This window comes from Gelidibacter maritimus (genome assembly GCF_014062315.1).
Classification (GTDB): Bacteria; Bacteroidota; Bacteroidia; order Flavobacteriales; family Flavobacteriaceae; genus Gelidibacter; species Gelidibacter maritimus.
This window is the reverse complement of record NZ_JACGLT010000010.1, coordinates 129123-173626: the sequence shown is the minus strand read 5'-3', so window position 1 is coordinate 173626 and position 44504 is coordinate 129123. Positions and strand designations below refer to the sequence as shown.

General features: G+C 38.3%; 36 protein-coding genes (1 of these 36 only partly in view). 25 read left to right on the top strand and 11 right to left on the bottom strand.

The window, feature by feature from the left end; all coding sequences use genetic code 11:
• Positions 1-272 precede the first annotated feature (272 nt).
• The 6 genes from H3Z82_RS13255 to H3Z82_RS13230 all read left to right on the top strand — a co-directional run bounded on the left by H3Z82_RS13255 (position 273) and on the right by H3Z82_RS13230 (position 8308).
• Positions 273-413 (top strand): hypothetical protein, encoded by a 141-nt coding sequence (locus H3Z82_RS13255; RefSeq protein ID WP_182202246.1) that lies wholly within the window; start codon positions 273-275, stop codon positions 411-413.
• Between the two features lie 140 nt (positions 414-553).
• Complete coding sequence (ltrA, locus tag H3Z82_RS13250; RefSeq protein WP_182202247.1) at positions 554-1816, top strand: group II intron reverse transcriptase/maturase; 1263 nt, start codon at positions 554-556, stop codon at positions 1814-1816.
• A 304-nt stretch (positions 1817-2120) separates the two neighbouring features.
• The gene (locus tag H3Z82_RS13245; RefSeq protein WP_182205990.1) at positions 2121-2624 is read left to right on the top strand and encodes a hypothetical protein; all 504 of its coding nucleotides are present in this window, start codon (positions 2121-2123) and stop codon (positions 2622-2624) included.
• A 375-nt stretch (positions 2625-2999) separates the two neighbouring features.
• The gene (locus tag H3Z82_RS13240) at positions 3000-3503 is read left to right on the top strand and encodes a hypothetical protein (protein WP_182205989.1); all 504 of its coding nucleotides are present in this window, start codon (positions 3000-3002) and stop codon (positions 3501-3503) included.
• A 321-nt stretch (positions 3504-3824) separates the two neighbouring features.
• On the top strand, positions 3825-4700 hold the full coding sequence (locus H3Z82_RS13235) for an ABC transporter ATP-binding protein (RefSeq protein WP_182205988.1): 876 nt from the start codon (positions 3825-3827) through the stop codon (positions 4698-4700).
• A 2-nt stretch (positions 4701-4702) separates the two neighbouring features.
• On the top strand, positions 4703-8308 hold the full coding sequence (locus H3Z82_RS13230; RefSeq protein ID WP_182205987.1) for an ABC transporter permease/M1 family aminopeptidase: 3606 nt from the start codon (positions 4703-4705) through the stop codon (positions 8306-8308).
• A 153-nt stretch (positions 8309-8461) separates the two neighbouring features.
• On the opposite strand, the gene H3Z82_RS13225 is transcribed toward H3Z82_RS13230, so the two are convergent.
• From H3Z82_RS13225 to H3Z82_RS13205, 5 genes are all read right to left on the bottom strand, one after another.
• Complete coding sequence (locus tag H3Z82_RS13225; RefSeq protein ID WP_182205986.1) at positions 8462-10120, bottom strand: MBOAT family O-acyltransferase; 1659 nt, start codon at positions 10118-10120, stop codon at positions 8462-8464.
• On the bottom strand, positions 10113-11408 hold the full coding sequence (locus H3Z82_RS13220; protein ID WP_182205985.1) for a GDSL-type esterase/lipase family protein: 1296 nt from the start codon (positions 11406-11408) through the stop codon (positions 10113-10115). The genes H3Z82_RS13225 and H3Z82_RS13220 overlap by 8 nt, the downstream gene beginning before the upstream one ends.
• Positions 11405-12820, bottom strand: a complete 1416-nt coding sequence (locus tag H3Z82_RS13215; RefSeq protein ID WP_182205984.1) for a GDSL-type esterase/lipase family protein — start codon at positions 12818-12820, stop codon at positions 11405-11407. Before H3Z82_RS13215 ends, H3Z82_RS13220 begins: the two co-directional genes overlap by 4 nt.
• Before the next feature lie 402 nt (positions 12821-13222).
• Positions 13223-14647, bottom strand: coding sequence for an L-serine ammonia-lyase (locus H3Z82_RS13210; RefSeq protein WP_182205983.1), 1425 nt, complete (start codon positions 14645-14647; stop codon positions 13223-13225).
• Between the two features lie 368 nt (positions 14648-15015).
• Positions 15016-15537, bottom strand: coding sequence for a hypothetical protein (locus tag H3Z82_RS13205; RefSeq protein WP_182205982.1), 522 nt, complete (start codon positions 15535-15537; stop codon positions 15016-15018).
• A gap of 175 nt (positions 15538-15712) precedes the next feature.
• On the opposite strand from H3Z82_RS13205, the gene dnaK reads away from it, so the two are divergent.
• From dnaK to H3Z82_RS13190, 3 genes are all read left to right on the top strand, one after another.
• Positions 15713-17623 carry a molecular chaperone DnaK gene (gene dnaK, locus H3Z82_RS13200; RefSeq protein ID WP_182205981.1) on the top strand — a complete coding sequence of 637 codons (1911 nt, stop codon included), beginning with the start codon at positions 15713-15715 and terminating at the stop codon, positions 17621-17623.
• 378 nt (positions 17624-18001) lie between these two features.
• Positions 18002-18949 (top strand): NAD(P)H-dependent flavin oxidoreductase, encoded by a 948-nt coding sequence (locus H3Z82_RS13195; protein WP_182205980.1) that lies wholly within the window; start codon positions 18002-18004, stop codon positions 18947-18949.
• A gap of 113 nt (positions 18950-19062) precedes the next feature.
• Entirely contained in the window at positions 19063-20268 is a 1206-nt protein-coding gene (locus tag H3Z82_RS13190) for an NAD(P)/FAD-dependent oxidoreductase (protein WP_182205979.1), read from the top strand.
• Positions 20269-20304: 36 nt separating this feature from the next.
• Here the strand turns inward: H3Z82_RS13190 and H3Z82_RS13185 are convergent, their stop codons facing one another.
• Positions 20305-20949, bottom strand: coding sequence for an alpha/beta hydrolase (locus H3Z82_RS13185; RefSeq protein WP_182205978.1), 645 nt, complete (start codon positions 20947-20949; stop codon positions 20305-20307).
• A 268-nt stretch (positions 20950-21217) separates the two neighbouring features.
• Here H3Z82_RS13185 and H3Z82_RS13180 point away from each other — a divergent pair, with 268 nt between their 5' ends.
• The 8 genes from H3Z82_RS13180 (at position 21218) to H3Z82_RS13145 (ending at position 29839) form a co-directional block, all read left to right on the top strand.
• Entirely contained in the window at positions 21218-21643 is a 426-nt protein-coding gene (locus H3Z82_RS13180) for a PaaI family thioesterase (protein ID WP_182205977.1), read from the top strand.
• A gap of 1 nt (position 21644) precedes the next feature.
• Positions 21645-22805: a chorismate-binding protein gene (locus tag H3Z82_RS13175; RefSeq protein WP_182205976.1), complete on the top strand. Its 1161-nt coding sequence runs from the start codon at positions 21645-21647 to the stop codon at positions 22803-22805.
• A gap of 781 nt (positions 22806-23586) precedes the next feature.
• The gene (menD, locus tag H3Z82_RS13170; protein ID WP_182205975.1) at positions 23587-25344 is read left to right on the top strand and encodes a 2-succinyl-5-enolpyruvyl-6-hydroxy-3-cyclohexene-1-carboxylate synthase; all 1758 of its coding nucleotides are present in this window, start codon (positions 23587-23589) and stop codon (positions 25342-25344) included.
• 85 nt (positions 25345-25429) lie between these two features.
• Positions 25430-25771 (top strand): DUF2853 family protein, encoded by a 342-nt coding sequence (locus H3Z82_RS13165; protein WP_182205974.1) that lies wholly within the window; start codon positions 25430-25432, stop codon positions 25769-25771.
• A gap of 99 nt (positions 25772-25870) precedes the next feature.
• Positions 25871-26701, top strand: coding sequence for a CvfB family protein (locus tag H3Z82_RS13160; RefSeq protein ID WP_182205973.1), 831 nt, complete (start codon positions 25871-25873; stop codon positions 26699-26701).
• A 21-nt stretch (positions 26702-26722) separates the two neighbouring features.
• On the top strand, positions 26723-27562 hold the full coding sequence (locus H3Z82_RS13155; protein ID WP_182205972.1) for a 1,4-dihydroxy-2-naphthoyl-CoA synthase: 840 nt from the start codon (positions 26723-26725) through the stop codon (positions 27560-27562).
• A gap of 18 nt (positions 27563-27580) precedes the next feature.
• Complete coding sequence (menA, locus tag H3Z82_RS13150; RefSeq protein WP_182205971.1) at positions 27581-28483, top strand: 1,4-dihydroxy-2-naphthoate octaprenyltransferase; 903 nt, start codon at positions 27581-27583, stop codon at positions 28481-28483.
• 678 nt (positions 28484-29161) lie between these two features.
• Positions 29162-29839, top strand: a complete 678-nt coding sequence (locus H3Z82_RS13145; protein ID WP_182205970.1) for a metal-dependent hydrolase — start codon at positions 29162-29164, stop codon at positions 29837-29839.
• A 3-nt stretch (positions 29840-29842) separates the two neighbouring features.
• Here the strand turns inward: H3Z82_RS13145 and H3Z82_RS13140 are convergent, their stop codons facing one another.
• Positions 29843-30634 carry an SDR family oxidoreductase gene (locus H3Z82_RS13140; protein ID WP_182205969.1) on the bottom strand — a complete coding sequence of 264 codons (792 nt, stop codon included), beginning with the start codon at positions 30632-30634 and terminating at the stop codon, positions 29843-29845.
• 75 nt (positions 30635-30709) lie between these two features.
• On the bottom strand, positions 30710-31690 hold the full coding sequence (locus tag H3Z82_RS13135; protein ID WP_182205968.1) for a sterol desaturase family protein: 981 nt from the start codon (positions 31688-31690) through the stop codon (positions 30710-30712).
• A 144-nt stretch (positions 31691-31834) separates the two neighbouring features.
• Here H3Z82_RS13135 and H3Z82_RS13130 point away from each other — a divergent pair, with 144 nt between their 5' ends.
• From H3Z82_RS13130 to H3Z82_RS13115, 4 genes are all read left to right on the top strand, one after another.
• Entirely contained in the window at positions 31835-32869 is a 1035-nt protein-coding gene (locus tag H3Z82_RS13130; protein ID WP_182205967.1) for an o-succinylbenzoate synthase, read from the top strand.
• Positions 32870-32875: 6 nt separating this feature from the next.
• The gene (locus tag H3Z82_RS13125) at positions 32876-33862 is read left to right on the top strand and encodes a CPBP family intramembrane glutamic endopeptidase (RefSeq protein WP_182205966.1); all 987 of its coding nucleotides are present in this window, start codon (positions 32876-32878) and stop codon (positions 33860-33862) included.
• Positions 33863-33954: 92 nt separating this feature from the next.
• Positions 33955-35025, top strand: a complete 1071-nt coding sequence (locus H3Z82_RS13120; RefSeq protein ID WP_182205965.1) for an AMP-binding protein — start codon at positions 33955-33957, stop codon at positions 35023-35025.
• Positions 35026-35106: 81 nt separating this feature from the next.
• Complete coding sequence (locus H3Z82_RS13115; protein WP_182205964.1) at positions 35107-37191, top strand: VWA domain-containing protein; 2085 nt, start codon at positions 35107-35109, stop codon at positions 37189-37191.
• A gap of 52 nt (positions 37192-37243) precedes the next feature.
• On the opposite strand, the gene H3Z82_RS13110 is transcribed toward H3Z82_RS13115, so the two are convergent.
• The gene (locus H3Z82_RS13110; RefSeq protein WP_182205963.1) at positions 37244-38521 is read right to left on the bottom strand and encodes an MFS transporter; all 1278 of its coding nucleotides are present in this window, start codon (positions 38519-38521) and stop codon (positions 37244-37246) included.
• Complete coding sequence (locus H3Z82_RS13105; RefSeq protein ID WP_182205962.1) at positions 38521-40149, bottom strand: acyl-CoA carboxylase subunit beta; 1629 nt, start codon at positions 40147-40149, stop codon at positions 38521-38523. Before H3Z82_RS13105 ends, H3Z82_RS13110 begins: the two co-directional genes overlap by 1 nt.
• 406 nt (positions 40150-40555) lie before the next feature.
• Between H3Z82_RS13105 and H3Z82_RS13100 the strand changes: the two genes are divergently transcribed.
• Complete coding sequence (locus tag H3Z82_RS13100) at positions 40556-41086, top strand: NADPH-dependent FMN reductase (protein WP_182205961.1); 531 nt, start codon at positions 40556-40558, stop codon at positions 41084-41086.
• A 2-nt stretch (positions 41087-41088) separates the two neighbouring features.
• Complete coding sequence (locus H3Z82_RS13095) at positions 41089-41373, top strand: GNAT family N-acetyltransferase (RefSeq protein WP_182205960.1); 285 nt, start codon at positions 41089-41091, stop codon at positions 41371-41373.
• A 65-nt stretch (positions 41374-41438) separates the two neighbouring features.
• Here H3Z82_RS13095 and H3Z82_RS13090 read toward each other — a convergent pair whose 3' ends face one another.
• Positions 41439-42608, bottom strand: coding sequence for an MFS transporter (locus H3Z82_RS13090; RefSeq protein ID WP_182205959.1), 1170 nt, complete (start codon positions 42606-42608; stop codon positions 41439-41441).
• A gap of 305 nt (positions 42609-42913) precedes the next feature.
• On the opposite strand from H3Z82_RS13090, the gene H3Z82_RS13085 reads away from it, so the two are divergent.
• Entirely contained in the window at positions 42914-43096 is a 183-nt protein-coding gene (locus tag H3Z82_RS13085) for a CAL67264 family membrane protein (RefSeq protein ID WP_182205958.1), read from the top strand.
• A gap of 89 nt (positions 43097-43185) precedes the next feature.
• Positions 43186-44504 carry the 5' portion of an energy-dependent translational throttle protein EttA gene (ettA, locus tag H3Z82_RS13080; protein WP_182205957.1) on the top strand. It continues 373 nt past the right edge of the window, so only the first 1319 of its 1692 coding nucleotides appear in the window; its start codon is at positions 43186-43188; its stop codon lies beyond the right edge, outside the window.

The following is a 44504-nucleotide window of genomic DNA, read 5'->3' as shown; positions in this document are numbered from 1 at the left end:
TAGTGTGCCAAGAATCAACCACGGCAATAAAAGGTTGAATGCTGTAAATAAGATGATGGTAGGTCCATCAGAGTCGTTGTATAGGCGATGGCTCTAAACCACCTAAAGGTGCTGCAATTAACAGTTGTGGTGCTGAGCGTTTAGGAGAATCTAGTCCAAAGAGATTAGCAGGTACGAATAAAGGAGTTGAACGAAAGTGAACCATCGAAGAGGTGTCGAGAAGTTGCTATCCCCAGTCAAAAGCTACGAAGTATGATACGGAGTGAAAAGTAATGTTAGCAATAACATTAATTACAGAGGAAACCTATTTATTTTCTGTAAGGCTGGCGTCATTCAGATGGCAAGAACTTTATTCAGGCTTATTTACGGAACTTGGGAAACTGCATACAAATGGCAAGGGAAATGCACAATAAGAACAACTTAGAGGCAGAATACCGAAGTTGTATGCAGAGACAGATTAACCCGTAGTAGTGATGAAGTTTCTGTAATGGAAATGGAGCAAAGGGGTTAAGTTGTACAGTTGCATTTTACAAATCAACTTACAAAAGTGAGGATGAATTTATGGAATGAAACAAAATCAATACCGATAAGCCGCCAAATGGTTTGGGAGGCCTATCAAAAAGTGCGTTCCAACAAAGGGAGTGCTGGAGTGGATGCGATAGATATGCAAGAATTTGATGCCGATCGCAGAAGACACCTTTACAAACTTTGGAATCGTATGGCATCAGGGAGTTATTTTCCACCACCTGTCAAAGAAGTAGAGATATCCAAGAAAGACGGTTCTATCCGTAAATTAGGCATACCTACCATTAGCGACAGAGTTGGCCAAATGGTGGTCAAAATGTTTGTTGAACCAAGATTAGAGGCAGTATTCAGTCCCAATTCTTTCGGCTATCGACCAAAGAGAAATGCCCATCAGGCATTATCAAAGGTAAGAGAAAACTGTTGGAAACAAAACTGGGTCATTGACTTGGACATCAAAGGTTTCTTCGATAATATTGACCATAACAAACTGATGCTTGCCGTAGAGAAACACGTGCCCGAAAACTGGGTAAAACTCTATATCAAACGATGGCTGGAAGCACCCGTTATTACAATATCTGGAAAACGAATCCAAAAGCAAGGAAAAGGAACGCCACAGGGCGGAGTGATCAGCCCTTTACTGGCAAACCTCTTTCTACATTATGCTTTTGACAAATGGTTGGAACGGACAGATAAAAATGTAGTCTTCACACGTTATGCCGATGACGTGATACTACACTGTAATACAAAAGCCCACGCAGAAAAAGTACTTAATCTAGTGCATCAAAGAATGGCTTCGGTAGGATTGGAATTACATCCACAAAAGACAAAAATTGTCTATTGCCGAGACTACAGAAGAAAAGAAAAATACCCAACAATCAAATTTGATTTCCTGGGATATTCTTTTCAGCCCAGGACTGCCTTCTCTAAGAAAAAGAGGAAGCTGTTTTTAGGGTATGATTGTGCCATAAGTATTGGTTCAAGAAAACGAATCGCTGACAAGCTAGAAGAGCTCGGCGTAAACAAACTTACTTTTAAAAGCATCGTAGGAGTAGCCCAATATCTTAATCCAATAATCAGGGGATGGGTGCGGTACTATGGTAAATTTAAGATGTATGAACTTACAAAAGTCTTTCGGTTACTCAGTAAAAGATTGGTTTGGTGGGCAAGGAAAAGGTATAAGCGATATAAAACCAGTATTTCGAAAGGGTACCAATGGTTAGCAGAGGTTAGGAAACAATATCCAACACTGTTTTATCATTGGAACTTCAATCAAATAAATTGTATTGCTTAGATTTGTACAACAAGAGCCGTGTGAGGGGAGACTTTCAAGCACGGTTCTGTGAGAGGCTTAGGGTGAAACTCCCTTTGCCTACTCGATCACCAAACGTTCTATCTCATTTTATTCCCAACAGTGGACTTTAATATCCCCGTGGCCCTTGATTATTTTTGGAATTTAAAAACTTCTTATCCGTGCCCATCCTGCTGGTCGGACCCTGCTTTTATTTTTTATTTGAAAAATAGTGATGACATATTCATTTCATGGCGATGTGTAGTTTGAGCAATTATTCTAATCAATAAAATCTAAAACAAATTACATGAAAAATTTAAAAACACTTTGCATTCTTCTTCTTTCTCTTTCAATTATTTCTTGTTCCAGTAGTGATGACGATGGCGGCGGAGTAACTTCAACCGCCGAATATAAGGCAACGATGACTGGTGGACCTTTCGGCGACAAACACACATCAACCTTAGTTAGTTATGTAACAAATGCAAGCAAAGGATTAACCATAGAAATTACTGATGCCAATAAGAATGTTATTATTATCTCTTTAAATACTAAAGGAGGTTTTGATAGTGGCGTAACAAAAATTATAGGTGAACAAGATGAAATGGGAAATTATACCGACATCAAATTAAGACATTACACGGAAGGTGTCACATACTTTTCTAATAATGGAAGCATTAATATTTCAAGCAATAAGCCTAATCCATCTTCAGAAGGCGGGCAACTTATTTCAGGGTCTTTCTCTCTTGAATTGACCTCTACTATGGGAGATCTCGTCAGCATGACAGGTACTTTTAATAACATTTTGTATTAATGAGGTTTTGAATAATAAAAAACAGACGCTTAAACTTTGCGTCTGATGTCTGAGTTACCGCTCTCTGACAAGATGAACGCAGTCGAACCCCTTGTTATCACATATTATATTTTTGCATATGAAGCCCTTCGACTGCGCTCAGGGTGACAGTCAAATGTCAGGGTGAGCGCAGTCGAACCCTTCTATTATCGCAAGTAATAGTTTTGCATATCCGGATCCCTCATAATGAAGAGGATAGGGGTGTCATTTTTCGCATAACTATAACCTGTCTTTTCAAGGCTTTTTTTATTTCAGAATTAATGATGACATATTCGTTTCATTGCGATGGGCAGTTTGAGCAATGATTCAAATCAATAATAACTAAAAACAAACTACATGAAAAATTTAAAAACACTTTGCATTCTTTTTCTTTCTCTATTAATTATTTCCTGTTCAAGTAATGATGACGATGGCGGTGGAAGTGCTCCAGAATCAGAGTTTAAGGCCACTATTAAGGGTGGAACTTTTGGCGACAATTATACAGCAACCTTTGGAAATTATTACACCGATACCAGTGCTGGGATTACTATTGTGATAAATGATGAAAATAATAATTTGATCCGTATTTTTTTAAATGATAAAGGAGGTTTTGACGGTGGCGTAAATAAAGTAATCGGGGAGATAGATAATAATGGGTTTTATACTGGTGTCGTCATCAGGGATCAGACCGAAGAAATTTCATATAATTCTACTGAAGGAAACATTAATTTGCAGGAAAATAAACAAAATCCAGCATCAGATAACGGTCGACTTATTAGTGGAACCTTCAATGTTACGGCAGTTTCCAATACGGCCTCTACTGTGACGATGACGGGCACATTTAAAAACATTGCTTACTAATCAGGTGTTTTAAATCTCAGATATTTAAATATTACTATAAATCAAATTAATTCCAATCAATTTACTTGCTCAAGCGATTGGATTTATTAAAGTCCGCCTTTATGGTGGACTTTTTTATTCCATTGATGGTTAAAAATGTATAAGTTGCGAAGTACTTGAAATTAAGGCCCATATCTTGAAAATAGGAGAAATATCATCCTAAGAAAACTCAACTATAAAACATCTGTCTCCTTTCTAAACTTTTAAAAAAGCTTACATTGTAACAAATTTTAAAAAAAGCTACTAATACCATTAAACCAACAACTTTCTAAACAAATAACTATGCTTTCAATCCAAAACCTGAATAAAACCTATCCTAACGGAACCCAGGCTTTAAATAATGTCAATCTTGAAATTCAAAAAGGAATGTTTGGTCTTTTAGGACCCAATGGTGCCGGTAAATCCACTTTGATGCGTACCATCGCCACTTTGCAAGTTGCCGATAGTGGCACGATTGCCTTTGATGGGATTGATGTGTTTAATCAACCTGAAGAGTTGCGGAAGGTGCTGGGTTATCTGCCTCAGGATTTTGGGGTATATCCGAAAGTGTCTGCAGAAATGATGTTGAACCATATCGCCAAGATCAAAGGCATTCATAGCAGCAATGATCGCAAGGCCTATGTGGCCGATCTATTAAATCAGGTGAATCTCTACAAATTCAGAAAACGGAATCTGGGCGATTATTCTGGTGGGATGCGTCAGCGTTTTGGGATTGCCCAAGCCTTGATCGGAAATCCTAAATTAATTATTGTGGATGAGCCGACCGCTGGATTGGATCCGTTGGAACGCAATCGCTTTCATAATTTGTTAAGTGAACTGGGTGAAGATGCGGTAGTTATTTTATCCACCCATATTGTGGATGATGTCGTAAACTTGTGTACCAATATGGCGGTCTTTAACGAGGGGCAAGTTGTGGTACAGGGTCACCCGCAAGAATTATCGGAGTCGTTAAACGACAAAATATATCGCAAACGGATTGAAAAGAATGAGGTTGAAAAATACCAAACAGAATATACCGTGCTTTCTACCTATTTACGGAGTGGCAATATGAACGTCAATATCTATAGTGATGTCCACCCTGGAGACGGCTTTGAAGTGGTCAATAACAATTTAGAAGATTTTTACTTCTATAGTATTAACCAACCTCAAACCGTATAATCATGAAGGAAATTTTCTTATTTGAACTGAAATATCGGTTAAGACGACCTGCCACCTACATCTACATTTTTTTGATGTTTATCATTCCACTTTTAATAAGTGTTTTTGCTGATTCCGTCACGGCCCAATACACCAATAGTCCCAATGCCATTGTAGGAGTTCTGGGCGGCATGAGTATCATAAGTCTATTTTTCTATGCTGCAATCATGGGCGTTGCAGTCTATCGGGACGAAGAGCATAAAACCGCACAAACCTATTTCACCTTTCCTATTTCGGAAAAAAGCTATATTCTTGGGCGGTTTTTTGGAAGTTTTACCATTGTGACGATTATGAATATTGGAGCGGTTATCGGTGCGATGATTGGCTTTAGTATTGGTGCGTTTTTGGAACGACCGGATTATGGGGCTTACACGTCTTTTAATCTGACCTCGTATATCTTGCCTTTTGTCTATCTGCTGACTTTTAATGCCTTTTTTATAGGCAGTTTGTTCTTTTGTTTGATGACGTTTTTTAAGCGTATGTCCATCTTGTATTTAGGGGGGATTGTCATTCTTATCCTGACCATCGCCTCAGGGCAATTACTGTCTGGGCTAGATACCGAGTGGTTAAGTGTGTATGTCGATCCGTTTGGAGAAACTGCCCATAGCTATCTCACAAAGTACTGGACGGTGGACGAATTGAACCATACCCAATTGTCACTTTCGGGAAAATTTGGACTCAACCGCTTATTATGGTTAGGTATTGCTTTTGCGATTTTCTTTTTTACCCTATTTAAATTTTCATACAAAGGATTTTTGACCAGTTCAAAGCAGAAATCGTCAAAAGAGAGCAAAGAAGCCTATGTGCCTACGTCTTTTATCCCAAACATCACTCAAGTTTTTAATACCAAAGCACGTCGAGAAAACCTGTTGTCCTTAAGCAAAATTGAGTTTTTGTCGATTGTAAAAGAAAACGTTTTTCTCATTTTGATTGTTATGGGCATTATCGTAGCTGGGTTTGTTGCCTACCAATCCAACCAGACCTATGGTACGCCGTCCTTGCCGCTAACCCGATACATGGTCATGCAGGTTTCGGGTGGATTATCGCTGTTTTCTGTTATCATTTTAGTGATCTATGCTGGGGAAGCAGTACATAGAACCAGGCAAAATAAAACTTTTGAGTTTTACGATGCTTTGCCGGTCAGCAATATCACCCTATACCTTTCCAAGATTATTTCACTTATTGGTGTAGCTGTGGTATTGACTTTGCTCAATGTGGTGGTTGGAGTATTGTATCAAAGTTTTAATGGCTACTTCAATTATGAATTGGGCATGTACCTGACTTACAATTTCACTAGTGTTTTTCCTTCTTATGTGATGACCGTGCTTTTGGCATTTTTTGTCCACGTGCTGGTCAATAATAAGTTTTTGGGACATTTTATCGTCATCATTATTTATGTCGGTTTACCTATTCTATTGGCATTGGTGTTTAAAACATCAAATCCTTTGGTCATTTTTGGAGGAACACTAGGCGGGTTTTTAAGCGATTTAAATGGTTTTGGACATTATTTGTACGGGAAGTTCTGGTTGAATCTGTATTGGATTCTATTGACCTGTATTCTGGCAACTGTTGGAATTGTTTTCTGGAACCGTGGTTTCTTGTCTTCAGCCAAAGAGCGTTTGAAAATAGCAAAACAACGTTTTAGCGGGAGAACTTTAGGTCTGATGCTGTTTTTTGTTTTGGCATTTGTTTCAGTAGGTGCTTATAGTTACTATAACTTGAAAATCTTGAACCAATTGGAAGATGGCAATTACAGTCAAAAACTTAATGCCGATGCTGAAAAAAAATATGGTAAATATATTGATCAGCCCCATATTCAAGTCACCGATCTTAAAGCTTTTATTGATATTTTCCCTGAAGATAGGCGCGTAGAGGCCAAAGGTGAATTCAAGGTCGTTAATAATTACAAAGTCCCTATTGATACACTGTTAATGGAAATCAAATTTCCAATAGCCGATACAAGAATCACTAAAGTGGTCTATAACGGCGCTGAGTTAAAACCGTTTTTATCGGATGAGGAGTATCGAATGTTTATCTACAAACTGCCAACAAGCTTACAGCCAAATGAAACTGCCTCTTTGGTAATTGAAACAAAAGTGAATACGCATGGGTTCTCTATGGATTCTGAAACTGCCATATTAGACAATGGCACATTTTTTAGAGATGCTATTTTTCCTTCCTTTCATTATGAACGGACTTTATCCGACAATGGCATTCGTAAAAAGTATGGTTTGGAAAAGCTCGATTATTTATATCCACCAAGAACGGATAGTCTGGCTTTAAAGAAAAACTTGTTTAATGAAGATGCTGATTATCTTAACTTCGAAGCTGTACTGAGCACTTCAGAAGGGCAAATAGCCGTAGCTCCAGGAACACTTACCAAGCAATGGGAAGAGAATGGAAGAAGCTATTTTCAATATAAACTGGAAGAAAAGACGGATTACTTTTTCAATTTTGTTTCCGCAGCCTATGATATCGAAAGGGATAGCTGGAAGGCTCCAAGTGGAAAGCAGGTGGCTATAGAAATTTATCATTCTCCAAAGCATAAAAGGAATCTGGAATATTTTATCAAAGGGGTGAAGATTGCGTTAGACTATAATTCGAAGAATTTTATGGAATATCCGTATTCGGTCATTCGAATTATAGAGTTTCCGGCACATTCCACTTTTGCCCAGTCCTTTGCGACCACTATTCCGTATTCTGAAGATTTCGGATTTGCAGCCGACTTCTCAAATGCAGACAGTTATAATTATGCCTTTAGAGTGACATCACACGAAGTGGCTCACCAATGGTGGGGACATATTGTGACGCCAAGTAAAACTTCTGGAGCCAATATCATTTCAGAGACTTTAGCTGAATATGCGTCGTTAATGACCATGAAGCAAGAATATGGCGAAAATGGGATTAAGTCGTTCTTAAAAAACTCGCTGGACACCTATTTAGGGAGCCGGAAATTCAGTTTTAAACCAGAACGTAGCTTAATGAACGTAGAAACTGGTGGCTATATCTGGTACGAGAAAGGCTCTATGATTATGTACGATTTACAGGATGTCATGGGGGAAGACGTTGTCAACAGCGGACTCAAGAACTTTCTGGAAGAGTTCAAATATAATAAGAAAGGTTTTTATCCAACTTCTGAAGATTTGTACAGGGCATTATATGCGGTGACCCCTGATTCATTAAAATACAAGGTTGATGATGGTTTTAAAGAGATCGTATTATATGAAAATAGAGTGATGACTGCCAAAACCAAAGCTTTGGACAATGGTAAATGGGAAACGACATTTACGGTCAATTCCAAGAAAATATATTATGACGACAAGGGCAGGGAAGATAGGGTTGATGACAATAAAAACTTGGTAGACATTGGGTTGTTTGGCGAAGATGTTATCAATGACGATGGGGTAACCATTAAAGATCCGTTGTACTTTGAACTGAAATGGTTAGAGTCTGGTGATAATACTTTTACGGTTATTACGGATGAAAAGCCTTTAAAAGCAGGGATTGATCCTTATAACAAGTTGATTGATCGCAACTCTGACGACAATTTAAAAACGGTGGAAGAGTAAACCAAAAACAAATAGATATTTATAAAAGCGAGCTAAATCCTCGCTTTTATGTTTTGCGAAATATTTTGAACAACCTCTGACATCACAATCTGCTTAATGGGTTGTTTTTTCTTAACAGTTAATTCTCAATACTTAGTACTTACTTTTATCTCCTTAAAATTGAAAGTATATAAACGGTTGAAAATCGGTAGAAAACGCTTGATAACAGATAACACCAACACCAGCTGCAATTAATACTTTGGCAAATGCTGGGCTTTTTGCATAAGCGCCTTCAATTTTGGTTTTGGTGGATGTTGGTAACCAATGGGTGACATACCCTAACAGCATCACCCAGAACACTAATTGATAATGGATCAGAACATCCACAGCATAATGCCAATCCATATGATAGGCAACTTGTTTATACCATCGTGCAATATGATCCATGCTTTCGCCCCTAAAATATATTCGTGTGAACGTGATGAAGGTTAGGGTAACCAAAATCTTCCACCACCTTACATACCATTGATTATTGGATTCGTACGGACTCACCTTTCTCCAAAATTTATAAACTACAATCCCCAAGCCATTGAGTCCACCCCAAATGACGAACTTCCATGAGGCCCCGTGCCATAGTCCACCTATGAGCATGGTGAGCATAAGATTGATATTGGTGTTGATTTGATTTTTGACCGTAGTGTTGAAAAGTGACAAAATATAAATAAGAAGTGCTGAGCTTAATACGATAGCTACCACCAACATATTTTGGTAGGCATAAAGAACGCCCAACAGAATAACACTCAAAATAATATAAGAGGCTACTGTTCCTTTCCGATTACCGCCCAATGGAATGTACAAATAATCACGCAGCCAGGTAGAGAGCGAGATGTGCCAACGTTTCCAGAAATTGCCTGCGTTGGTGGCTTTGTAAGGCGAATTAAAGTTGATGGGCAGTTTGAATCCCATCAAGAGGGCCAATCCGATAGCAATATCCGTATAGCCGGAAAAATCGCCATATATTTGAAGTGAGTACCCAATCATGGCCATGACATTGGCAAATCCTGAGAACATTTCAGGCGCGTCAAACACGCGATCCAAAAAGTGCATTGCAATAAAATCGGCAAAGATCATCTTTTTGATCAATCCTTTTAAGATCATGAAGGTTCCGGTATCAAAATCAGATTTCGTGATGACCGTTGGTTTGGAAATTTGCGGTACAAAGTTTTCTGCTCTAACAATAGGCCCGGCCACCAACTGCGGAAAAAAGCTTACATAAAATCCAAAATCGAGAATAGACTTTAAAGGCACTAGTTTTTTCCTAAAAACATCTACGCTATAACTAATGGTCTGAAACGTATAAAACGAAATCCCAACCGGAAGAATAATTTTATCCACTGTAAAATAATTCTGGTTATTAAAACTATTTCCCCAATGAGCTAACCAATTGACCACCTCAAAGTTGGTATGAAACAACATATTGAATGAGTCTGTGAAAAAGTAAGCGTATTTGAAATAGCACAGCACAGTCAAATTAATGACGACACTTAAGGTGACTAAAATATAGCGTTTGGTTTGTTGTTGGCTTTTATAAATGTTTTTGCCGATAAAAAAATCAACCACGGTGCTAAATATAAGAATGCCAATAAATAAGCCGCTGGTTTTATAATAGAAAAACAATGAAATTAAGAAGAGATAGGTATTTCGCAGCCGAATTTTCTTGTGCACAATAGCGAATAAAAAATAGGCCACGACAAAAAAGATCCAAAAATTTGCTTGGGTAAAAATCAGAGGATAGTCCTCTGAAAATTTAAAAATATCCGACAGCCTATTCATTCAACGATTTATAGTGCTTTAACAACTCATCTTTGTTTCTATGGGTGGACTTTGCCCAGGCATCAATGAGCGCATCCATAAACAAATCGGCTTTAAGGCTATAGCCCAATTGGGTAAAATGGATTCGGTCGCGAGGCATTAGTTTGTTTTGATACCATTTATTTGAAGAACCCAGACCGCCCATGATTTCGTATAAATCCCAGACCGCCATCTGATGTTTTTCCGCCAATTCCATAATAACCTTTTGCTGGGTGGCTGTGTTAGGATTTGGGACTTTACGTTGGTAATAATCGTCATTGGGGACCATAAGTAATATAGCGCAATCAGGATTGACCCTTTGAATCATCCGAATAAAGGCTTCATAATACGTTCGAAAGTTTTCAGCATCAAATTCACTTTTTGGCATATAACCATCATTCGTCCCAATAGCAATGATAAAGAGATCGGGTTTATAAAGTTGCAACTGTTTTTCAAAATAGGCAGCGCGGTTATAATAGGCAAAACTCCCGCCATTGACACCAATACTGGTGTATTCAATGCCGTCATTATCGTTCATGATTTCCATGCCCATCAGCGCAAACTCAGGATCTTTAATACTGTCGTTTTTTAATTCCAAACAAAATCCTACTTCATCTATCAACTTATTGAATCGGAACTCCCGGTACATTTTATCTAAATTTAGAGTGTCAGAAATTACAAGTTCAGGATCGATGACGGACAGATTGTAATCTGATTTCCAAGTGTTATAAAAAACTCTTAATTTGTTGAATTCATATGGTTGTTTGGTGTAATTTCGATAATTGGATTTCACTACAATAGTATCAGATTCCTCTCTGAATGCAGCAGTAACACCAGCCAAGCCCCAAGCGATGCTATCTTTTCTGACCGATGATCGATAACCTTTCCACTTTGATTTTGTCGCTTCAATCCGATAATTGGTCGGATTGTTAGTGTGTGCCAAGTGATAGGGAAATACAAACCCACGTTGCCCTTGTGATGCTGTATTGGTGTTTTGAAGATAGGTTCTGATTTTATTTGAATATATATCTGCTTGAATATGCGATCCACCTATATGAAAAATATGAAGTTTTTGTTTTTCACCACGATAGACCGCATCCAGTTTGTTAAAAAACTGATTGAACGTAGGAGCGCTATCTGCCATTTTTAAGGTATTTGCCTCAAAGTTGATCAGATGGCCGTATTGAGGTGTCAGGCTGTCTAAAATATAATCCTGACTAAACATAGTTGTGGTAAACCCTAAAAATAATATTATAAAACGCTGTTTCATTGCTTGTTCTTTAAATCTAAATAGAGTGATAGAAAAAATAACTCGGAGATGACTCGTGTGCCTGAAGGTGAAAAATGGGTGTAGTCATTGGCTGCCAATCCTTGATCTACCCAATGCTGCATGGAGTTTTCGCCGCCCATCGCGTCAAACATGCTCCAAAAAGCAATGTCATTTTCTTTACACATGTGTTGTAAGGTCTCATTCAAATATGGGAGCAACGCATAGGTTGTCAATTTCCCGTTATCGTTGGTGGTCATGTCTGATGGCCCAATAAAAATCACCTTGGCATTAGCGCTCTTGCGCTTTACCCAGTTGATATGATTTTTTAGATAGCTGGTATATTCTTTAACTTCGAGTGAGTCTTTAATATATGGCACGGAATTGCCACCATATTGAAAAATCAATAATTTTGGCTGCAATTGCTGGTACATTTTTTGAAAATTGACGCCGTCGGTTCCCGCAAATATGGTTCCAGAAGAACCCCTCATAGCTACGTTGTCTAATGAGATTCCGCTATTACCATCTAGTGTGAGTCCATAAAAATCGGGACTTATTTTACTTTCCAGTTCAATTTTCAAGTGAGAAGGCGTTTCAGCCATGTTTATGGCTAATTTATGGTAAGCACCATCTGCAATTAAGAGTTCGGACTTGATGAGTTGATTATCATTATAAACTTTTACGGACGTTGATGTGAGCGTGTTTCCGTAATGCAAACCTATGGTATTGAAAGACCTTAAGTTTCGATAGGATTTTGTTGGAAGACCAATGTTGATGATCGCTTTAGTGACTTTAAGAGAATCTAATACCAGACTATCCACAGTTTTATAGACATCGGTAAATCGGGATAAAGAGGAGTAAGCGCCGTATTTTTTATGTGGAAACTTTTCTTGGGTAGGATCAAAATAAGCATGCCGCGTCCAATTATCGGAATGGGTGACATTAGCGCTAATTTGTTCATAAACTTGAACAATGGGTATAAATCCAGGGCCAGTACCACCATATAATCCCTGAAGTCTATTTCTGAGATATCCTGAAATCCTATCGCCTTCCAATTGCGAATCGCCATAATGAATGATACGGCATCGATCACTTTGCAAACTCTCACGTAATTCGGCTATAAATAGCTGCCGGTCTTTTGGATATTGGATGCGCTGAACTTTTGAAGTGTCTATTTTAGTGAAATCGGGAATTTTAGGTTTTGCCTCGGCCACTGAGATGTCCTTATCAAGATCAATAACCAAATCTTCTATGTTCTCAACAATACTATCCATGCGTTTTAGTTGAGAGGGATCAGGGCCTTGATCTTCTAAAAACCTCTCATGCGTGGGATACTTTATGCGGACATTACCAACAAAAAAACCTTCTTGGGTTTTGCCATTCCCCAGATCCTTTGAAGTGCTGAGAAACGTCATAAGTAATAATACCAAAAGTGTGGCAACAATATAAAGTAGTATTTTAAAAGGCGAATACCTCATTTACAATTAGGGACCGATTTAAACTTTGAAATCTGAAATATAATAACAAATTGACCTAAAATACTTATAGAACTAAAATAAAACTCGAAGAAGAGATCGAGATCGCAATTGTATTTTAGAAGACGGTATCTATTATGATTCAGGAATGTATTGGAAACGGCTACTTTTATAACCATAGAATAAACTCCATCAAATAGGCTACTTCTTTTCAAATATCACGGTCTCGCCATAGGTTTTTGATTGATTTTTTAACTGAGCCTTGGCCAGTGTCTCTATGCAAGAACTTTTATGACTGGAAACTAATTGTTGTGGTTTGAGGGCGAGATGAAACTTGAATTTTTAACAATCTGATAAGTTGACTCCAACCGCCAGCCCGCCTTCAGAGGTTTCTTTGTATTTAGAACTCATGTCTTTAGCTGTTTCCCACATGGTGTTGACCACTTTATCAAAAGGAACTTTTACATTTTTAGGATCTGTGCCCAGGGCTAACTCTGCCGCATTTATAGCTTTAATGGCTCCCATGGCATTTCGTTCAATACACGGAATCTGGACGAGGCCTGCTATAGGGTCGCAGGTCATTCCTAAATGATGTTCCATGGCTATTTCTGCTGCAATCAATACCTGATCAGGCGTACCGCCAAGCAATTCGCATAAGGCACCTGCAGCCATAGAAGACGATACTCCAATTTCTGCTTGACAGCCACCCATTGCTGCTGAAATTGTGGCACCTTTCTTAAAGACACTGCCAATCTCACCGGCCACCAATAGGAATTTCTTAATATCCTCAAAATCGGCTTGATGATTTTCAATCACCATATAATACATGATCACTGCCGGAATTACCCCAGCACTTCCGTTTGTTGGTGCCGTAACAACACGGCCTAATGCTGCATTTACTTCATTGACACTGAGTGCAAAACAACTGACCCAAGTCAAAATTTGTCTGAATTTGACTTCAGTTTTTCTTATGGTCTCCAACCATTCTTGTGGATTGTCATAAGGCAGATCACATTTTAAGGATTTATGCATGTCAAATGCACGACGTCTAACGTTTAATCCACCGGGCAAATGGCCTTCTGTATGACAGCCAATATACATACATTCCAACATGGTATCCCAAATGCGCTTCAATTCAGAATCGATAGTAGCCATATCCCGAATTGATTTTTCATTTTCTAAGACCACGCCTGAAATGGGCAGATTTAATTGCCTGCAATACGCCAAAAGCTCCGTGCCCAAACGAATGGGATAGGGGAAGGTGTTTTCGAATATGGCATCCTGTTTTTTTGAAACTGTCCGTTCTTCGGTGACCACAAATCCACCACCGATAGAATAATACGTGGCGCTGGATTTTTTCCCGTTAATGACCGCGGTAAATATCATCCCATTGGCATGATAGGGCAAAAATTTCCGATTAAAAACAATATCCGTTTTGGGATCAAAGGGAATTGGTATTTCATTGTTGAACCGCAAGGTATTGGTACTCTTGATGGATTCAATAATCGTCTCGATATCCTCTATTGGAACATATTCCGGATCTGCACCATATAATCCCAACATGACGGCATAGTCGGTTGCATGACCCTTGCCGGTCAATGATAGAGATCCATAAAGGTCAACAGTAATATGTTCTACTTGGTTAAAGGTGTTGCTATCCTTTAAATCTTTTATCCAACGTTCGGCAGCACGCCAAGGACCTAAGGTGTGGGAACTTGATGGGCCAACCCCAATTTTTAACATATCAAATACAGAAATACACTCCATTGACGAAAACGATTTAGATTGACAAATATAATCTCTTTTTAAATGAAAACACAGTGGTGGGGAGGCGGAGTTTTAAGTTTAAGACTTTGCCTTTGCTAAGGTTGAACAGCATTAGAAAAATCTTGTGCGAGCGGACGGCATACAACGTTCATAACTCAGCATTTATACATTAATTTTTTTACGATTTCTGAAAACCTTGGCAATCCTATTAAAAAATAGCACATAAATTTCTTTACTCAATTGTTGAGTTGAGATGTCATTAGTGCACACAAAATGTCGCTTTGAATCTGCTCCGCTATAAGGCGCAGATTCAAATTGACAATTAAACACAAAACATAATTTTTATAAAAAAATGAACTATTTGAAGCTTATTTCAACTCAAAGCTTTCAATATGATAGGATTGCATCACTTCGTTTAGATTAGAAACATCAACACTGTCAACATTTACGGCAGGGATGACGACCACTCTAAAAATTTGGTTGTTGGTCCATTCGGTACCCAAGGTTGTGAAGTCTATTGTACCATCTAAAAAGAAGTGTACATCGGTTTGGGTAAAATCGAAGTTATAAACAAGATCACCATTATCAAATGGTACAGTCTGAGGCAACAATCGCCAAATGTCATTACCTTCTATGGTATCCCATAAAATATAGACAAGTGTCACATCCGATGCTAAGACTTCAAACCCATAATTTTCTGTATGGGCGAATTCATTGTCAGCATTGAAGGTAATATCAATTTCAAATGCAGACGCTTCAATGAGGCCGCCATCATTGCCAGGGGTACCTGTGCTTCCTGGAGGGCCAGGAGGTCCTGGAGGTCCTTGTGAGCCTGTGCAGGCAGTAAGTAACATGGCAGTTACGAATAATATGGATACAATCTTTTTCATAGGATTTTTTTTTGGGTTATTTGTAAAATTACAAATCCTTGTTTTTATCTGCAACTATATCCATACAGAAGTTTTTTCAAAGAAATGACACCTTGTCATATTTTATGTCATGGCACAGTCATTGACATATACAAAGAGAAATAAAAAATTAATAATTCAACACAAAACATATATTATGAGTAAAATAATTGGAATTGATTTAGGTACAACCAACTCCTGTGTTTCTGTAATGGAAGGTAATGAGCCAGTTGTAATTCCTAATGCAGAAGGTAAAAGAACCACACCATCAGTAATTGCTTTTGTAGAAGGCGGTGAAATTAAGGTTGGTGACCCAGCAAAGCGTCAGGCCGTGACAAACCCAACAAAAACGGTTTCATCGATCAAACGTTTTATGGGGAACAAATATTCTGAATCTAAAGATGAAGCAGAGCGTGTACCATATAAAGTGGTTAAAGGTGATAACGATACGTCAAGAGTAGATATTGACGGTCGTTTATACACACCACAAGAATTATCAGCCATGATTCTTCAAAAAATGAAAAAAACGGCTGAAGACTATTTAGGTCAAAGCGTAAGTGAAGCGGTAATTACAGTACCTGCTTATTTTAATGACTCACAGCGTCAGGCAACAAAAGAAGCTGGTGAGATTGCAGGTTTAAAAGTAAGACGTATCATTAACGAACCAACCGCAGCTGCTTTAGCATACGGATTGGATAAGAAAGGACAAGACCAAAAGATTGTAGTTTTTGACTTTGGTGGAGGAACACATGACGTTTCTATATTAGAATTAGGTGATGGCGTTTTTGAAGTATTGTCAACCGATGGAGATACCCATTTAGGTGGTGATGACGTGGACCAAAAAGTAATTGACTGGTTGGCGGACGAGTTCAAATCAGAAGAAGATATCGATTTGCGTAAAGATCCTATGGCGCTTCAACGTTTAAAAGAAGCTGCTGAGAAAGCAAAAATTGAATTGTCGTCATCTGCACAAACTGAAATCAACTTACCTTATGTTACTGCTACTGCAAGTGGTCCAAAACACTTGGTAAGAACATTGACACGCTCAAAATTTGAGCAATTGATTGATGATTTGGTGAAACGTACTATTGAGCCATGTCAAAATGCAATGAAAGCTGCAGGTCTTTCAAAAGGAGACATCAATGAGGTTATTTTGGTTGGTGGATCAACACGTATTCCAGCAGTACAGGCTGCGGTTGAAAAATTCTTCGGAAAAGCACCAAGTAAAGGTGTAAATGCTGATGAAGTTGTTGCTGTTGGTGCTGCAATTCAAGGTGGTGTATTGTCAGGAGATGTAAAAGATGTATTGCTACTTGATGTGACGCCGTTGGCTTTAGGTATTGAAACGATGGGTAACGTCATGACAAAATTGATTGAAGCCAATACAACGATTCCTACCAAAAAATCGCAAGTATTCTCAACTGCCGCAGACAATCAGCCTTCAGTGGAAATCCACGTATTGCAAGGTGAGCGTGCTATGGCTGCTGATAACAAAACTATTGGACGTTTCCATTTGGATGGTATTCCACCAGCAAAACGTGGAACACCGCAAATTGAAGTAACGTTTGATATTGATGCCAATGGTATCATTCACGTAACTGCAAGCGATAAAGCAACTGGAAAATCACAAGACATCCGTATTGAGGCTTCCTCAGGATTGACTGAAGAAGAAATCCAAAAGATGAAAGCTGATGCAGAAGCTAATGCAGAATCGGATAAATTGGCGAAAGAAAAAGCAGAGAAATTAAATGCTGCTGATGCCATGATTTTCCAAACGGAAAGTCAGCTGAAAGAATTTGGCGATAAATTATCTGATGATAAGAAAAAGCCAATTGAAGAGGCACTTGAAGAATTGAAAACAGCTTTTGAGTCTAAAGATATTGCTGTCATCGATCCAGCACTTGAGAAAATCAATGAAGCTTGGAAAGTAGCTAGTGAAGAAATGTATAAAGCACAAGCAGATCAGGAGGGTGGACAACCAGGACCTGACGCAGGTGCAGCTGGTCAAGATGGACAGTCCGATGAAGGCAGTGATGTTGAGGATGTCGATTTTGAAGAAGTGAAGTAAGCAGAGTACCCGTCTCGATTTTTCATCGGGAATGTGTGAATGGCTTATGCTGAGCTCATCAAAGTATCTCATAAGCTTAGAGCACGAAGCTCGAAGATAGAAGTAAAAACGCAATCATTAATTTGGTTGCGTTTTTTTATGCGAAATACGGAACTGTAAGGTTTCCAATCCCGTAGTTTCTAATCTTGCAGGTCTTTTTTGTTTAATAATATGTACGATAGATTATTAACTGATTCCATGCTAAACCTATTATTTATTGAAATTAGCATATCCACAGAAGTTTTAAATTTATTATGCACGCATAACATATTTTCATATATTTGTTTTACTCAATACAACTTAATAGTTTTAATTTCTACAGGTTATTAAATAGATAAAATGTCAGCACAACTTAACCAACTCCTCAATATCAAATACCCCATCATACAAGCGCCAATGTTCTTGGTATCCAATACTGCTATGGTCATTGAGGCTATGAAAGGTGGTATTGCGGGATGTATTCCTGCATTGAACTACAGAACTTTACCAGAACTTAAAGTAGCAATTCACGAACTAAAAGCGGCTAAGGTGGACGGTGGTTCCTTTGGATTTAATTTAATTGTCAACAAATCCAATATCAAGTACAAAGAACAATTACGCGTTTTGTGTGAAGAAGGTTGTGACTTTATTATCACCTCTTTAGGAAGTCCCGAAGAAACGATTAATCAGGCACACAAAGTGGGTATTAAAGTGCTCTGTGATGTGACCGATCTGAAATTCGCCAAAAAGGTAGAAGCTTTAGGTGCTGATGCCATTATAGCAGTGAATAATGAAGCAGGTGGGCATAGGGGTGAAATTTCACCTAAAGAATTGATAAAACTTTTGAAAAGCAATTGTAAGATTCCCGTGATTTCCGCTGGAGGCGTCGGAACAAAAGAAGAGCTTGATACCATGTTGGATTATGGTGCCGATGGTGTTTCTGTGGGGAGTCCGTTTATCGCCTCTGAAGAAGCGGGTGTTACCGAGGAGTATAAACAAGCCTGTGTGGATTATGGTGCTGCGGATATTGTGATGACACAACGAATTTCCGGAACCCCGTGTACGGTCATCAATACGCCCTATGTTCAAAAGATTGGCACGAAAGAATCGTGGTTGGAATCAATTTTGAACAAGAATAAAAAACTCAAAAAATGGGTCAAAATGATTCGTTTTTCAATTGGTATGAGAGCCACGGAAAAAGCAGCAAAAGAAGCCACCTATAAAACGGTTTGGGTTGCCGGACCAAGTATTGAGCACACTACCAACATTCTTCCTGTAAAATCCATTATTCAAAACCTTATCAGTTAAAGAACTTAATGGGTTACTCTTTTTTGTAAATGAGTATTTAAAATGGATTAATTTTAGCATAAAATTAAACGCTTCGGAGTACTAATGCACTGATGTGAAATAAATTGAAATTTATGCGTCTAACATCTGTTGAACCTTTTTGGCTGGTTAAAAACGGCATTCTTCATTCCTATCCTTCATTGACAGAAGATGTTGAAACCGATATAGTTATTATTGGTGCTGGCATCACTGGTAGTTTAATTGCTCATCAATGCATTGCCGACGGCTATAAAACGGTCATAGTCGACAAGCGCGAGGTGTGCCATGGCAGTACGTCAGCAACAACCTCTATGCTCCAATACGAAATTGACAAACCACTTTTCGAGCTAATCGACCTTATTGGTGAAAAGGGTGCGGTGCTAAGTTATAAAGCTTGTTTTGACTCTATTGATCAACTTCAAAAGATATCAAAAAGTATTAAATCAACATGTGGTTTTACAAAAAAGGAATCGCTGTATTTCGCGTCAAGAAAAAAGGATGTGCCTTGGTTGAAGCAAGAATATGAAGCTCGAAAAAAACATGGGTTTTCCGTAAAATGGTTGGAACAAGAAATCATTCAGAAAAAATACCAGCTTGAGAATTCGCACGGCGGCATTTTGTCAGATCAAGGTGGGAGTATAGATGCTTTCCAATTGGCCCATGATCTCCTATACTACAATTATAAAAAAGGATTGCAGGTTTACGACAAAACCGATGTGGTTAAGATAGACTACCGCAGTAAGGACGTTGTAGTACATACCGAATTCGAAAAGACCATTAAGGCCAAAAAAATCATCTTTTGCAATGGCTTTGAAAGCACAGAAATCATACCTGAAAAGATTGTTGACCTTTTGTCTACCTATGCCGTAGTTGGCGAACAGAATGAAGATGATTATTCAAAAGTGCAAAACACCCTGTTTTGGAATACTGCCCAGCCATATAATTATATGAGAACTACCGATGATAACCGTTTTTTGATTGGTGGGGAGGATGAAGATTTTGTCAATGCCGATAAACGGGATACATTGCTCAAAAAGAAAGCTGAAAAGTTAGGAAAAACAATGAACAAATTATTTCCGAATTATTCGTTTAGAGTCGATTTTGGTTGGGCAGGAACCTTTGGCGAAACTAAAGATGGCCTACCATATATTGGTGAACATCACGATTTTAAAAATGCCTATTTCGTATTGGGATTTGGGGGAAATGGGATTACCTTTTCAGTTATTGGTAAGGACATGGTCTCCGCATTTTTAAAGGGAGAAACACACAAACTCTCAGAATTCTTTAAATTTGATAGATGAGATTTTTGAGAATAGGGATATTAATTTTAAATCGTATTAAGCAATCTGCTTAATCAGTGATGTATTGACTTCATGTTTGCCGTCAAAAGGTATAATTTGCAAATTACAATGACCAAACAATTCATAAGCTCTGTTTTTTTCAAAGGATAGGCGATCTTCGTCGAGATATTTATCATCAGTTCCATAAATCAAAGATATTTTTGTCATCGGATCTAAAAATTTAAAGTCTTCAGCAGTTAATTCCTTGGGAATTCCTCCCGACATCATCACAATTTGCGAACAATTCAACTGTCTTTTTGCAATATATCTCAGTGCTATCGAAACACCTTGCGAATATCCCAACATAATGAGATTTGGCGTTTTTGAGAGATGTTCCGCCTTAAATATGGCATCGAGATACCGCATTACATTTTTGGTTTCTTTTTTGGTGTTTTCCTTGGTTAACCAACTGGCACCTACATGTTTTAATCTGGAACTTACATAATATTTACTTTGTGCTTGAGGAGCAATAATATAGTTTTCTTCGGGATTCAAATCCGTAAAATATTTCAGAAAATAACGACTCAAATACCCCATCCCATGACAGACAAACCACACATTTTTTGTAGTTTCAGATAAGGTATTTAAAGTAGAATAGGAGTTGGTGGTTTGGTAGGTGATTTCTTTTTCTGCTGGTTTCATGCTTTGACATTTATTATTCCATAAAGATACTGAGATAAGGAATGATAAAAAATTCAAGATTCAAGATTCGGGGATTCAAGACTCAAGATTCAGGATTCAAGATTCAAGACAATACAAAAAATCATCTACTTTAAATACATAGGAACAACAATCAAAATAGAAACGATACTATTTTTGGAATTTAAAAACCCAAAACCCAAAACCCAAAACCCAAAACCTGAATTATTGTTTTGTATCTTTACAATCGATTTTTTAAAACCCAATTTTTATGCATTTATCCAAAGAAGATATTTTAGCAAAAGCGAACAGTGCCAGCAAAAACACCTTGATGGAGACCCTGAATATTGAAATGATAGATTATGGTCCTGATTTTTTAGTGGCCAAAATGCCTGTCAATTCGCGAGTTTATCAACCTGACGGTGTCCTTCATGGTGGTGCCACCGCTGCCTTAGCTGAAAGTGTAGGAAGTTTTGCATCTCATATCTTTTTAGATACTGATAAGTTGTTTGTGCGCGGTATCGAAATAACCGCCAATCATTTGAAATCTGTCAGAGATGGATTTGTATATGCCAAAGCAACTTTTATTCACAAGGGAAGAACCACACAATTATTGGATATACGAATTACGGATGATCATGATAATTTGATTTCCATCTGTAGGTTATCTACCATCAGCTTACCAAAAGGCAAATAATATGAATTTGGATCAATTTTTTGAAAAGATCAAAAAACAGTATGATAGGAAATTACCTTTTGTAGTTTATAAAAAACCAAGTTCATCAAAACTGAAGTGCATGCTTCAAGCCACTGATGTCTTACATGCGGTTGTTGATTTTACTGAAAGTGGATTCGTATTTGCACCATTTGACAGCAGTCAAGACGCTTTTATAGTTCCTATAGAACATGCGGAGATTGTTTCGGTAGAATTTGATAAAAATGATTTTTCAAAAACTGAACGTAAAAATCATAAAACTTCTGATATGGTCGATAGCCATCGAGAGTCAGAGAAATTAGCACATATCAATCAGGTCAAAAATGGGATTACAGCAATTGAAGAGGGGTGCTTCTCAAAAGTGGTACTTTCTAGAAGAGAACTTGTTGCGAATGTGGAAAATCATCCCATTGAAATTTTCAAACGCTTATTACAGCGTTATCCGCCCGCATTTGTATATTGTTGGTACCATCCAAAAGTTGGCTTGTGGTTAGGCGCTACGCCTGAAACCTTATTGAATATAAAGGGTCACCAATTACATACCATGTCTTTAGCAGGCACTCAAGCTTTTGAAGGAACTGTCGATGTGGTCTGGAAAGAAAAGGAAAAAGAAGAACAACAAATAGTTACTGATTTTATTGTTGAAAGCTTGCGTGAATCAGTTGGCAATCATCGCTCTACAACCGATTTAATGACCGTAACTGACCAAAAAACCGTCAGAGCTGGAAACCTCTTGCATCTTCAAACGGAAATCTCAATGCGTTTGACACCTGAAAACAAAGACTTGAAACCAATCTTAGAAGCCCTGCATCCAACCCCGGCGGTCTGTGGTTTTCCAAAAGACAAAGCCAAAGCTTATATTGTTGAAAATGAAGGTTATCCTCGTGAATTTTATGCTGGATTTATGGGCGAATTGCACCTGAAAGAAACCATTAGCAGAAATCCTAACCGGCGCAATGTGGAAAATAATGCCTATAGGGTTCAAAAATCAGTTTCTAACCTGTATGTGAATTTACGTTGCATGCAGATAAAAGGTGAGGATGTCTTTATTTATGTTGGTGGTGGCATAACCAAAGATTCTAATCCCACAGCAGAATGGGAGGAAACGGTGCATAAATCGAAGATTATTAAAAGTGTGCTGTAGAGGTGAGAGGGGATTAGGCAATAGGTCTATTAGGCATTAGGGATTAGACACATTGGTATTAGAAATTAGTTCACATAAAAAGAAAGACATCTGCACAAACTGCTAGAGATTAACTGTTGTTACCCAGATTTCCACAAACCTGCCGGCCGGCGAGGCAGGGGAGGCACTAAGTTCCACAAAGGAAATGTTAGGGTTGAATTGTAGTACCATTCTGCGAAAATCTGCGAGATCTGCGGGAGACTAATGGTTGTTGTACTACGTTCCACGAACCTGTTTGACAGCGAAGCGGGGGAGCCACTAAGGCTCTATAAATGAAAAATTGAGTTTTAAATGAAGTAACCTCTGCGAAAATCTCCGAGATCTGCGGGAGATTAACTTTTGTTCCACAACGTTCCACAAACCTGTTTGATAGCGAAGCGGGGGAGCCACTAAGGCTCTACAAATGAAAAGTTAAGTTTTAAATGAAGTAGCATTCTGCGAAAATCTCCGGGATCTGCGGGAGACTAATAGTTGTTGTACGGCGTTCTACAAACCTGTTTGCCGACGAAGCAGAGGAGACACTAAGGCTCAACAAATGAAAAGTTAAGTTTTATATGAAGTAGCATTCTGCGAAAATCTCCGAGATCTGCGGGAGAAAATCTGCAGAATCTGCCGGAAACAATAAAGGTGCCGCAACGTTCCATAAAGAGATTATCGATTTTTTAAACTTTGTAGTTTTTCAACTTACAATTTTTCATTTGGCTCCTCTAAATTCGTACTTTTGTGATAAGATTATCCATGAATGAAATATCCTAAAATTCCGCTTGCTCAGACCGTTATTCAGCTTTGCAAAGCAAAAAATATAAAACATATTGTCATTTCACCAGGCAGCAGAAACGCGCCTTTGACCATTGGTTTTTCCAACGATCCATTTTTTAAGTGTTACAGTATTGTCGATGAACGCTGTGCAGCTTTTTTCGCTCTTGGTATTGCTCAGCAAATTGAGGCACCGGTGGTGGTGGTTTGCACTTCTGGGAGTGCATTGCTCAATTATTACCCAGCGGTTGCAGAGGCCTTTTATAGTGAAATTCCCTTAATTGTACTCTCTGCTGATCGACCAAAACACCTGCAGAATATTGGTGATGGACAAACTATCAATCAGAAGAATGTTTACGAAAACCATATTCTTCACTCGGCAAATTTAAAATTAGATGTAAAGGATGAACTCAATATTCCGTTGAATGAAGACATTCCGATATTTAAAAATATTGAAGATAAACTGGAGCGATTATTAGGGCTTCAGAAAGATATTCAAAAGTTTAATGAGCAAGAAATGAACGATGCCATTAATAAATCCATCTTCAAAAAAGGTCCAGTCCATATCAATGTTCCGTTTGATGAACCGCTTTATGAGATGGTTGACACTTTGACAGTCAGCCCCAAAAACATTCCCATCACTTTGGAAGAGCCAAAAATAGATTCTTACATCTTGGACCAATGTTTAAACGATTGGCGTAAAGCAAAGCGAAAAATGATATTGGTGGGTGAGTACGCGCCTGATAAAATTGAACAAAAGTGGTTGAATTTATTGGCGAAAGATGATAGTGTTATTGTCCTGACGGAAACCACCTCCAACTTAGATCATGGCGCATTCATCACAAGTATAGACAAGTTGATTGCCCCCCTTCAAAAGGAAGATTTTATAAAATTGCAACCAGAAATCCTCATCACATTTGGAGGCATGGTAGTTTCCAAAAAGATTAAAGCATTTTTACGGAAATATCAGCCCAAAGAGCACTGGCATATCAGCGAAACCAGGGCTTATGATACCTATTTTTGTTTGACCCAGCACATCAAAGAAACGCCCAATTATTTTTTTAGTGAGTTTTTACCGAAGGCTATACAAGTAAAAAGCTCCTATAGGAATTATTGGACGGGAATTAAGATGGAGCGAAACAAAAAACACAATGTGTTTTTGGAGGACATTTCGTTTTCCGATTTTAAAGTTTTTGACACGCTTTTTAAAACATTACCTAACGACACTATTTTACAGGTTGGCAACAGTTCTGCCATTAGGTATGCGCAACTATTTGACATTCATAAATCTATAGAAGTCTATTGCAACCGGGGCACTAGCGGCATTGATGGGAGCACATCAACAGCAATCGGCTGTGCATTGGCTCATAAACGCCAGACCAATTTTATAACAGGCGATTTAAGTTTCTTCTATGATAGTAATGCGCTTTGGAATAATTATATTCCCAATTCATTCCGTATCATAGTCATTAACAATGGCGGTGGCGGAATTTTCAGAATTCTACCGGGACATAGAGACACAGAAAATTTTGATACGTTTTTTGAAACCAAACATAATTTGAACGCGCAGCACTTAGCTGAAATGTACAATTTTAAATATAAAAAGGTGTCCACACTCAATGATCTGAAGACAGCGTTGAGTTCCTTTTATAAAGAAAGTAAAGCTCCAAAAATTCTTGAAATCAATACTGTAGAACAAGCAAATGACGAAATTTTGCTAGCTTATTTTAAGGCTCTTAAATAATCATTAAATCTGAGTGTTATTCTTTATAGATATGTTAAATTTTAGTATATTGAGACTTTAAATAATTACTTAAAACTTTTCAATAATGAGTAAAAGAGATGAATTAATTACCAAGTATGCTGCAGACTTAAAGGAAAAATGTGGCGTCAATGCTGACATGGATTTACTGACCAAGGTAACCATTGGTTGTGGCCCGTCAATTTACAATGCAGATGCATCAACAGTCTCAGCTTCTGACCCTAACGAAATTGCAACCGTTAAAAACAACTTTCTAATCAAGAAACTAGGCTTAAAAGATGGTCCTGAATTAGATGAGGCCATTGATTCGGTAATGGAAACCTATGGGAAATCAAACCGAAATAAATATAGAGCAGTAGTTTATTATTTACTGACAACGCACTTTAAAAAAGAAGACGTTTATAACTAATAAATGCTACCCTGAAAAATAGAAAAGCGTTACTCCTGAAGTTTCAGAACAGTATCGCTTTTTTTATTGGATAAACATGAATATACTTACCTTTGCGCCATGATACACATAGGAGAATATAATACCTTAGAAATAATTAGAGAGGCTGAGCAAGGCGTTTATATCGCTGATACAGAAGGGAATGAAGTCTTGTTGCCAAATAGATATGTTCCTGAAACATATAAAATTTGGGATAAGATTGAAGTCTTTGTTTATTTAGATAATGAGGAGCGTTTGGTTGCGGTAACAGACAAACCGTATATTACACGGGGGGAGTTTGCAATGCTTCGTTGCAATCAGGTTACAAATCACGGTGCTTTTTTAGATTGGGGTATGGTAAAAGAGCTGTTCTGCCCATTCAAAGAGCAAGCCTTTAAAATGAAAACTGGCGGTTGGTATTTGGTGTATTGCTATCTGGATGAAAAAACAGGCCGACTGGCAGCGTCCAGTAAAACCAATCAATTTTTAGACAATAAAGATCTGACGGTAACACAATTTGAGGAAGTAGACATCATTATTTCGCATCCTTCAGAAATTGGAATGAACGTCATTGTCAATAATAGACATGCTGGATTGATTTTTCAAGACGATATTTATAAGGAATTAAGTATTGGTGACCGCATGAGAGGTGTGGTCAAAAAGATCAGACCAGATAATAAATTGGATATTACTTTAGAACAGATTGGTTATCGAAAAATAGAACCAAATGCAGATATTATTATGCACGAGTTGGAAGATAATGGTGGGTATCTTAGCTTAACCGATAAATCAAATCCAGAGGATATTAAAGCAGTACTTCAAATGAGCAAAAAAACCTTTAAAAAAGCTATTGGAACATTATATAAACAACGACTAATCGAAATTAAGGAAGATGGCATTTATCTTATTTAATTCATTTTAAAAATAAAACACATGAGTCAAATTAACTGGGAAACTGTCAAGGAATACCAAGATATCACTTATAAAAAGAGTAATGGGGTTGCCCGTATAGCATTTAATAGACCAGATGTCAGAAATGCATTTAGACCAAAAACCACAAGCGAATTATACGACGCATTTTACGATGCCAATGAAGATGTAACTATTGGTGTGGTCTTGCTATCTGCTGAAGGGCCATCGTCCAAAGATGGCATTTATTCTTTTTGTAGTGGTGGCGATCAAAAAGCTCGAGGAAAGCAAGGTTACGTAGGCGAGGATGGTTATCATAGATTAAATATCTTGGAAGTACAACGCTTGATTAGGTTCATGCCTAAAGCGGTCATAGCAGTGGTTCCTGGATGGGCAGTAGGCGGTGGACATAGTTTACATGTGGTGTGCGATCTCACTTTAGCCAGTAAGGAACACGCTATTTTTAAACAAACTGATGCTGATGTGACCAGTTTTGATGGTGGTTATGGCTCTGCTTATTTAGCCAAAATGGTAGGACAGAAAAAAGCTCGCGAAATCTTTTTCTTGGGAAGAAATTATTCTGCGCAAGAAGCGTATGAAATGGGAATGGTCAATGCTGTAATTCCGCATGCAGAATTGGAAAATACAGCTTACGAATGGGCACAAGAGATATTGGCCAAGTCGCCAACCTCCATAAAGATGTTGAAGTTTGCGATGAACTTGACCGATGATGGGATGGTCGGTCAGCAAGTATTTGCCGGAGAAGCCACACGATTGGCCTATATGACCGAAGAAGCCATTGAAGGCCGAAATGCGTTTTTAGAGAAGCGAAAGCCAAATTTTGAAAAAAAATGGATTCCATAAATCACCCAAAATTTTAGAATGGAAAGAGTAAAATTGTGGTTTTCAGCGTTCAGATTACGAACACTGCCCTTATCTATTTCAGGAATCGTTGTTGGAAGTTGTTTTGCGGCTTACAATGGTGTCTTCAATCCTCTTGTTTTTGCTTTAGCTCTATTGGTAACGCTCGCACTACAAATTCTCTCAAATTTGGCCAATGATTATGGAGATGGAACCAAAGGAACCGACAATGAAAATAGAGTAGGCCCCATGCGGGCGGTGCAGAGTGGAAAAATCACACCTGACCAAATGCTTGAAGCTTTAAAAATTAATGTTCTAGTGGTCATTTTCTTGACTGTTTTTCTTATTTATATTGCGTTTGGACACCGTTATTTTTTGTATTCCTTATTCTTCTTTGTCTTGGGTGGTGTTTCGGTTTATGCGGCCATGAAATATACTATGGGTGATTCCGCTTATGGATATCGGGGACTTGGCGATGTGTACGTGTTGATTTTCTTCGGATTTGTGAGCGTCGTTGGGAGTTATTTTCTGTTTTCAAAGCAATTGGACCATATCGTGTTTCTGCCTGCCATTGCTGTTGGCTTACTGAGTGTAGGCGTGCTCAACCTAAATAATATGAGAGATATTGAGTCGGATAAACTGTCAAATAAAATCACAACAGCAGTCAAATTAGGTAAAGTAAAATCCAAAAAATACCATTTATTTCTGATCATTGGCGCTATGATTGCTGGAATTGTATTTTCAATTTTATATTACACTTCGCCTTGGAATTTCCTTTTTCTAATTGCTTACATTCCGCTGTCCATTCACATTAAAAAGATTATAAACGCTCAGGTTTCTTCTGATTTCGATTCACAATTAAAAGTGTTGGCATTATCAACATTTTTGTTTTCTCTATTATTGGGGATTGGTTATATTTTGTAAAAATCATCTTTAATCTTTGGTTGTCAGCGATTTAAATTGTACATTTAAGAGTAATTTTTAAGCCAACATTCATTTTTTTAATGAGTTGGTTATAAGATTTGGGGCTTTAAAACTCAGACACATTCTTAAATATGTCTGAGTTTTTTTAGTGAAACCCTATTTTTACAAGCATGAAGTGCGCAGTAAAAATAGCTGGTTGAACTAACCCCGCTTTTTAGCGGGGTCTTAAACTAATAGATGCAATATTTTTGCACCCTATTTTTACAAGCATATAGTGCGCAGTAAAAATAGCTGGTTGAACTAACCCCGCTTTTTAGCGGGGTCTTAAACTTATAGATGCAATATTTTTGCACCATATTTTTTACAAGTATGAAGGGCGCAGTGAAAATAGCAGGTTCCCAACCCCGTCGAAGGACGGGTCTCAAGATGGAAGGCCGAGTTTAGTTCGATTATCTCCTATTTCTTAATTCTATGTTGTAACCCAGACACTACGCCATCAAAACAGCTATCTAATCCCCAACATTTTTCAAATTCAAATTTTAAATCTCACCCCACGTTCATCTTACACCTTCCATCTTCCAGAAATCCTACTTTTTATCGCACCCAAATAGAGTCGTCATAAATATTTTGAATATATTTAAGTCGTTCAAATAATTCATACATCAAATTTCTAAAATTATGAAAATTACGTATTACGGTCATTCAAGCTTAGGTATTGAAGTCAATGAGGTTAATATTTTAGTAGATCCTTTTATTTCCGCCAATGAGAAGGCTTCACATATTGATATCAATACATTAAAAGCGGATTATATTCTTCTAACCCATGCGCACCAAGACCATGTTTTAGATGTTGAGGCCATCGCTAAACGCACTAATGCCATGATTGTATCCAACTTTGAAATTGCCAATCACTTTGAGGCTATGGGACTGGAAGTACATCCAATGAACCATGGTGGTTCATGGGATTTTGAATTTGGAACCGTTAAATATGTTCCAGCCATACATACGTCATCATTTGCCGATGGTACTTATGGCGGACAACCAGGTGGCTTTGTCATTGAAGGCGAGCGTAAAAACATTTATATAGCCGGAGATACGGCATTAACTATGGATATGAAACTCATTCCTTTGCGACTCAAACTCGATTTAGCCATTTTACCAATAGGCGACAACTTTACCATGGGCGTCGATGATGCCATTATTGCTAGCGATTTTATTCAATGCGATAAAATTATGGGTTACCATTACGACACTTTTGGTTATATTGAAATCGACCATGAGGAAGCCAAACGTAAGTTTTTTGATAAGAACAAGGATTTGATGTTATTGGAGATTGGAGAGGGAATTGAGCTGTGATGCTCACTTTACCGAACTCCTCAATAAATACCAATGCAAGATTTTCGGAACAAAGCGTTTTAAATAAACGCCCAAGACCTCCGTTTTGCCAATATAAACTTCAAACTTATCTCTTTTAATCGCTTTGAGCATTCGCTTAGCAAAGACATCCACATCCAATCCGTTTTGAGTGGATTCATCTTGATATCTTTGCTGGCTGCCATCGCCTATTAGAGCATTTCTGGCCACATCAGTATTGACAAATCCCGGGCAAATCAGGGTTACTTTAACATTATCTTTTTCGTGTTCCAATCTTAAAGTATCAAAAAAGCCATGCAATGCATGCTTCGCACCGCAGTATCCAGATCGAAGCGGACTGCTGAATTTTCCCATGACACTCGACACGGTTACAAACTGCCCAGTTTTGCGCTTTACAAAATGCGGCAATAATGCTTTTGTAAGCGCCACCGTTCCCAGATAATCGATGTCCATGAGTTTTTTGTACACTTCAACAGTAGTGTCAATGACCAAAGACCGCTGACTGATGCCACCGTTATTAATAAGAATATCAACGGTACCGAAGAATTGAATGGCTTTAAGTGCGATGGGTTGCATCTGATTATAATCTGCCAAATCGAACGGTAAAATGGCCACTTGTTCAGGGTTTTTACATTGCTGTTTTACGGATTCAAGGGCATCTTCACGTCTTGAAGACAAAATTAACTGACAGTTGTAGTGTGATAGCCTTAGGGCTAAAGCTTTACCAATGCCACTTGAAGCACCCGTAATCCAGATGGTTTTGTTGTTAAAATTCATTTATAGTGAAGTTAAAGTTGACGCTTCGGCTGCGCACAGTAGGATAGGTTGATAAAAGCCAGGCAATCTAAATTTCTACTGACCCGCCCCAACATGATTTTCTTGGGTAATTCCGTTCAGACCAGTCGCATTGACGGGCTTTTGTATGTCTACTGCAGACTGTTTATTGCCCGCTGTCTCTTCCCATTCCTTACGTAAATCATCACTCAGTTTTCCTGTGCCATCATGTTTCCAGCCTGGAGGCTTAACAATATATTTCACGCGATCACGTATTGATTTTTTTCCAGAGAATACATCTTTCCCCATGGCTAACCATTCATGGAAAGCGACTTTTAAAGGATTATAAGTTTTAATATTACTTACCAAACCATAGATTACTTTTTCATCTTCAAGCTCTGGTTGAAAGGTGCCAAATAGCTTGTCCCAAATAATAAAAATCCCCGCATGGTTTCTGTCCAAATACAACGGATTACTGCCGTGGTGTACCCTATGATGAGAAGGGGTATTCATCACGCTTTCAAACCATTTGGGCATTTTATCAATCGCCTCGGTATGGATCCAGAACTGATAGAGCAGGCTCACAGACATTTGTAACAATATCATTCCCGGATGAAATCCGATTAACGGTAGCCACAACCAAAAAATAAAGGTGTAAAATCCACCAGACCAAGTTTGACGCAAAGCGGTACTCAAGTTATAATGTTCTGAAGAATGGTGCACCACGTGGGATGCCCAAAATAAACGGTTTTCATGCGAGATGCGATGGAACCAATAATATGTAAAGTCATCGGCGAACAGTAAAAGCACAAAACTCCACCAGGCAAAGGGGATGGTGAAAATTCTGAAGTTTTCATAAATCACCATAAAAACCAATAAGACTACAGCTTTAGTAAAAAACCCCAAGAACACATTGCCCAATCCCATGGCAATGGAGGTGAAGGCATCTTTAGTTTCGTAAGTTTTTTTCTTTTCCTTGATGCTGACATAAAGTTCCAATAACATCGAAATGACAAAAAACGGGATTGCATAAAGAATAATATTTGGAAACTCAGGCATGATTATTAAGAGTTATTAAAATTAAGTGTCAAACGCATGTTATTGTCTTGGGTACATAGCGTTCCAAACATAAACAATTTGGAAAGTAAGTCCTCTTTCATTTCTTAAAAATACAAAATTAATTGACTATTTTTGACCATAATTATGACAGCAACCTACCAAAAACACACGCTCAATTTTAAACAAGCCAGTGGAACGTCTCGTGGCATCCTAAAAACCAAGGATACTTGGTTCATTATAATAGCATCTGAAGACAAAAAGGGTATTGGCGAATGTGGTATGTTTAGAGGCTTGTCCGTAGATGATCGGCCAGATTTTGAATCTGTTTTATCTTGGACTTGCAAAAATATATTCTTGGGAAAGGAGGTCCTTCTTTCAAAGCTCAAAGAATTCCCGAGCATTCAATTTGGATTGGAAATGGCATTTCTTGATTTACAAAGTGAGGTCGATTTTGACTTATTTCCATCTAAATTCACAAAAGGGAAGGATGCCATTCCAATCAACGGATTGATTTGGATGGGATCGGAAGATTTTATGAGAGAACAAATCACATCTAAAATTGAAGAAGGTTTCACCTGTATCAAACTTAAAATAGGCGCCATCGATTTTCAAACGGAATTAGACCTGCTTAAATCCATACGAACCCATTTCTCAGCTACCGATATTGAATTGCGTGTTGATGCCAACGGTGCATTTTCACCTGAAGAAGCGTTGGAGAAATTAAAGCGCTTGTCCGATTATCAATTACATTCCATAGAGCAGCCCATCAAACAAGGTCAAGTAGAGGAAATGGCCAGACTTTGCCAAACCACGCCGTTGGATATTGCTTTGGATGAAGAGTTGATTGGCATTTTTGAGGATAATAAAAAACATGATTTACTACAAACCATAAAACCACAATATATCATTTTAAAACCAACCTTAGTAGGAGGGTTTCAAGGCAGTAAATCTTGGATTGACGCTGCTCAAGCTGGTAATATAGACTATTGGATTACGAGTGCATTGGAGAGTAATGTAGGACTCAATGCCATTGCGCAATGGACCTACACTTTGCAAAATAATCGACCTCAGGGCCTTGGAACTGGAGGTCTGTTTAGCAATAATATTGATAGTCCGTTGGAAGTCCATAATGGTGCATTACAATATAATAGAAAAACAAATTGGAATTTTAATTTATAAGATGATATGTATATAGCTCAAGCGTATAAAGGTTTACATGATTGGTGGCGTTATGTAGTAGGTTTGATAATTGCCATAATTGGAGTTTTTATTTTCTCAATTCCCCATGGTATTGGTGTGATGTTCAAAACCATGCAAGGTGGCACTATTGATCCTTCAAAAATGAATGATACCGCCTATCTGATGGGATTGTTTGAGCCTAATGTGAACTTAGTGTTTATACTACTTCCTTTTGTAGGTGGATTCTTGTTTTTGCTTGGTGCCGTAAAATGGTTGCACAAACAGCCCTTAACGGCTTTGACTACCGCACGACCAAAAATTGATTGGAAGCGCTTCTGGGTTATCTTTTTTTTCTGGGGTATTTTATCTTCAAGCTTAATTTTGATTGATTATGCAATGTCACCGGAGGACTATGTTTTCAATTTTAAATTACAACCTTTTTTGATTCTGTGTGTCATTGCCATCCTTTTGGTGCCCTTACAAACTAGTTTTGAAGAGTATTTGTTTAGAGGCTATCTTATGCAGGGGATTGGTGTGGTTACTAGATACAAATGGATACCTCTGGTCATTACTTCTGCAGTTTTTGGTTTGATGCATATCGCCAATCCAGAAGTAGACAAGCTCGGGCCCATTATCATGGTATATTATATTGGCACCGGATTGTTTTTAGGAATTATGACGCTAATGGACGAAGGTTTGGAATTGTCCTTAGGCTTTCACGCGGCCAACAATTTATTTACAGCACTTTTGGTTACTGCAGACTGGACCGCCTTTCAGACGCACTCAATTTTTAAAGACATGTCAGATCCGCAGGCTGCAGAATTCATGGATATATTTATGCCTGTATTTGTTATGTTTCCAATAATTCTCTTTATCCTATCAAAGCTCTATAAATGGACAGATTGGAAAGGGAAACTTTTTGGAAAAGTGATTGCGCCACCTTTAGAAGATGTCAGAATATTGGAAGAAATCAATGAGATTGGTACGGAATAATTTTCTATATTTTTTTCATTATTGACAATCTGATTCCGGCTGAAATCAATACCTTAGTCAACGCATATAATCATAATTAAAAAGCCCACAAAATGACGCCAACATTCGATAAAATCCATTTGAAGTTCAAATTAAATGCCAACAATTACAGTGCTGAAGATCTTAAAGAAGTTGCTTATAGCTTAGTAAAAGAAGGTGCGCCCTATGAAAAAGTTATGGGCGATTTTCTCATGGATTGGTTGGACGCCAAAGATTATATCAACGTACGGACTTCGGGTTCAACAGGACAACCGAAATTGATGAAGGTGAGCAAACAAGCCATGGTCAATTCTTCCATTGCCACGGGTGATTATTTCAAAATGGAACCAGGTCAAACCGCATTATTGTGTTTGCCAACCCATTATATTGCAGGAAAAATGATGTTGGTACGAGCGATGGTTCTAGGATTGGAACTTGACTTTGTTGATCCAACCACACAGCCTGTTTTTGACTATGGCAAGCCCTATGATTTTTGTGCCATGATTCCGATTCAATTGAAAAACACGGTTAAATACATCCACAACATTAAGACTTTGATCATTGGAGGAGCTGCCATTTCAAAACCGTTGGAAGCAGCCATCCAAGGCTTAAAAACTAAAATATACGCTACCTACGGAATGACAGAAACGGTGAGTCATATTGCGGTAAAACGTATGAATGGAAAACAGAAAATGGATTATTTTAAGGTGTTTCCCAAAGTGAAAATTTCTCAAGATGATAGAGGCTGTTTGATTATTGAGGCTCCAAAAGTGACGTCAGAGCGTTTGATTACTACTGATGTGGTGAAACTGCATTCAGCTACAGAATTTGAATTGATTGGACGTCTTGATAATATGGTCAATTCAGGTGGTTTGAAGTTGTTTCCTGAACAAATTGAAGCTAAACTTGTTGATCAAATCAAAGAGCGCTTTTTTATTGCTTCTGAACCCGATTCAGACTTAGGCGAGAAGCTTATTCTTATTTTAGAAAGTGATAAAAACACACTAAAGAAGTCGTCATTTAAGGGGCTGGACAAATTAGAAATTCCCAAAGAAATCTATACGGTCCCGAAATTTAAAGAAACTGCCACTGGTAAAATTCAACGTAAGGAAACACTTAAATTACTAAAAACCGACGCTCACTAATCAAAACGACCGCTTCACTCATTTCTGGTTTTAGAATAAGATTTTAGAATATAGTTTTACTGTAAACTAAAATCAATTATTATGAAATCAGTCTTACAGTTCGTCTTTATATTAATTATCTCGGTACAATTACAGGCACAACAAAAAATCATTTCCGGAATAGTGAGTTCATCTTCTGATGGTTTGCCCTTACCGGGAGCCAGCGTTATGATTAAAGGCACCACAATAGGAACACAAACCGATTTTGATGGGAAATATACGCTATTGGCGAGCGAAGGTGATATCCTTCAGTTTACCTATGTTGGCTTTAAAACTCAAGAAATTAAGCTTAGAAAGGAAACGATGCTCAATATTACCTTAGAAGCAGATAACACTGCCTTGGAGGAAGTGGTGGTTGTGGGGTATGGAGCCACCAGAAAATCATTTCTATCACGGTCAGACAGACGTCATCAAAGAAAGAATGGTCAAGTGGCTCAAACCTTGTCAGGGCAGATTGCTGGAGTCAACGTGGGTCATCGTCAGAATGGAGCATACCCTATTCGTGGTAACACATCGGTCATCAGAAATAACAAACCGTTATATATTGTTGATGGTATAGCCGTAACATCACAGGAAAATATCGATGTTATAAGTCCGAACGACATAAAATCCACCACCATTCTTAAATCTCAAGAAGCAACGGCTATGTATGGAGCAAGAGGCGCTAACGGGGTGATTATAGTTAATACAAAGCAAGGCAATTACAAGCCAAATTACCCTGAATTGACCAACGAAGAGTCTTATGCTGAAATTACTGAAAATCAATTTGAGCGGGTTTCACTATCTCCATTGTCCACCTTTTCAATTGATGTGGACAAAGCATCTTATAGCAATATTAGAAGAATGATCAATAACGGACAGAAAATTCCACCAGATGCTGTACGAATTGAAGAAATGATTAATTATTTCAACTATAACTATCCTCAGCCAACAGGTCAGCATCCTTTTTCGATTCATACAGAGGTTGCCAAAACACCATGGAATGTTGCTACTAAAATTGTGAAAATCGGTTTACAAGGTAAAAGCTTTAAAAATGAAGAATTACCAGCATCAAACTTAACTTTTCTGATTGACGTTTCCGGTTCTATGAACAGTGCCAATAAGCTGCCATTATTGAAATCGGCTTTTAAACTTTTAGTCAATCAATTAAGAGCCAAAGATAAAATAGCGATTGTTGTTTATGCTGGTGCGGCTGGAATGGTATTACCGCCAACCTCGGGGGCAGATAAAGAGAAAATTAGCAATGCTTTGAACAATTTAAGTGCAGGTGGATCGACCGCTGGTGGTGCGGGAATTGAATTGGCGTACGAGATTGCTCAGGAAAATTTTATTAAAAATGGAAACAATCGTGTGATTCTTGCAACTGACGGCGACTTTAACGTTGGTGCATCCAGTGATAAGGACATGGAAAAACTGATTGAAGAAAAGCGTGAAAGCGGTGTGTTTTTATCGGTGTTGGGATTCGGTTTTGGAAATTACAAAGACTCAAAATTAGAAACATTGGCCAATAAGGGCAATGGAAACCACGCCTATATTGATACCATGCAAGAGGCACAAAAAACCTTTGGCAAAGAATTTGGTGGCACGTTGTACACCATTGCTAAAGATGTTAAAATTCAGATAGAATTCAATCCCAAAAAAGTCCAAGCTTACCGTTTGATAGGCTATGAAAACCGATTGTTGGCGGATGAAGATTTTATTGATGATACTAAAGATGCCGGCGAATTGGGAAGTGGTCATACGGTTACGGCGCTTTATGAAGTTATTCCTACAGGTGTGAAAAGCGATTATTTAAAAGATGTAGATGATTTGAAGTATACCGAGACAACTGTAGCACCTGAGTATTCTGACGAATTGTTTACAGTGAAATTCAGATATAAAAAACCCAATGGAGTAAAGAGTATCGAAATGGCACACATTCAAAAAGATGAAGTTTCTGAGCCTTCAGAAGATCTCAGATTTGCTGCGTCAGTCGCCCTGTTGGGAATGCAGCTCAGGGCATCCAAATTTGATAATAAGGCTACCTTAAAAGATATTACGGAAATGGCCAAACAAGGTAGAGGAAGTGATGCTAACGGCTACAGATCGGAATTTATCCGATTAGTGGAATCCTATCAGAATTTATAAGACATGTGTAGATAAAGAGCGGCTCAAAGTCGCGCTTTACTACGATTACGCATTAACTATGCTGTTTTCCTTTTGTTATCATCGAGAATGCCAATGTTGCACAAAGACCTATTAAAGAGAACCCCGCCATCACTGCAAAAACATGTTGGTGGCCCAGCTCGCCTGGCGAGTTATCCAATAGCACACCGATCATTGGTCCAGCAAAAATATCTGGCGTATAGCCAATTACTGAAATAAACCCTACCGCAGTTCCGGTAATGGCTAAAGGCAACTTGGCCTCTTCCATGATTGCAAAATAAAGCACTCGCGTGGCATAGACTCCAATGGCCATAAAAATAACTGATATGATAAATAAGTAAATAGTGGTATCGGAAATAATACCGGAAGCAAAAAACAGGCTACTAAGCATCATGATCAAGAAACCAATAATAATCCATAAGGAAGCCCGAGTCCTATCGGCCAATAGTCCGATAATGATTCCCGTTATCGGCCTGATGTAGAGCAAATAAGTTCCAACCTGAGCTGATCCAATATCGTCATAACCTAAAACATCTTTGGCGTACAAACTAAAGATATCTGTGGTTTTATAACCCACATAAGCACACAAAATGATGAGCATCATAAGCCAAACTGTTGGATATTTTAAAACTGATTTAAAATTTTCAAGCGTATAAATTTTCTTCTGGTTTTGAAGTTTATCAACCTTTGCGGATAAAGGCTTAAGGAAATAGTACACCAGAATTCCAATACAAATAATCATCGCTGAAGACGCCCAGATAACGTATTTAAAAGCATCTTGAAGATGCATTAGGGAAGCTTCAGAAACATCAATGGTTATCATATAAGAAAACACCAAAACGCCAAGAGATCCAAAACTGGCAGCTACAAGTCCTCTGCCGCCATCCAAAAAACCAAAAGCGAGACCCTGCTTGTCTTGTCCGCCCCAAACTCTGGTTGCCTTGATCATAGGTGCCCAAAACAAAAAAATGGTGGTAAATCCGTAATACCCAAACAGCAGTTTCATAGCAAAATAGGAGGGAAAGGTGGCCATATAAAAACCACCGATAGCTGTCATAAAAAGTGCGACTGCCATTAATGTTCTCGGTGCATATTTGTCCGCTAAGGAGCCACCAAAAAAGTACGATATAAATGCAACCACCCCATACACCGAGAAGCAATTGCCCAATTCCAAATTATTGATGTTAAAAATCTCTAAAAAAGTTGGTCTGAAGATACGCGCCAATACAAACGGAAGCACAAAAATGGCCTCTCCTGCAAAAATGAGCAAGAGAATGATAAAAATGGACCGTTTGGATCTTGAAGTGTTCATCACACCTGTAATACACCCATATTAAATTGCTTTTCTATTGGTGAGTGGTTTGCAGCTTCAATACCCATGCTGATCCATGTCCGCGTGTCCAAGGGATCAATAATAGCGTCCGTCCAGATTCTTGCCGCAGCATAATATGGTGAAACTTGAGCATCGTATCGGTCTTTGATTTCTTTATAAAGTGCTTCTTCTTTCTCCTTTGTTATGGTTTCACCTTTCTTTTTAAGTGAGGCCGTTTCAATTTGTAAAAGTACTTTGGCAGCACTATTGCCACTCATAACGGCCAGTTCTGCACTTGGCCACGCAACAATCAATCGTGGATCGTATGCTTTTCCACACATGGCATAATTTCCCGCACCGTAACTGTTACCAATGACAATGGTGAATTTTGGTACTACCGAATTGCTTACCGCATTCACCATTTTGGCGCCATCTTTAATAATGCCACTGTGTTCACTTTTACTGCCCACCATAAATCCGGTAACATCCTGTAAAAATACCAAAGGAATTTTCTTTTGATTACAATTGGCTATAAAACGTGTGGCCTTGTCAGCAGAGTCGTTATAGATTACACCGCCAAACTGCATTTCTCCAGATTTAGTTTTTACTAACTGACGTTGATTGGCCACAATACCTACCGCCCAGCCATCGATACGCGCATACGCTGTGATGATGGTTTTTCCGTAGCCAGCCTTATATTCGTCAAATTCAGAATCGTCCACCAAACGTTTGATGACTTCATACATATCGTATTGATCGCTACGACTTTTTGGTATAATGCCGTAGATATCTTCAGGATTTTCTTTAGGTTTTATCGCTTTTGCGCGATTAAATCCGGCCTTGTCATAATCACCAATCTTATCTATAATGTTTTTGATAGTGTCCAAAGCATCTTTATCGTCTTTAGCTTTATAATCGGTAACACCGGAGATTTCGCAATGGGTCGTGGCACCACCTAAAGTTTCGTTGTCTATAGTTTCGCCAATGGCCGCTTTCACCAAATAACTTCCAGCAAGAAAAATACTTCCCGTTTTATCCACAATTAAGGCTTCATCGCTCATGATAGGTAAATAGGCACCACCTGCCACACAACTTCCCATCACAGCAGAAATCTGGGTAATGCCCATGCTGCTCATAATGGCGTTGTTTCTAAAAATGCGTCCAAAATGTTCCTTGTCTGGGAAGATTTCGTCCTGTAATGGTAAATAAACGCCAGCAGAGTCCACTAAGTAAATAATTGGCAATCGGTTTTCAATGGCGATTTCCTGTGCTCTTAAATTCTTTTTTGCAGTAATGGGGAACCAGGCTCCAGCCTTTACTGTGGCATCGTTGGCCACCACAAGGCATTGTACACCTTTGATATAGCCCATCTTTATCACCACACCACCTGAAGGGCAGCCGCCGTGCTCTTCATACATGTCCTCGCCCGCAAAAGCTGCTATTTCAATGGATTTAGCTTTAGGGTCTAACAGATAATTGATACGCTCACGTGCGGTCATTTTACCTTTCTCATGTTGTTTGTCGATGCTTTTCTGTCCGCCACCCAATTTTACCTTGGCAAGGCGTTGGCGTAAAGCAGAGCGTTGAAGTTTGTTGTGGTCTTCGTTTTTGTTGAAGTTAAGGTCCATTGCAGTTTTTTAGTTTGATGTAAAAATACAAACTTTAAAACTCTTACAAAAGAAGGAAATTGCCCAAAAAATAATCAAGAACCTCGGGGGCCGTTCAATCGGCACCGGCGGCAAAGACCACGAAGTATTACTAAGAAATTGTCTTCCTAAATCGCGGCAAGCCTCAGAGTACATAATCCACTGCTGGAATTAAATTGAATTTTTTGAAAAACTTTCGATAAAACGGCATTTTTTATTTCGTAGATTTGGAAAATACCAATTGAAAGTATCGTCTTTTTCAAAAAAAAGATTATGTCGAAATAAATAGGTGAGATTTAAGGTTTCTGAACTACACCTCACCTAAAACATCCGGATTAAATGGAGAATCGATACAGTAAAATTAAATAATATCAACAGTAAATAATAAATGAAAAAAATATTAGCATTTGCCGGAAGTAATAGTAAAGATTCCATAAATAAACAACTCGCTGTTTATGCGTCAGGATTAATTGAAGGGGCTGAAGTTACCGTTTTAGATTTGAATGATTTTGAACTGCCCATTTTCAGTAAACATTATGAAAAAAGTCACGGTGTTCCTGAAAATGCACTATCGTTTTTGAATTATATCAAACAATCTGATGGGATAGTATTGTCATTGGCTGAAAATAATGCTGCCTATTCTGCAGTGTTTAAAAATTTATTTGATTGGATGTCCAGGGCAGAAGCTAAATTGTTTTTTGGCAAACCTATGTTGCTCATGGCTACTTCTGATGGAAGACGAGGAGCAATTTCTGTTTTGACCATGGCCAAAGAGCGCTTTCCACGTCATGATGCACAAATAGTAGCAGACTTTTCATTACCATCGTTTATGGATAATTTTGAAAATGGAAAGATTACCAATCCCGAGTTAAAAGACGAATTAAAACACAAAGTAGAATTATTGGAAAAACATCTATAATTATGGACATTCAACACACAGATAACGGAAAAGAAGGGGCGTTTTATATCGAAATAGATGGACAAAGAAAAGCAGAAATGACATACTATTACAAAGATTCTGATACCATTGATATTGACCACACCGAAGTTGCAAAATCTTTACAAGGAAAAGGGATAGGTTATGCGTTAATTGATGCCGCAGTGAGGTTTATAAGAAACAAAAACCTAAAAGCAATCACCTCTTGTTCCTATGCAAAAGCAATTTTTGAAAAACGGCAATCCGAATATCAAGATATTATCAAATAACTCATGGATATCTTGAATTGGCGGTTAGGTCGATTCCTCAGTTATAATTAAAAACGATTTTAAATCTAAGTTCTTATTTGTTGTCTGGCTTGGTGTTTCTTTAAAATATAAATAGAAAAAGCAATCAGAATTCCGGTGGCGGCCATTGCTGCACCTACCCAATCGGCAGAGGTATAACCATAACCCATCGCAATAGGTAAGCCTGCAAAGTAAGCCCCTGACGCATTTCCAATATTAAAAGCACTTTGGTTCAGTGAAGACCCTAAAGTTTCAGAGCCTTTTGACGATTGGATAATGAGTAATTGGATAGGCGTGGAAATTGCAAAAGATACCAGTCCGATGATAAATGTCATCACGAGAATCATGGTTTTATCGGATGCCAAATAGGCATTGAGCGAAAGACAGATCACCATTAAAGTGAGAACAATAGTTACGGTATTCAGTGGCGCGAATTTTTCAGTCAGTTTGGCACCAACAAAATTTCCGATCACCATTCCCAATCCAGCCAGTACCATAGCATAAGCGACAACATTTTCTGAATGCCCAGCAACCTCAGTAATAGACGGTGCAATATAACTATACCAAGCAAAAAAACCACCAGTACCTATAGTCGTTAATAAAATAATGAGCCAAAGTTCAGCACGTTTAAAGATTCGAAATTCCTTTAAAAAATTACTTTCAGAAGACTTTTTAAGAGCGGGCATCCAGAATTTAACGCTTAAAACTGCTAAAACGCCAACCACGCCAACCATTAAAAAGGAGACGCTCCAATCAAAACTTTTGCCTAAATAAGTTCCTAATGGCACACCCAAGAGGTTGGCAACGGTCAATCCGCTGAACATAATTGCGATACCTTGAGCTTCTTTTCCTTGTTTAGATAATTTTCCAGCAACTACGGCACCAATTCCAAAAAATGCACCATGTGGCAATCCGGATAGAAAACGTAAGAACATAAACGAATTGTAGCCGGTAGCAAAAGCAGATAAGGTATTGAAAATTGTAAACCATATCATGAGTACCAACAATACCCTGTGAGCAGGCCATTTGCTACCAAATCCTGTCAGTATCGGCGCACCGACGACAACGCCCAAAGCATAAGCCGAAATAAAATGTCCTGCTTCAGGTATACTGATGTTAAATGCATGGGCTACATCTGGCAAAATACCCATGATTACAAATTCAGTCAATCCAATTCCGAATCCCCCAATGGCCAATGACAGTAAAGCTTTATTCATTATTACAATTCTTATAAAAAAATAAGCGCCAAAATTAAAGCTTCGTTCTCAAGATGTCGCAGAAATTATGATAATTAAAAGTTAATTGATACCTTGTAAAAAGGAAGCCTTTTTAGGTGTTGAACAATTAACTACTTGGTGTGTAATTGCAATGTAAAATATTACAATGTATAATTGAATAGATTGAAAAAAATTAAGAGCTTTTGGCCTATACAATTTTTAATAATCCTTTTAAAAACCCACTTTTACAGCTGTTTTTATGTTAAAATAATCGATATTTGCAGTTCCCTTAAAAACTAAGATTTATGGCAATGAATAAAAATACCGTTCTGGCTTGGGCCACAACAATTATGATCATCGTTGGCGTTGCACTCATTGCACTTGGTGCATTTAGATATGATGATGTAGCAGGTTATGGATTTGCTTCAGTAGGCATTGGCTTCTTCGCCATCGCTTGGGTATTCAACGCGCTGAAAGGGCGGGTTTAGCCTTTATCCAAATATTAGCTTGAGATTGATCAAAGTCTTGAGCGTTTGAATTTACCTAATTTTATAATAACTATTAACTCGATTTAAAGATGAGCGATGATAAAAAAGTAATTTTTTCGATGCGAGGTCTTACCAAGACCTTTAAAGGTGCTGATACACCAGTATTGAAAAACATACATTTAAGCTTCTTTTACGGAGCTAAAATTGGAATTTTGGGGCTTAACGGTTCCGGAAAATCCACACTTTTAAAAATTATTGCTGGACAGGATAAAAACTTCCAGGGCGATGTTACTTTTCTTCAGGAATACTCCGTCGGGCTCTTAGAGCAAGAGCCACAGTTGGATGACGACAAAACCGTTATGGAAGTGGTTCGTGAAGGTGCTGCAGAAACGGTAGCCATTCTTGATGAATACAATAAAATCAACGATATGTTTGGACTGGAAGAAGTGTATTCTGATCCAGATAAAATGGAAAAGTTGATGAACCGTCAAGCCGAATTGCAGGATAAAATTGATGCTTCCAATGCTTGGGAACTCGATACGAAATTGGAAATTGCCATGGATGCCTTAAGAACGCCCGATGGTGATAAAAAGATTGGGGTGCTTTCCGGTGGTGAGCGTCGTCGTGTGGCATTATGTCGACTCCTATTGCAAGAGCCTGATGTGTTGTTATTAGATGAGCCTACCAACCATTTGGATGCAGAATCTGTACATTGGCTGGAGCAGCATTTATCTCAATATAAAGGAACAATTATAGCCGTGACCCACGATAGATATTTCTTGGATAATGTGGCAGGTTGGATTTTAGAACTGGATAGAGGAGAGGGTATCCCTTGGAAAGGAAACTACTCGTCTTGGTTAGATCAAAAATCTACCCGTATGGCCCAGGAAAGCAAAACGGCTTCCAAGCGTCAAAAAACCTTGGAACGTGAGTTGGAATGGGTGCGTCAAGGTGCCAAAGGGCGTCAGACCAAACAAAAAGCACGTTTGAACAACTACGATAAATTGATGAGTCAAGATCAAAAGCAACTTGACGAAAAATTGGAAATCTACATCCCCAATGGTCCTCGATTAGGCACAAATGTTATTGAAGCCATTGGAGTCAGTAAAGGTTATGGTGATAAATTACTTTATGAAGATCTAAATTTCAATTTACCTCAAGCAGGTATTGTTGGGGTCATTGGTCCGAATGGTGCAGGTAAAACCACAATTTTCAAAATGATCATGGGTGAAGAAACTCCTGACAAAGGTGAATTTAGAGTAGGTGAAACTGCAAAATTGGCTTATGTGGATCAAAAACATTCCAATATTGATCCTGAAAAATCGATTTGGCAGAACTTCAGTGACGAACAGGAATTGATCATGATGGGTGGAAAACAAGTCAACTCCAGAGCATATCTAAGTCGCTT

What these genes read in the sequence shown, in the direction of transcription:
- H3Z82_RS13120 (WP_182205965.1), top strand. Translation starts at nt 33,955, where the DNA reads ATGACGCCAACATTCGATAAAATCCATTTGAAGTTCAAATTAAATGCC.
- H3Z82_RS13090 (WP_182205959.1), bottom strand. Translation starts at nt 42,608, where the DNA reads ATGAATAAAGCTTTACTGTCATTGGCCATTGGGGGATTCGGAATTGGA.
- H3Z82_RS13185 (WP_182205978.1), bottom strand. Translation starts at nt 20,949, where the DNA reads ATGAAACCAGCAGAAAAAGAAATCACCTACCAAACCACCAACTCCTAT.
- H3Z82_RS13105 (WP_182205962.1), bottom strand. Translation starts at nt 40,149, where the DNA reads ATGGACCTTAACTTCAACAAAAACGAAGACCACAACAAACTTCAACGC.
- H3Z82_RS13180 (WP_182205977.1), top strand. Translation starts at nt 21,218, where the DNA reads ATGCATTTATCCAAAGAAGATATTTTAGCAAAAGCGAACAGTGCCAGC.
- menA (WP_182205971.1), top strand. Translation starts at nt 27,581, where the DNA reads ATGGAAAGAGTAAAATTGTGGTTTTCAGCGTTCAGATTACGAACACTG.
- H3Z82_RS13215 (WP_182205984.1), bottom strand. Translation starts at nt 12,820, where the DNA reads ATGACGTTTCTCAGCACTTCAAAGGATCTGGGGAATGGCAAAACCCAA.
- H3Z82_RS13155 (WP_182205972.1), top strand. Translation starts at nt 26,723, where the DNA reads ATGAGTCAAATTAACTGGGAAACTGTCAAGGAATACCAAGATATCACT.
- H3Z82_RS13130 (WP_182205967.1), top strand. Translation starts at nt 31,835, where the DNA reads ATGACAGCAACCTACCAAAAACACACGCTCAATTTTAAACAAGCCAGT.
- H3Z82_RS13145 (WP_182205970.1), top strand. Translation starts at nt 29,162, where the DNA reads ATGAAAATTACGTATTACGGTCATTCAAGCTTAGGTATTGAAGTCAAT.
- dnaK (WP_182205981.1), top strand. Translation starts at nt 15,713, where the DNA reads ATGAGTAAAATAATTGGAATTGATTTAGGTACAACCAACTCCTGTGTT.
- H3Z82_RS13230 (WP_182205987.1), top strand. Translation starts at nt 4,703, where the DNA reads ATGAAGGAAATTTTCTTATTTGAACTGAAATATCGGTTAAGACGACCT.
- ltrA (WP_182202247.1), top strand. Translation starts at nt 554, where the DNA reads ATGAATTTATGGAATGAAACAAAATCAATACCGATAAGCCGCCAAATG.
- H3Z82_RS13220 (WP_182205985.1), bottom strand. Translation starts at nt 11,408, where the DNA reads ATGAAACAGCGTTTTATAATATTATTTTTAGGGTTTACCACAACTATG.
- H3Z82_RS13125 (WP_182205966.1), top strand. Translation starts at nt 32,876, where the DNA reads ATGTATATAGCTCAAGCGTATAAAGGTTTACATGATTGGTGGCGTTAT.
- H3Z82_RS13165 (WP_182205974.1), top strand. Translation starts at nt 25,430, where the DNA reads ATGAGTAAAAGAGATGAATTAATTACCAAGTATGCTGCAGACTTAAAG.
- H3Z82_RS13245 (WP_182205990.1), top strand. Translation starts at nt 2,121, where the DNA reads ATGAAAAATTTAAAAACACTTTGCATTCTTCTTCTTTCTCTTTCAATT.
- H3Z82_RS13240 (WP_182205989.1), top strand. Translation starts at nt 3,000, where the DNA reads ATGAAAAATTTAAAAACACTTTGCATTCTTTTTCTTTCTCTATTAATT.
- H3Z82_RS13235 (WP_182205988.1), top strand. Translation starts at nt 3,825, where the DNA reads ATGCTTTCAATCCAAAACCTGAATAAAACCTATCCTAACGGAACCCAG.
- H3Z82_RS13210 (WP_182205983.1), bottom strand. Translation starts at nt 14,647, where the DNA reads ATGGAGTGTATTTCTGTATTTGATATGTTAAAAATTGGGGTTGGCCCA.
- H3Z82_RS13190 (WP_182205979.1), top strand. Translation starts at nt 19,063, where the DNA reads ATGCGTCTAACATCTGTTGAACCTTTTTGGCTGGTTAAAAACGGCATT.
- H3Z82_RS13255 (WP_182202246.1), top strand. Translation starts at nt 273, where the DNA reads ATGTTAGCAATAACATTAATTACAGAGGAAACCTATTTATTTTCTGTA.
- H3Z82_RS13115 (WP_182205964.1), top strand. Translation starts at nt 35,107, where the DNA reads ATGAAATCAGTCTTACAGTTCGTCTTTATATTAATTATCTCGGTACAA.
- H3Z82_RS13095 (WP_182205960.1), top strand. Translation starts at nt 41,089, where the DNA reads ATGGACATTCAACACACAGATAACGGAAAAGAAGGGGCGTTTTATATC.
- H3Z82_RS13205 (WP_182205982.1), bottom strand. Translation starts at nt 15,537, where the DNA reads ATGAAAAAGATTGTATCCATATTATTCGTAACTGCCATGTTACTTACT.
- H3Z82_RS13135 (WP_182205968.1), bottom strand. Translation starts at nt 31,690, where the DNA reads ATGCCTGAGTTTCCAAATATTATTCTTTATGCAATCCCGTTTTTTGTC.
- H3Z82_RS13100 (WP_182205961.1), top strand. Translation starts at nt 40,556, where the DNA reads ATGAAAAAAATATTAGCATTTGCCGGAAGTAATAGTAAAGATTCCATA.
- menD (WP_182205975.1), top strand. Translation starts at nt 23,587, where the DNA reads ATGAAATATCCTAAAATTCCGCTTGCTCAGACCGTTATTCAGCTTTGC.
- H3Z82_RS13140 (WP_182205969.1), bottom strand. Translation starts at nt 30,634, where the DNA reads ATGAATTTTAACAACAAAACCATCTGGATTACGGGTGCTTCAAGTGGC.
- H3Z82_RS13160 (WP_182205973.1), top strand. Translation starts at nt 25,871, where the DNA reads ATGATACACATAGGAGAATATAATACCTTAGAAATAATTAGAGAGGCT.
- H3Z82_RS13110 (WP_182205963.1), bottom strand. Translation starts at nt 38,521, where the DNA reads ATGAACACTTCAAGATCCAAACGGTCCATTTTTATCATTCTCTTGCTC.
- H3Z82_RS13225 (WP_182205986.1), bottom strand. Translation starts at nt 10,120, where the DNA reads ATGAATAGGCTGTCGGATATTTTTAAATTTTCAGAGGACTATCCTCTG.
- H3Z82_RS13085 (WP_182205958.1), top strand. Translation starts at nt 42,914, where the DNA reads ATGGCAATGAATAAAAATACCGTTCTGGCTTGGGCCACAACAATTATG.
- H3Z82_RS13175 (WP_182205976.1), top strand. Translation starts at nt 21,645, where the DNA reads ATGAATTTGGATCAATTTTTTGAAAAGATCAAAAAACAGTATGATAGG.
- H3Z82_RS13195 (WP_182205980.1), top strand. Translation starts at nt 18,002, where the DNA reads ATGTCAGCACAACTTAACCAACTCCTCAATATCAAATACCCCATCATA.